Below are 57671 nucleotides of genomic sequence, written 5' to 3'. Positions count from 1 at the left end.
TAGCGTATAAGGGAATTTTTGACCCGTTTGAAAATAAAATTTCCCGTCTAAATCAGTTACAACCCCATGTGTAGTGCCTTTAATATTTACTGAAGCACCAATAACGGGCTCTTTTGTGATGGCGTCTATTACTTTACCATCGAGTTTGGACTGGATTAGCGGTTTGGTCTCCTGAGCTTTGATTCCAATAGAAATCAACAAAAAGCATAAGCTTATGGAGCTATTAATTATTTTTTTCATTACTTTGTTTTGGTTTAATAAATAAGGCGATTCGAAAATGGATTTATTCCATTCCCGCTTGCCTTATAGAGATGTACAATTTCTTTAAGCTTCGCCATTTCTGTTCCCGCAGAAATGGTTTTTTTTTACTTGCAACACATTCGTTTTTTCACTTTTATCTATTTTGGATTACTAATAATTGAATTGGTCTTTAGCGGATTTCGTCTGAACGATTCTTTTTATGCTCTATGAAAAAAAGAATAAGAGTAATTTTTTAATATTTAATTCTACTAATTTGATAGAACAAAAGTATATTAAAATTTTTAACCTTAAAATTTTGAGCCTTTTTTTTTATAAAAAAGTGTTAATGAAACAATTGTGTAAAACTTAAATCATTAAAATAAAGACAGTTATAATTCCTTTCTTAGTTTTAAAGTCTTAAGATTTTTCCTAAAATAGTCCTTTTGAGTTAAGTTAGTGGTCCGATTTACATCATCTATTCGCTATTGTTCGGGTTCCACCATCAAATAACAGAACTCGTTTAGTTATCCTTTCGGAGTTAGGAGAAATCACATAGGTATTTCGACAACAATTAGCGACATTCCAATTACTGCAAAAAAAAAAACAGTTGCAAGTCTACACCTGCAACTGTTTCCTGTGAACTACCAGAGTTTAAACTTTAGCTACAAATCAGCTAATTCCACCTCTTTTTTTTTAACATTACTCAATGCTTTGTTAAGTGCTTGTTTATTTTCTTTGATGGCAGCCTGAGCAGCAGCCAGACGAGCTATAGGCACTCGGAATGGCGAACAACTCACGTAATTCATTCCTACCAAATGACAGAATTCTATCGAAGACGGTTCGCCTCCATGTTCACCACAAATTCCAATTTTAAGATCGGGACGTGTAGCCAGACCTTTTTCTGCAGCGATTTTGATCAGCTGCCCCACTCCGTTTTGGTCTAAAACCTGGAAAGGGTCATTTTTTAGAATCCCATTTTCCAAGTAAAAAGGAAGAAATTTACCAGCATCGTCGCGGGAATATCCAAAAGTCATCTGCGTAAGATCATTAGTCCCAAAAGAGAAAAACTCAGCCGATTCTGCAATTCTGTCCGCAACAAGTGCTGCGCGTGGCACTTCTATCATGGTTCCTACTGAATAAGTAATAGTATCTCCTTGTTCTTCAAAAACCTTCTCGGCAGTCTGAGTAACAATTTGTTTTTGCATCTGCATTTCAGCGAGAGTTCCCGTAAGGGGTATCATAATTTCAGGAACGGCTTTAATGCCAAGCTTTTTGAGATTTATTGCCGCTTCTAAAATGGCTCTTGTTTGCATTTCTGAAATTTCCGGATAGGTATTTCCTAAACGGCATCCACGGTGTCCTAACATTGGGTTGAACTCATGCATCGAAGCAATTTTTTCCTGAATTGATTGGATCGAAATACGCATTTCTTCTGCCATTTCTTTTTGATTTTCAATCTCATGAGGAACAAATTCATGCAAAGGCGGATCCAATAATCGAATCGTTACCGGAAGTCCGTTCATGGCCTCGAAAATTCCTTCTAAATCTTTGCGTTGCATTGGTAAAAGTTTTGCCAGTGCTTTGCGGCGACCGGCTTCATCTTCGGAAAGAATCATTTCGCGCATCGCTAAAATTTTATCTTCTTCAAAGAACATATGCTCTGTTCGGCACAGTCCAATTCCTTGTGCTCCGAAACGACGGGCAACCTCTGCATCTTTTGGTGTATCAGCATTGGTTCGAACCTTCATTGTAGCATATTTGTCTGCCATTGCCATTAAGGTATCAAAATCATCATTTAATACCGCTGCTGTAGTTTCAATTTTTCCTTTGTAAATTTTACCTGTTGAACCATTTAATGAAATCCAATCTCCTTCTTTTAGTATCAGATCACCAATAGATAACGTTCGGTTTTTATAATCTATCTGAAGACGTTCTGCTCCCGATACACAACATTTCCCCATTCCACGGGCTACAACCGCAGCGTGTGAAGTCATACCGCCACGGGCAGTCAGAATTCCCTGAGCGACTGCCATTCCTTTGAGGTCTTCGGGCGAAGTTTCAATTCGAACCAAAATAACATTACGATTGTCCTCAGACCATTGCTCAGCATCATCAGCAAAAAAGACAATTTGTCCGCTTGCTGCTCCCGGTGAAGCGGGTAATCCTTGCGCTAATACTGATGCTTGGCTTAAACTTTTTGGGTCAAAAACCGGATGCAAAAGCTCGTCTAATTTATTAGGATCAACCCTTAGCAATGCTTCTTCTTCCTCTAAAAGACCTTCGTTGTACATGTCAATTGCAATACGTACCATGGCTGCGCCAGTTCTTTTTGCATTTCTGGTCTGTAACATCCAAAGTTTACCTTCCTGAATAGTAAACTCTATATCCTGCATGTCTTTATAATGAAGCTCTAATTTTTTCTGTATCGCAATCAATTCGTTAAAAATTTCGGGCATCGTTTCTTCAAGCGATGGAAATTTTTGAACGCGTACTTCTTCCGTAATACCGGCCACAGCAGCCCATTGTCTGGAACCTTCCAGTGTGATTTGTTGTGGAGTACGAATCCCGGCCACCACATCTTCTCCTTGTGCATTGATAAGATATTCTCCATTAAAAAGATTCTCACCTGTACTCGAATCACGCGTAAAAGCAACTCCTGTAGCGGAATTTTCACCCATATTACCAAATACCATAGCTTGTATGTTGACCGCAGTACCCCAATCGTCCGGAATATGATTTAATCGACGGTAATATACTGCACGTTCGTTTGTCCAGCTATCAAATACAGCGATAACGGCTCCCCAAAGTTGTTCCCATGGGTCAGTTGGGAAATCTTGGGCGGTGGATTGTTTTACAGCGGCTTTAAACAAGGAAACCATCTCTTTGAAATGTTCTGCCGTAAATTCACTATCTAATTTAACTCCTTTTTCGTGTTTTAAGTGGTCTATAATTTCTTCAAATGGGTCTTCATCTTCTTTGCTTTTTGGTTTCATGCCCATAACCACTTCACTGTACATCTGGATAAATCTTCGGTACGAATCCCATACAAAACGTGGGTTTCCGGTTTTTTCGATCAGTCCTTCTACCACTGTGTCATTTAAACCCAAATTCAGAATAGTATCCATCATTCCGGGCATTGATGCTCGGGAACCGGAACGTACAGAAACCAGACATGGGTTGATGTTATCCCCAAACTTGCTGTTCATTTGTTCTTCAATTTGCACCATAGCTAACTGAACTTCCTCTTTAATTTGAGCCAAAACGGCTTCTTTGCCTTCAGTATTGTACAATTTGCACATTTCTGTGGTAATCGTAAAACCGGGAGGAACCGGCATTCCAATAAGATTCATTTCGCAGAGATTAGCCCCCTTTCCACCCAGCAAGTCCTTCATTGACGCATCACCCTGAGCTTTTTTACTGCCAAAAGTGAATACGGTCTTTTGTAAATTAGTCATAAAATTTGTTGTTTGTTTAAGTAGTTATTTGCGATTATCGCATTACGAAATCGATGTAGTAAAATAAATGAAAAATATTTTGATATGAAAATTTAATTTACGCTAAAGAATCGAATTTTAGAAAAGTCATGTTTCAAGCCTGAGTTTACGTATCCAAATTTGTTTTGTGAAACTAATTTATGTCTACATTACTCTCAGTAAACTCGGGCTAAACTGAGATTAAAATGACGCGATAAACAAAAAAGTCCGTTTCGGGAGAAACAGACTCTTTGATCATTATTTAACAAATGAAATTTTATTTGTAGTATTTTTTGAAAAATTGTGGGAGATGAATTTAAAGATTAATTAGGGTGTCTATTTCGAACTAAGTATTAAGTATTAAGTATTAAGTATTAAGTATTAAGTATTAAGTATTAAGTATTAAGTATTAAGTATTAAGAATTAAACTTCTAATCCACCTTTACTCGTAACAAGCAGTTGATTGGATAAAAGGAAAACAAGTATTTTTTTTGACTTTTCGATTCCAATCGTTGTATTCAGCTGCGCTATGATACTTGAAACAACTTTACCATTTATAGTCTTTAAAAAAGGAAATAATTCTATTTGATCCAGATAAACCGACGGTCGTTCTAAATTCGGGTGAACCAGTGCTTCTTTCAGTACTATACTGTCCTTCTGAACGGCATAGACAGTTTTAAACGTAACATTAGGGGCAACGACAATTTCCTCATTCCAAAATCGGTATAGAATAAAATCTACCGGAATAGGTTCTTGTTTTTTTTCAAGGAGTGTACGGGCTGTCTTAAATTCCTTTTCCAACTTTAATGTAAAATCGGTTTCACTCTTCGAAATATCGAGCTGAAAATCGGCTCTTTTTGACCAGAATTCTGTCTTTTCGTTGCAGGCCCAGGCGTTGCGATAATAATCGGCTGTCCAATGGGCATGATTGACTACCGATTCTATTAATTTTTCTTCATAGAAATCTTTTGGATTTGGTGAATCAGGATCTTTTAAGTAAGTATTTATTGCAATCGCCACATGCAAAGAAAAGCGCATCGCCTTTTCTACACCTGTAGAAGAAAGCGGATCTAAGGTAAAAGCGGCTTCTCCAATTTTAACAAACTGTTTGTTCCAGGGGTCATGGTTCACAAACGAAGTAACGGAACAGGTTTCAATGGAAGCTTCTCCAATTTTGTTTGTTAGTGGTGAGAACAACTTTGTTTTGCGCATTACCTCTAAAAGATGTGATTCGCTATTTTTCTTTAAGGCAATCGGATCTGTAAAAGTCATAATCCGATAACGGTTTCCACAAACGGGAGATCCCCATAACCAACCCTCGTCAACAGCTTCGATAAGCGCTTCGTTGGCAATGGACCCCATCTCAATATGGGTCCAAACGGCAACTGCGGAGGGAGCAATTGGAACTCTTTCTTTTAAAAGTGTGCCTTTGCGCCCCCTTGAATCCAATACAATTTTTGAATTAATTTTGATTTGAACCAATCCGGCAATTATCTCCAATGCCCATCCGTTTTCTGAATTTGTGGAGTTTTTTAATTTTCCGGGCATTATTAAATGTAATCCTTTGGAGATTGCAAATTTAAGTAAATCCTGATCGAGTTTGCTTCTGTCTACGATGATCCCTCCATTGTTTTGTGCGGGACGGTTGTAGATTTGCTCTTTGTTTTCCCAAATAACTCTGGCAGCACCATTTTTTAAATACACAGGATCATCCAATAGATGTTTCACATTCAAATATTCGAAAATATTCCGAATTCCGGGAGAAAGTGACTCGCCTATTTGAGGTCTTGGAAATTGTTCCTGCTCGAGCAGACCAACGGTATAACCCATTTCTAAAAGGCGTATCGCAGCGCACAATCCGGCAGGACCGGCTCCCAGGATAAATACATCGAAAACTTCGGGTAACAGTTTCATTTACTCTTAATTATTCCAGTTAGGTTTTAATCTTGACAGTCTTTCGTTGGCTTGTATGGTATAGAACAACCATGATCTGATGTAATCACAAGCGGGTCTTCCCTTTTCAATTACTTCGTGATGGCAACCACCGCCACAGAGGTAACGTGCCCAACATTTTGAGCAGGGATCTTGTGTATTTACATGTCGGGTGGCAAGCCATGTATTCTGTAAATCGCCTTGTATGCCCTTGTTTAAATCACCCATTTTTCCAACATCTTCGTTCACAAAACGATGGCAGGCAAATAAATCTTCATCAGCAGATACGCCCATATAACCGGCTCCTGCTCCGCACGGATAGGGTCTGTGGGTTCCTTTGGAAATTTCTTTTAAGGCATTTACCATATTCAGAAAGGGATAGCGTTTTCCTGCTAATACATTTTTCTCGAAATTGAGACCGCAGGCGATCATATTTTCTAACATGACCGCTAACTGCTCTTTGTTCATTTCGTTTTGACCATTGCTGGATCTGAGTAAAGGAGAAAAACCTACGCCATGGAATCCCATTGCAACAAATTCATCCAAAACAGCCGGAAGATTTGTATTCTCGGGAGTTACGGTCACTCTGGCAGAAACCTGCATTTTTTGCTGTAACGCCAGTAAGGGTTGAATGTTTTTGATGATGGTATCGTAACTTCCCTTGCCTCCTTTCATTGGTCGATTGAGATCATGATCCTTACCTATTCCGTCCAGACTAATCGTTACAGAAAAACCATATTCTTCAAAAAAAACGGCATCACTTTCTGTAACCAAGGTTCCGTTTGTAGTAATCGAATAACTAAGTTGTATCTCTTTTTTCTTAGCTGCTTTTTCGGCATAAACTGTAGCTTCTCTTATGGCTTGCCTGTTAATTAAAGGTTCTCCTCCTAAAAAAGTAAGCTGTGCTTTACCTCCTTCGGGACATTCTTTTAGTAACAAATCGATAGCTTTAAAGGCTGTTTCTAAAGACATATTTTTTGTAGGTCCTCCAAAATCGCCCTGATCGGCATAACAATAGGTACATCCCATGTTGCATTTTTGTGCTATTGCCAATGACAATGCATGCAATCTCGGACTTTGCAAAGGCTCATCCGTAATATATTCGGGTGCATCGAGCCCTAAATGAATCAATTCCTTTTGCAGGCCTTTTTCATTCTTTTTATCCATTAAAAAAGCTATTTTTTGCTCTACTTCGGGAGAAATAGTATAAAGCCGGCTTCCGTTTGGAATAAAAATCTGGGTTGAATGTGCTCCTTTTACCAAATGTGCCGTAGCCGAACGAGGTTTGGATTGCGGAACAATGAGCTGTGCAAGCTTTGTTGCAATCGGACCATTCATCCTTGTGTCTATGAATCTTTGGGTTGGGCTTGTCATTATTTCTTGGTAGATTTAGGTTTTACGGGCTCGCTTTGGATCGCGTCTTTTCCGGCAATGATAAAATTGAGTTCTCCTTGCCAGTTTTCAAAAAGATCCTGATAGGAAAGCAATCTTGAGTTTTGCCAATCATCAGGAATATAGGACCCTGTACGTTTTTTAGCCATCCATAAATCTCCGGTACTTAGTCCATTTTCGTCGGGAACAATATTTACGAAATCGGGTCTGCTCGCTGCCCAATAATAACAGGAACACTCGCGATAGTCATTTTGCCACGGCGCACAAAGGCCTTGTGTTAACTCTCCGGGTTTTATAATGGTGTCCGAAAATGCGGCACTATTGCCGTCAAATATGGTATTAACTACTAAAGTAACGGCAGTATATTTTTCGGGATTGTTCAATTCGCTTAAATCTACTACAACTTCGGGTATTGAAGGTGCTGCTGTAAAATGACATACTACCTCCTTTCCTTGTTTTTGTAAAACATGAACCATAGAGTTCGACCATTCCATAAAAGAAACCCCATTTGGATTTGCGTCTGTTTTTAAAGGTACACTATCACCATTGGGGAATACAGGGCCAAAAGTCTGTACCATTGTGGGCTGACCTTCTATGGCTACCAATCGGTGTCCTTCTAAATTTTTGAATTTCGGATCACTGGCCTCCAATACATAATTATTGTTTTCAATTAGAACAATTCCGTTGAATGCTCTTCTCCAAAGATTTCTGAAATCAAATTCCAATCCCGGAAAACAATTTGAAATGGCTGTTCTTGGTAAAACAGCAATAGGATTTCCTGTTCCTCTGTAATGCAATTGCGCTGTTAGATTATTTGCTTTCAATGGTGAACCGTAACTTACCGGCAATGTATCGGGATTAATATCCTTAAACATCGAGGTACTTGCGGCTTTTATAATCATATTGATTTGTCGATAGGTAAAAGTTAGCGACCTTCCATCGGCACCACGCATTAAAGCAGGCATTTTTCGAAGGGCTTTACTAGATAAATCCCCTATTTCATCAGGTTTTCGCAACAAATCACTAAACCATGGTGATGCTCCTGAACTTAGACCGTTAAACACTCTTTCGTGTAAAAGCTGTAAAGCAAGATTGTCTACAAGAGAAGTTGCCATGATAGGTTCGAAAAAACGACCAAAATCATTTGTATTCTGACGTACCATGGTGCTGGCTACATTTTGTTTGCCTTCATAACTATTTCCATTCATTATTGCAGTATTCATGAGGCGAATGGTTTCAAAAGCCCTGCGGATAATCTCTTCGGCTTCTTCTATAGTTACCTCTCCATCAATGTCTGTACTTAATATAATTTGCTCCAGTTCATCTGAGACCACGCGAATTGGCAAAGTATCAGGAGCAAAAGCAGGTGGTCCGGCGCTAATATGTGCTTTGGCGGTCAATATCTTATCTGCTTCAATTTTTAGTTTTACGGTTACAAAACCATCACATTCATCATCTATATATCCCCAGCTCACCTGCCAGCTCACCTGCTGTTCGTCGGTATAGGAATAACCTGCAAAAATCTGTGCCGGATTGGTGTACAACACGTTAGGGGTACTACCTTCTTTATAACCACGCCATTTGCCTTTATCTATATTGTACAATATTTCGTCCTCACTTTTAAAGGTGGGATCTTTTTCTATTTGGTTTTCACCCGGCCCCGTTTTTCTATATAAACTGGCGCCATACACTTTTCCTCCTGCCGGTGTGTAACGGAATCTTATTTCCGGAAACTCTTGCGTTGGTTTTATAAACTGAACAGAGCCTAATGGTAATTTTTTGTCAGGCAGAAAATTTCCGCAATCTGCAAGCAATGGTTTCACTTCATGCGAAGTAATAGTATTAATTTTGGCAAACATTTTATCATCTACATCTCCTGTTCTCCTGAAAATCTTTATGTTGGCCACATCTACATCCCAACTGATGTCTTTGAGGCTCAAACCCGATTGTTTAAGCAAATCTTCAGTAAGAGGCACTAATTCGTCGGGCTTTTGATCTGTGATGGCAAACACTTCCAGAAAAGGAGAAACGGGATGTATTTTTCCGTTTCGGTCTGCAAGATTTTTAACCTCTTTAAATTTGATATAAGTAGGTTTATGTGATTTAATTTCTCCTGTAACTGGGTCTACTGTTAATGTTGTTTCAGGAGTAATTTCTCTATAGTCAAGTGGTTTTTCTTTTGATAATTGAAGATCATACGCTTCCATAGGTTCTTCTGATTCCCCTAGTCTGCCAATGGCAATAGGCGGAAGAATTCTTAATTCTATAATTTTCATATCGTAGTATTTTAAATTATTTAATGGAATGAATTAATTTGAAACTATACCAGATTGTCTTGTGTTAAATCGACAATGGCTTGCAGTAGTTTTTGATCGGCTTCCTGTAATCCATTCAAATATTGAATATGAGGTTGATCTTTAAAGCGTTTCAACTCTAGTATGATGTTGTGTGATGCTTCGAGAAGATCTCTGTGCAATCTCCAGCGATTGTGCTCTCCAAATGGTAAATCAAATGTATAAGGAAGTGTAAATGGTGGTCCTCCCATTACGTCTTTATTTTTGTTTATTGGAGTCTGAACCAGAATAGTTGCCAAACTTCTTAAATTATACATTTCTCCAAATGCAGAATTGATAATCATACCTCGTGGTGAAAAACTCCCCGAATTATTATACCCATTATCCAATAAAAAGCTATGGTTTAAGAAATTAAGCAATAAACGATATCTGATATCACTCAAGTTAGACCAAAGAATAGCTTCGGGATCTGTAATTTTATCGCTTTCTACTTCTATTGCCGTAATAGAACTCTCCGGCACCTCGGGTATGTTTGCTTTTGAACCCACATAAGGATTGGTGGCTACATTACGGGATGGTACAAAGGTGTTATTGGTTTCTGCCAGTATGGCTTTATACTCTTTATAAATATGCAGGAATCGCTCGAAGTGCGAAGGCGTCGTTTCTTCTTTGGTATCCATTCCTTCTCCTTGTTCCGCAATTTCTGATAAAGCATTATAAGCATCGTCACGAGATAATAAAGGAGCAACCAATACATCGGGGCTTTTGGTATAGATGCTTTTTCCATCACTTCCTCTGTTTCCTCCGGTATATCCCCGACCCCACTCGTCAAACTTAGCCTGACACGAATATGTTCCGGCCTGAAAAGTTTCATCGGATATTACTTTCGGATCGTTGATTAATTGAAGTAAGACTACAAACAAGGCCCCAACAGTATGCGGATCTGATACGGTTGTATCTACGGAGGCTATAATTTCGGCAGCCAACGGATCATCGCTTTCTAACCATTCGCAAGGTGCTTCGGCATAAACATACTTTGCGAGTGAACTAAGAGTGAATTTTTCTAAAGTAAAGGGAAACGGGTAAAAAGGACTGTCCCAAGGATAACTTTCCCTACCAAAATTTAAGGGAGCACCAATCACTTTGAGTACATTTTGAACGGAGATAAAATGCCCCATTTCTTCTTTTGCAATACCTAAAATGATGTTTTGCCACGTATGTACTTTTTCCTGATATTTTGCCGGAATTTGCGGTCCGCCCATGCTATAGGCAGCATACAGATATTGCAACATAAGCCCCTGCTCAATTTCGGCATCAATCTGAAGCAACATTGTAATGTAATCTTTTCCGTTAAACTGGGAAGGTACTTCAAAAGGTTTGGCGTTTTTCAGATGATCACAACTACTAACTGCAGCAGTAGCCATAAATTTATTTTTTGCAGTGCTAACCTTTGGTTTATTTTTTTTTGCCCATTCTAGTATTGGTGAAATAAAATGGTCTCTTTTCTGGTTGTAATTCATAATACGTTGTTTGGTTAAATTTCTATTTAATCCTAATAGTACTTTTGTTGCCAACTCAATTAATAGGTATAAAACTTTCGACAACAATGGCCTTTAGAATTCCTAAAAAAGATGTTTAAAAACGGAAGGAAATGTAATTTTAGATACGATAAAGCTCCATAGCGTCCTGATATCAGAGCACTATGGAATTTTATCAGTAAACTGTTATACTTTATGATAAGGGCATCTTGAATCCGGTACAGAAGTATTTTCTTTTCCTGAGTTGTAAAATTGCTCTTTAATTATAACTCTTTGATCTTCGGGAATATCTTCTATTTTACGAAGTGTATTAACCTGAATATGAGGCCAACTTGTTGTACCTCCGCTATCTCCGAAGGCAAATTCAAAAAGTATAATTTGCTCGTATTGCAATTGAAAAAACTCCTTGCCATTTTCTACAACTGTTTCTATCCATAAATTCATATTCATTTCAACAGTATTTACAAAACGATTTACAAAAGGAACGTTTAATATCCCTCCCTGTGCTCCTGTTTTGTTTTTAGAAGACAATTTGACCTGGACATGGTTTATTATTTCTGACCCTCTGTTGGAATCACGAAGTCGTAAATCGGGTCTTACAGAATAAGGATATAATTCATTGGCAAGTATACGCTGCGTGTAGATCAAATTTTCATCAGGATCTGTATCGTGGTTCAATTTTTCAAATACCCAGTCAGGTGGTGGTTGATCCAGATTTATAGGTTTTTCTTCGCTGGCACCGGCCCCTCCCATGGTTTTCGAAATAGCAAGATGATCGTATTTCCAGGCGGCATCACCTTTCGGAAATTTTGGCGGGCCATCAAGTAGAAAACTTGAATCTTCATTAACAAGATTTCCTAACAAAGTTATTGTACTGCCATGCGGAATTACCCCACTTCTAGATATAGAATAATCAGGTATAAAATACGGACCAGTTTGACCAGCTCCGGGTTTAAGTTCTTTAGCTGCAATGATCTCATAATAATGTCTTCCGTTTAAGTTTTCTAATGTTACATACTCTTTTTGCCCTTTATCGTTCAAAATCAAGAAAAGAGTTTCATCCGGATAGCCACTTTTGTACAAATTTTTATTTGGATTTGTTTCTGCTACAGGAAGTAAACCACGGTCTTCTTCAATACTTTTTTTAGTGGCAGCATGATTAAACACGTCGCTAAGCCATAAATACATACCGTTTTCCTCATGAATCGGGGTGTATTGCAAAGCAGTTGAATTTTTATCGGCACTTACACTTTTGACAGTTTGTTCGTATTTAACAGCCCCGCAGAATTGTTCATTGGCTCCGCCACGGTTACGAACCCCTCCCGGTACCAATTCAAATGTTAGTTTTTCGATATACTGTTGACAATCAAAACTGTATTTCCCTGGAATAGTTCCTGAATTTGTACCCGGTGAAGGCATGATGGTAGTATGTACTCCGCTACCAACTAATTTTCCGGTACTTTGATTGTTAGCGCTATTGTTGTAACTCACCCAAGTGCCTTCTAGTAATCGTAAAATACCATAGTCTACATTGTTTACAATTTTTTGCAGGTTTTCTTCATAAAAAGGTCTAACCGGATCATCAATTTGGAGTCTCGTATATTCTGACATCAAATTCTTTAATATGCCATTATTGCTTCCCTGATCTGCTGCTGACTCATTTTCTTGTACACTGAAATTTACAGTTTTCGGGGAGAAATTTAGCCCGTCTAAAAAGTCGTCATTCCGTTTTAACATAGTATTAGTTTTAAAGTTAATAATTGGTGTAGTTAAGGGGCGTAGTTACTTTGTGTTAAAATCAAACAGTTGTTGTACTTATTCAGCCAGCTGTTGTTTCAATACGTCATGCTTATAATAGATTTTTTTGTTCTTTTTAATTTTTGTCACGATCATTCTAAATGAGATACTCTACACGTCAACTTATTTTGTGTGACAGACGTATTTTTTAGAAATTTATTCCTACAATAGTAGGGCATAATTTTAAAAGCGAACCAAGTACTTTTACTCGTTTTCAAAGCGAAGAGGTTAATTAGACTGATTCTAAATCTATGGAATACAACAAATTATAACAGTCCGTTTCATTGAATGCTTAAAAAAAGAGGCCGCGAATTGCACGAATTTTCACGAATTAAATTTTAAAAAACTGGGAGTGATTTGGTTACGCTAATCTTATCTGTCGTATAATAAATAAGGTGTTACCTCAGATTACACTGATTTAAATGATTTTTTCTGATTTGGAGTCAATATGTAACGTCCGTTTTAAAGTAAAAACAAAACAATTCGTGAAAATTCGTGCAATTCGCGGCAAGTTTTTTGTTAGGCTAAACAATAGGGTTATAATAAAGTAAAAACAGAGTCTACTTTTCCTATATGTTATCTAGATAAAATAAGTCTGCTTATTCTTCTTTTTTTCGTTGAAAACACTCCTTTCAACGACTATTCTTGTCATTCAAAGACAAAAGATTTACAATTAAAATAAACATGTTAATTTCAATGTGACAATCCGTAATATAACCCTCTAAAATCCCAACTGTCCTAATAACAAGCCGCTTTTATCTTATAACTTTAATTAAAACTATAAGCCCCGGAAATTAAAAGAATTTCATAATAATAGCTTTAGAAATTAGGATCGACGAAAAATAGTGTAACTTTCTTTAAATAGTGTGTTTAAAGTCTTTTTTAGCTTTAATCCGGGTATTTAATACACCTAATTTTTACTTATCAGCAGGTTTGCAAAGCTGTATTTCTATTAGCGTTCTCAAAATTATTTATAACAAAATTCGGAAGTAAAAAAGCAATAGGCTTTCCTGAACTTATCTGATTCAGCGAAAGAAAATGCATTTTAGAATAGAATAAATCAATTGTAGTTTTTAACCTCCCTGTTTCCAACCATGGAAATAGCTAAAAAACGTATTATGAAACAGTAAACAACTAAGATTACTCCGCAAATTTAACCCCGTGTATAATCAAAATTATGGAAATGGAAAAACTCGACATTAACAGAAGTTGCTGGTTTAAAGCAGCAGTTCTTAGTGCCAAAGATGGCATATTATCTATAACAAGTTTGGCAATTGGTGTTGCTGCTGCAAGTATGACCCGGGAACCGGTTTTACTTGCGTCTGTCGCAGGTTTAACAGCCGGTGCACTTTCGATGGCGGCAGGAGAATATGTATTTGTGAGTTCGCAATCTGATATCGAGACTGAGGATCTTAAAAAAGAAAATGAAGCCCTAAACTGTATGCCTGATGAAAAGCTTAAAAAGTTGACGCGTATTTTTATTCAAAAAGGAATAAATACAGAACTCGCAAAACAAGTAGCGGTTGAACTAACTTCTCATGAGACTTTTGATACTCAGGTTACGGATGAATTAGAAATAGAAGAAATTCCGCAACCCAATCCGTTAATGGCTGCGTTTGCGGCGGCTGTGTCTTTTATGGTCGGAGGGCTTTTACCTCTTCTGGTTGTTATTTTGGCCCCGATAAAAGAAATGGTACTCTATCAATACAGCTGCGCTATACTTTTTTTGATAATATCGGGAGTACTGGCTGCAAAAATAGCCCGGTCTAATATATTTAAAGTCGTTTGTCGGCTCTGTGTCTGGAGTACTTTTGTCATGGGAATATCGGCGCTTGTAGGTTATGTTTTAGGGAACTAACTAGCTACACAATAAAGCTCTTATGTTAATTGATTAATACAACAACACTACTTATAATGATGCCTATGATTAATTTTCTACTCAAAAACATATTGCAAACTAAGATTGCTGTTTTAGAAACGTTTGCCATTTTTTCTCTCGCAGGTTTTTTCTTGATTTCAGCAGAATATACTTAAATGATTCGTTAAATGAATTTTTAGTATTTAGAAAAAGGTGAAGTAGTATTGTCATGATGCAACCGGAAACAACTATTGTTACATTTTCATTAGTAGCATAATCAACATCATCATTGTATAACAAAACATATAAACAGCTCCCCAAAAATGGAATAAATGCCAAAAAGTGCAACGTATAACGAAGCAATTTGGTTTGCCAAATAATTCCAAACTCTAATTTTAGATTTTCATACTCCAATGTATTAAGTTCAATCTCGTATAAAAAACTAATCATTTCTTCAGACGATATAATCTCCTCTAAATCATCGTTAATTTCTTTAAATGTGGCATAACAAACTTTTAACGGATATTGCGAATAGTCCCGATCCCTGTTTCTTATTTCAATTTCGTTTAATTCAACTAAAACTTGCTCTACACGTTTTTTAGCGGACAATAATTCTGTTGCAATTTTTTTTTCATTGTCAAAGTCTTTATAATCACATTGAAATCTGCGATTTATTCCGCTAAAAATTAAATCTAAGTTTCTAATTTTATTGCAAATAAAGTCGCTGTCGGCATTATCATATCCACGATAGCTGCGTCCTGAAAATGAATCTTTGTCAAAATAACTCGGTCTAATATTAACTCCTGCATTCTTTACTAAAACTCTATGTTTTTTTAAAAATCTATAAAGCCTCAATTTCGTTTTATCCAATGACATAGCCCAACTGTTATTAATTGTAAGAATTTTATAAATCATATTGTGTTAATATTTCGCAACATATTATATAACAACTGATTAACTCTTGCTAAGATACAAAATTCCCAAAAAATATTACTATTTGAATAATTTTATAGAGCAGCAAATCTCTTGGTGACTGCAATTATAAGGACTTATAAAAAGCATTCGATTTGATTCTTAGTTCTAAATAAAAATAGTCCTACAAATGGCCTTTTTAGAGTTGCATATCTATTTGATAATAAATATTTTATTGCTTTTATAGAGTCCGTTTTTTGCATTTATTGAAAAAACTTTAATGAAACAATGTTGCATTTGTAAATAAGAATTTTATATTTGCATTACTCTTGTAGTCGTAAAACCGGATTCACAGAATGAAAAAGAAATTAAAATTTATTAATCTTCTAATGCCTTTGATAGTATTGTTTGCAATACTGTTTCCGGTTGTGCATTCTTACGAACATATTCACAATCACAATTTCAGTGTAGAAAAAACAGCCAAAACATACACTACAAGCAAAAGTGACTTAAAAGCTCACAATTATACCAGCGAAGAATGTGCTATTTGTCACTTTAAGTTTAGCCCAATTGCTACTTTCTCCTATGTTTATTTTGAGCTTTATGAAAGCAGAAGCCTTACTCCTTTTATTTCTTTTTATGCTATAACGCATTCCAATTTCTTTAAAGGAGCTTTATTTGCGCTTCGTGCACCTCCTCTATTTTAAACAGGTAATCATTTCTATTTCGAAAGGATAGCTGTCTTTTCTATTTTAAATTTTATCAGTAACAATGCCATTATTATGTATTGGTATTTAAGGTATTCTAAGGTACTATTCCTTATAAGGATCTCTTAAATACGCCAGACTGGAAACCAATGTTTTATTGAATTGGTGCAGCCATAGTAATTCAAATTTATTGAATACCGAATAATTACAGGTATTCAAGGATTCCATTTACATTCTCTCACTTAGAGATAGTGGCGAATTCGTTTCTGTTTAAAAAGTAGTTAGGTCCAAAACCTAATTGGGAAATTCTGATTATATCCATTATAATTTGGGCAAAATACTTGAATGTTAATTGTAAATAATTGATAATCAATGTTGTTTTCCTTTGCCAATGATATACCTCCATTCATAAAAAACTGGCTTTCCATGGCGTAATCTGTCTTGATTATACTATGACTATTTACTTAGGACCATAATGGTTCTTTGGGAAATTACTGTGCTATTTTAATCATTTTTAGGGAAATCTTTCAATTCGTATACCACAATAAAACCTATAAATAAACTTAAAATTAAATCTAACAAAATGAAGAAAAACAGAACCCTTATGGCCCTTTTGATCGTTGTCTCAGCATTAACATCTTGTAGTAGTGACAATAACGAAATTGATACGGAATATCCGGTAATTGATATTTCGGCTTCCAATGCATTTCCGTTGCAATGCAGTGAAGTTACACGTGGACAGAAATTTACGTTCAGGGCAAAATTTACAGACAACGTTACTCTGGGGTCATACAGTCTGGACATTCACCACAATTTTGATCATCATTCGCATAGTACTGAAGTCAGTAACTGTAGCCCTGACCCTATCAAAAAACCGGTAAATCCCTTGTTGTATATCAACACCACACCTATTCCGGAAGGGCAGAAAAATTTTGAAGCCACAAAAGAAATCAGTATTCCAGCCGATATCGACCCGGGAGATTATCATTTTTTGATTCGTTTGACTGATAAAGAAGGCTGGCAGACAATCAAAGGATTAAGTATTAAGATTTTATAAGTTGACTTTGATGAACCAGAAAAAATTAAATCGATTACCAACTTTTTGTCTGTGGTTGTTTTGTATTGTTATTGCTACAAAAGTTACCGCGCAAACTGTTCGCGTATCAGGCAATGTATTTTCTAGTGGTCATAAGCCGTTGGAAGGTGCTATTGTTACCATTCTTCCGTCCGGCGTTACAGCTATGACAGACAAAAAAGGGTATTATTTTTTTACTCAAATCCATAAAAAATCAACAAAAATAAGTATTAGTTATGCGGCTCATAAACGGTATGAAAAGGAACTTTCTTTGGATAAAGATTTAAACATTATACCTGATGTTATCTTAGTTCCGGAAGTAAAAGAATTAAAGGAAGTAACCGTTTCTAATACCTATGAGAAACAGCGAAAGAAAGAAGAACCGCTGAATGTTGAAATCGTAAGCAGCAGTTATATTCAACGAAATCTCGGCGGAAGTCTTATACAATCTTTGCAAAGATTACCTGGCATAAAAGCCATTTCTATTGGTTCCGGGAGTTCGAAACCTTTAATTCGCGGCTTAAGTTTTAATCAGGTAATAGTCGTAGAAAATGGCATCAAACACGAAGGGCAGCAATGGGGAGCCGATCATGGCTTGGAGATTGATCAATATGCCGTAAATCGGGTTGAGATTATCAAAGGCCCCTCTTCTATTATGTATGGATCGGATGCTATTGGTGGCGCAATAAATATAAAACCGGTTCCCTTTCCTTCTCAACATGTCTTGGGCGGAAGTGTGGATCTTACGGGTAAAAGCAATAATGCACAATTTGGAGGTTCTTTCAATTTATTTGGGCGAAAAGAAAAATATTTTTTTGATTCCCGAATAACTTTTATGGATTACGGAGATTACCGTGTACCGGCAGATACCGTACAGGTTTACAATTATGCTGTTCCGTTAAGTAAAAATCATTTGCGCAATACGGCAGGACGCGAGCTGGATTTGCATGCTAGTGTAGGATATCTCACCGATCGCTTTAAATCGGTTTTTTATCTCAGTTCTATTCACACCAAAAGTGGCTTTTTTGCTAATGCACACGGACTCGAACCCAGAAAAGTAGATACAGAGCTTCATGATAAATCAAGCAGAGATATATTGATGCCTTTTCAGGAAGTGACACATACCAAAATTAGTAATACAACCTCTTTTTCAGTAGGAAACCATCAATTGGAAACACAATTGGGTTTTCAGAAAAATTTCCGTCGGGAATGGAGCCATTATGTCAATCATGGTTATATGCCACCGTTATATCCGGAGAACAGACCGGGGCCACACGATTTGGAAAGACAATACGATAAAGAAGTTTTCTCTGTGGCCGTTAGGGATGAATTTTCGTTAGGCCTGCATCAACTGACTATAGGACTAAATGGTGAACAACAGCAAAACGCCATTAACGGCTGGAGTTTTTTGATACCGGCATTTCGACAATTGAATGCAGGGCTGTTTGTTTACGACAAACTTAAAATCAACGACTTATGGCTCTTGCATGGCGCAGTTCGAATGGATTACGGCAAAATCGAAATGGAGCAATATTCGGATTGGTTTAAAAGTGAAATTACTCAAAATGGACAAACCACTTCGGCCTTTTTAAAGCGTTCGGAAGAGCTAAACAGAACATTCAACAGTTTTAACTGGTCGGCGGGAATCAATTACACCCCTGGTCTGTTTTCGCTTAAAGCAAATCTTGGGACTAGTTTTAGAATGCCTATTGCTAAAGAACTGGCTTCTAATGGTGTTAACTATCACTATTTCAGATTTGAAAAAGGCAATCCGAATTTGTCTGCAGAACGCTCCTATCAAGTCGATCTTGGAATGGAATGGCAGGGAAATAAATGGTCGGTACAGTTGAGTCCGTTTTTTAATTATTTCACCAATTACATTTATCTCAATCCAACTTCACAGCACGATATTTACTACGGCGCCGGAAATCAGGTTTTTGAGTACGAACAAAGCAAAGTCATGCGTTACGGGACCGAATTACAAGCGCGTTATCAATTCCTAAAGAATTTGAGCGGAGAGATTCTGGCTGAATATCTTTATTCAGAACAATTATCCGGTAGTAAAAAGGGGTATACCTTGCCGTTCTCTCCTCCTCCTTCGGTTTTGTTCAATATCACGTACAGTCCTGAAATTAAAAGTCTAAAAAACACCTATTTCTCCTTTGATTATCGATATACCGCAGAGCAGAATCAAATTGTTCCGCCGGAAAGAAAAACACCAAGCAGTAATGTTTTTAACCTTGGTATTGGTACAAAGGTAAAAACAGGACAACAGAATATGTTGATTAGCCTACAGGTTCAAAATCTGTTTAATGCAAAATACCTCAATCACACGAGCTTTTACAGGTTAATTGAGCTGCCGGAAGCCAGCAGAAATATTATTCTGTCAGTAAAAATTCCTTTTTTAATACACAAACAACTATAAATCAAATAAATTTTATCCTTTATGAAAAAGCAAAAATTAGTACTCCTACTCTTCCTTTTCCTCGCTGCATTTACGGCTTGTGACAACGATGAAACCAATCAAACTGCCGAAGTTTCAAAACCAACTGCCAAGAATATAGAAATTGGAACGGCTAATAACAAACGAGCCTTAATTGGTCGTGATTTCCATTTTAATGGTGATGTCGTTGCCGGTAGTAAAATTAGCGATGTGCAACTAAAAATACTTCCAAAAAAGGGAGAAACCTATACTAAGGATTGGAAGTTAGAACTGTACTGGAGCGAATACAAAGGCGTAAAAAACACCAATGTACACAAACACTTTACCATACCCGCTGAAGCTCCGGAAGGTAAATATGATTTCTATTTTATTGTTCTCGATGAAAATGGAACTAAACTGGAACTCAAGGAAGAACTTACCATTACGGATCCGGCCAATATGCCTGCTGATCCTTTAATTGGCCGTGACATGCTTTCCCGAAATGAAGACCTGATTTATTATATGGGAACCTGGGTTGAGCCGGAGTTGATCTTCAAAAAGAATGATAAACTTACGGCACATGCGCAGGTAAGTCAGATTACGGGCGATGGAATTTTATACTCGGTTCTAATAAAAAAGAGCCTGAATTACCATCCGGAAAGCATAGACAATCTGGATCTGAAAAAGGTTATAGTCATTACAAAAGTAGAACACAAAGGTCTTGCACCGGCATCAAAAATCTCAACACTCCAAAAGATAAATGACGCTTGGGGTGGAGAAAGTATTACCATTGGTGCCGACAAAGATGCTAACGGAGATTCGACAACCGCAGACAAATCTTGGCAATCCGGCCTGTACAATTGGGTAGTCCTTTATAAAAATACCTCTCATAATATGAGTGTCTACAAATCGATGCCCATAACAATTACATTCTAAAATCAATTAATTATAATCTAAATACCTATTAAAATGAAAAACAACAATTTTAAACTGATTTTCCTATTTGCATTATCCCTGCTTACATTCTCTTGTAGTAATGATGACGACACTACGCCTGAAACACCTAAAGAAACTCTCGCGGAGTACAAATACCTGAGGATATTGCTTTCTGATGAAAAAACGACCGCCATTACACTCGTGAATCCGCTTGATGCTACAACAAGTTCTTTTGATGCTAAATTTGCAAAATCAGCTCTTTATACTACCGAATCCGGTCGTTATGCGGGAATAGTTCATAGAGCAAATAACACCGTGGAAACTTTTGACAGCGGATTTGAAAGCCACGGCGATCATGTTGATGTAGACGGAATTCCGAAATTTGGAGCATTAGTTGGGCAATCACTTACACCAACCCATTTTAAAAGTAAAATTGGAGAATTATTAATTTTCAATGATGGCGATGGTACTTTATCGGTTGGTAAAGAATCTGAAATTAATACTGCCGGTGCTAAATTTAAGGCAATAAATGCAGGCTTAGTGGCACACCACGGTGCTATGGCGAGTTTTTCTAATGGAACTTATGCCATTACCCTAAAAGACAATTCGGTTACAGGAACACTGCCTGAAAAAGTAAAAATTATTGATGCTACCGGTAAAACTGTTTTTGACGCTACTGTTGCAACAAAAGGAATACATGGAAATGCAACTGATGGAACTTACGCTGTTTTTGGTTCCGTAAGTGGTGTACTTGTGGTAGAAAGTTCGGGAAAACAAAAACTAATTGCTCTTCCGGAAGATTTTGGAACAGCCTGGTTCGGGGCTATCTTAGAAACAAAAGCCAAAGGAAAATTCATTGGATATACCGCTGCTAAAGGAGCCTATTCTATTGATGCCGTAAACGGAACAATTAAACCAATTTTGCAAAGTACCAATATTTTGCAATGCAAAGTAAGTTATAATGCCACTAAATTGGGAATATTATTGAATACAGGTGAGTTTAAACTATTCAACCTAACGAGTTTGCAAGTTGAAAAAGAAGGAAAAGTAATTGGACAAACCGCCAGTGATGCTCCTTTGAAACCTCAAATGCAATTAACTGAGAATTTTGCTTACATCACCTCCCCGACTACGGGAGAACTTGTACAATTAAATTTAGTTACAATGGCGGTAGAAAAGAAAATAAAAGTTTCAGCTACACCTTATGCAATTACAATTTTAGGCTTCGAAAATAGTAAAGGCCATTAATTAAGTAACTCAAGTTGTTAGTTGAATAGTAATGTGAAATGTGATATGTGAAATGTATAATGTGAAATGCGAAAAGTTTTGTTTAATTGATTACTATCTAACATTGTACAGACATATAGTTATGTCAGATTACTGAAATCCAGTAACAATACATTTAAACTCTAACGCTTCGCTTAAAGCCAAGAAAATCCGTTAATTAAAATATTAGCCCTTTCAGATTAGCATATTACATTTTACATTTCACATTTTACATTTCACATTTTACATTTTACAATATACATTTTACAATATACATTTTACAATATACATTTCACATTTTACAGTATACATTTTACAACTAACAACTTGAATTAAATAGTACAATATTTTATAAGATAAGCCTTCGCGATACGAATTCGCGAAGGTTTTTTTATTTTGTCAGAAACTATTGTCATTCCATATTTTATAACTAAATTGCTGTATATGAATGTTAATCAAGATGTTGTAATAATTGGTGGCGGTCTTGCAGGTTTGACAAGTGCGTTGCACCTATCGAGGAAAGGGTTAAAGGTAGCTCTAATTGAGAAATCGGATTATCCGCATCATAAAGTCTGTGGCGAATATATTTCCAATGAAATTATTCCTTATCTAAAATCTCTGGATGCTGATGTTTTACAACTGGACCACGCCTCTATTACTACATTTGAATTTACTACCGGTAATGGTGCGGCAGTAACAGTTAAGCTCCCTTTGGGTGGTTTTGGTATCAGCAGGTACACACTGGATTATTTTTTGTATCAGAAAGCAGTAGCCAATGGCTGTACTGTTTTTAAAGATACAGTTAATGAAGTCAGCTATTGTAATGATCTTTTTACGGTTAAAACGCTAAATCTGACCCTTATTTCAAAAATAGTATTGGGGGCTTTTGGTAAACGTTCGAATATCGATCAGGTTTTGTCAAGGAGTTTCATAACTAAAAAATCGCCTTGGTTAGCCGTTAAAGCGCATTATTCAGGTAATTTTCCTGATCACTTTGTAGCATTGCATAATTTTGAAGGTGGGTATTGCGGTGTTTCTAAAGTAGAGAATAATATTATAAATATTTGTTATCTTGCAGATTACGCTACATTTAAAAAATATAAAAACATAAGTGATTATCAGCAAAATGTTCTCTGTAAGAATAAAAGCCTAAAATCAATTTTCGAAAATAGCATTTTACTTTTTGAAAAACCAATCACTATAAGCCAGATCTCATTTGATAAAAAACAACTTGTAGAAGACCACATGCTCATGATTGGTGATACAGCTGGTTTAATTCATCCGCTTTGTGGTAATGGTATGGCGATAGCGGTGCATAGTGCTAAAATAGCTGCAGAATTGGTTTTAGATTATCACTCAGGGGCAATGCCATCACGCGAAATTCTGGAAAAAACATATATCAAACAGTGGAAAAAGCATTTTGACAAAAGAATGTCCGCAGGCAGAATCTTAGCCTGCTTATTGCAAAATAAAAGAATGAGCACAATTTTATTTACTGTTGCGACTGCTTTTCCGGGTTTACTTCAGTTCGTAATAAAACAAACACATGGTAAAACTATAGCAATTGATTAAATGGGTTTAAACATAAAATACAGAACGCAGGAAACTGAGATAATGGATGATTTTTCGCTTCAGGGCGAAGAAATTTACAATGCACTGGATACAATTGCAAGAATTAATCACTTTTTAGGTGGCAATAAACTAACGCTTAATAGCGTAAAATTGTTATTAAAAAAGGCGGATGCCAATAAAACGATAACCATAGCAGATATAGGTTGCGGTAATGGTGATATGTTACGTGTACTTGCTGATTACGGTCTAAAAAATAATATCGATTTTAAGTTAACCGGAATAGATGCCAATACATTTACAATAGACTATGCCAAAATATTATCTCGTACATATCCCAATATTGAATATGAGTGTGTTAATATTCTCAACGAAGAATTTAATGAGCTAAAATATGATATTGTTTTATGCACGCTTACGCTGCATCATTTTACAAACGAAGAGATTTTATATCTCATCAAAACTTTTAATGATAATGCTGAAATTGGTGTTGTTGTGAATGATTTGCATCGTAGCAAACTGGCTTATCGCCTATTTGAAATTATCTCAAGTGTTTTTCGCCTGGGCACGATGTCACGAGAAGATGGGTTAACGTCTATCCTGAAGGGTTTTAAAAAAGAGGAACTCGAAAGTTTTTCAAAAAAATTGAACTTACGAAATTACAACATCAACTGGAAATGGGCTTTTCGCTACCAATGGATAATTGCTAAACTATGAGTGTAAAAATAAGTACGGTTGTTAAACAACTACCACAATATTCTCGCGCTACTGCCGATATACTCCCCTTTCTTGACAATTGGCTGGAGGGGCAGGAAGAGCGTTTTGCAAAGAAAGTAAAAAAAATATTTGAGAGTGCCGCGGTAGACAGACGTTACTCTATAATGGATCCGTTCGAAGTTTTTACGGCGACTTCTTTTGAAGAGAAGAATGCTATTTACAGTCGCGAAGTTGTTATTTTAGGTGAGCAAGTACTTGAAAAAGCGCTTGCTAAGGCCGGATGGGAACCGCAATCCTTAGATTATATTATTACGGTAAGTTGTACGGGAATTATGATTCCTTCACTGGATGCGTATCTTATTAATAAAATGAAGTTACGACAAGATATCATACGCCTTCCTGTAACCGAAATGGGTTGCGTCGCGGGAGTGTCCGGTATTATATACGCCAAAAATTTTCTTCAGGCCAATCCGGGGAAACGAGCTGCTGTAATTGCAGTGGAATCCCCTACTGCGACGTTTCAGCATACTGATTTTTCAATGCCAAATATAGTCAGTGCGGCTATTTTTGGTGATGGTGCAGCCTGTTGTTTATTATCCTCTTATGAAGAAGATTCAGGCCCTGAAATAATCGATGAACAAATGTATCATTTTTACGAAGCAGAACACTTGATGGGTTTTAAACTTACCAACACGGGGCTGCAAATGATATTGGATATTGAAGTACCAGATACAATTGCAGAACATTTTGGAGCTATTATTCATCCGTTTCTTCAAAAAAATAATTTAGAGATTGCAGCTATCGATCACATGATATTTCATCCCGGGGGCAAAAAAATAATTCAAACAGTCGAAGCCCTTTTTGCTGGATTAGGAAAAAATGTAGCAGCTACTAAAGAGGTTCTTAAAGAATACGGTAATATGTCAAGCGCTACTGTACTTTATGTTTTGGAATGCATTATGAATGATAATCCGCGGCCCGGAGAAAAAGGATTGATGTTGAGCTTTGGTCCCGGATTCTCGGCACAAAGGGTTTTATTGCAATGGTAATTAATTATAAATAAATCATGGACTTAGACTATATAAAAGCACAACTGCCGTACTCCTCACCTTTTCTATTTGTAGATGAATTACTTTCTGCTGATGAAAATGGGGTTACCGGCACTTATACGTTTAAAGACGATCTTGATTTTTATAAGGGGCATTTTACTAATAATCCTGTGACTCCCGGCGTGATCTTAACGGAGACAATGGCACAGATTGGCATGGTTTGTCTTGGGATCTATTTACAAGAAATTGACTTAAATAAAACGAATAATAAAAACACCTTAATCGCTTTTACATCAGCTGATATACATTTTTTGAAAGCGGTGTATCCCAACGAAAAAGTTACGGTAATCTCAAAAAAAATATTTTTCAGATTCGGAAAACTTAGATGCGATGTATGGATGAAAAACGAAGCGGGACAAGAAGTTTGTAAAGGCACAATTGCAGGCATGATAACTACTAAATTATGAGTAAACGAATCGTAATAACGGGTCTTGGGGTTGTTGCTCCAAACGGGATAGGTATTCCCGCTTTTACCTATGCCGTAAAAAATGGTATTTCAGGCATACAGCATGATCCACAGCTACAGGAATTGCAGTTTTCTTGTCAGATCGCCGGCACGCCACCACTGACCGAAGAGCTCAAATCCTTGTATTTTACCGAACTTGAACTAAGAGGTTTTAGCAGTACAGGTATTTTATATGGAGTTATAGCCGGCATGGAAGCATGGAAAGATAGCGGACTACCAATAGAAACTAAAGAAGAACCCGATTGGGACAGCGGAACCATTTTTGGTGCCGGTACCTCGGGTATCGATAAATTTCGCGAAAGCATTTATAAAATAGACGAGCTGCAAGTCCGAAAACTTGGAAGCACAGTAATTGCTCAAACCATGAACAGCGGTATTAGCGCCTACCTAGGAGGTAAACTTGGATTAGGAAATCAGGTTACTACCAATTCATCAGCCTGTGCCACCGGTACAGAAGCGATATTGATGGCGTATGATCGTATAAAAGCCGGACATGCTAAAAGAATGTTGGTAGGCAGTACCAGTGACAGTGGCCCCTATATCTGGGGTGGTTTTGATGCATTGCGGGTTTGCAGTTCCAAATACAATGATAATCCAAAAGAGGGATCGCGTCCTATGAGTAGTACGGCGGCAGGATTTGTACCTGCCAGCGGTGCCGGTGCATTGGTAGTAGAAGATTTAGACAGTGCTCTGGAGCGTGGTGCTACAATTTATGCCGAAATACTGGGCGGTAGTGTAAATTCGGGTGGACAATGTGGTAACGGTAGTATGACAGCGCCAAACAGCACCGCAGTGCAACATTGTATTACCGCTGCGCTAAAAAATGCAGGAATTAAATCTAAGGAGATTGATGCTATAAACGGACATCTTACCGCCACAACAAAAGACAGTCTCGAAATTGAGAACTGGACTAAAGCATTAGACTTAAACGGTACTGATTTTCCTTATATAAATTCTTTGAAAAGCCTGACAGGACATTGCCTTGCTGCAGCCGGTAGTGTTGAAAGCGTAGCAACCATACTGCAACTTTATGAAGGTTTTATATTTGGCAATAACAATTGCGATGACCTCCACCCCGAAATTACGGCACTAATTGATCAGACCAAAATTCCTTTAAAAACGATTTATAAGGATATTGACATAATTGCAAAAGCCAGCTTTGGCTTTGGAGATGTAAACACCTGTGTATTATTTAAAAAATTTAAAAACTAAACATGAGCAAAGAAGAAATTATTGCCCAACTAAAAATGATTGTAAAGCCGTATACTACCAATGCGGATGCCTACGAGACACTTAATGAGAACACCGATTTTATCAACGATCTCAATATTAATTCAGCTAATTTGGTAGATATTATACTGGATATCGAAGAAAGCTTTAATTTAATCATCGACAATACCGATATGGAGCGTATGATTAATGTTAAAGCAACAGTGGAGATTATAGCAACTAAACTAGCTGAAGATGATAGGTAATGATGTGGTAAACCTACCACAATCACGGATCGAAAGCAATTGGCTGCGGAAAGGTTTTATCGAGAAAATTTTTACTCCTGATGAACAGTTGCTTATAACAAATAGCGCTGATCCAGAAATCATGGTATGGTTACTTTGGAGTATGAAAGAAGCTGCGTATAAAATCTACAACCGGCAAACCAAAATAAGGGAATATATCCCCCTGAAATTACTATGCAAAATAATAAGCCAAAACGGCAATTGCTTTTTGGGTCAGGTTTTGTGTATGAATGCTGTTTTCCCAACAAAAACTACTATACTGGAGCATAACATTCATACAATTGCGGCTACTTCTGTACGCAATTTGGCGCGTATAATCGAAATTAAAAATAAGGATATAGTCAAAGATGAGTTTGGCATCCCCTATTTAAAAAGAAAGAAGTTTGATTCCTTACAAGATGTTTCCGTTAGCCATCACGGTGATTACGAAAAAATAGTGACTATTCTTCATTAATCTGATTCGGACTGAGAGTGTGTACTTTTTTAAAGTATATTTGATTGCTATAAATACACCTTTTTATGAAACAGAATTTTATGCTTTTTTTGGTTTTAATGACGCTTTTGATTTCGTGTAAAGATTCTTTAAAACAAAAAGTAAAATCTGAAAACCCAAATATAGCAAAGCAAGAAGTCAAAATTTTAAAATCTGACACAACCACTTCTTCAGATAAATTTCCCGGCATTTTTTCTGTAAAAGCTAAAAAAGGAGCCGTAACAACCGAACTCAGTAAATGCATTGGTAAAAAAATTGAAAATGTAGAACTAGTTGATTTTACAGGTGATCAGATTACAGACTTTATATGCAGAACCTTAACCGATACGGAAGGAATTGAAGACGAGTATTGGGTCTCATCAGAGTATAAAATACTTAAAAAAACAAAGTATTACCCGGACAATTTTTACTATCGTTGGTTCCTTAATTTAGACAGCGACCCTGAACCTGAAATGTTTCAGGCATTGGGTGCCGAAGATGGTGCTGACTATACTATTCTCGATCAAAATTTATTGACAGGAAAAGACTCTACCTTACTTTATGTAAATCCCATAATAATTGAAAATCATAAAAGATATTGGGGGTACCCGTGGGATATAGATAATATAAAAGTGCGAAAAAATGGATCGGTCATTGAACTGTTTTGTTCGCTAAATCATCAAATAACACGAGACGGTAACGAAGAAACCGATCCTGAATTACAGAAACAAATCCCGGTATTGTTTTTTACGGGTAAACACACCCAAGAGAGCCCGATCCTTATTATAAAAGAAGAACGCTGGTTGTCTTTGCAAGAAATTATCAGACAGACAAAAAAATAAAATATATAGAAACGCTTGTCACGTATTCTTTCTATTCAAACATCTTCCTCTTGGCTCATCGCCTTCATGAAGTACGATTTCGGAGTGTAAGAACTGTGCAGCATCAGCTGAATCTTTGACTTTGGTAGCGCTGCGTTCTAACATTTCCGTTTCAAAATCTGTTAATACACTTTCGCGTATTCCAAGAGTTCTCCACTGTGATAAAGGTCGACAGCCTCTTGAAATTCCACGAGCCAGACTAAGTGCGTCCAGCAATGCCTGGTTTGCTCCTTGCCCTTTAAATGGACTCATTGGGTGAGCTGCATCTCCGATTAACGTTACTTGTCCGCTTTTTGCTAACAATTCAGAGCCGAGTAATTCACGGTCATATACAGGATAACCTGAAATCAGGGTTTCTTTTGTGGCTAATAAAATTTGAGGTATTGGATTGTGCCACTGCGTTCTGCGACATGCTTCTTCTTTTAAAGCTTGAGGACCTTGAGCACTTAAGGCTTTAGCTTCTTCCTCGGTCATTGGAAAACTAAGTTGCCACATTATCGAGTCTGATGTATACGGCATCATATAAATTCGCTCATTGCCATTGGCGGTTTGAAACACTGTCGCTGAATCTAACAAAGGACTATTAAGATCTTTGAGAGTTTCCAGTGAGCAAATGCCCAGTATCACAATACAGCCCAGATAACGCAAAGGGTTGTTATCGTTCCCCATTAGTAACCTTCGTACCGAACTTCTGATACCATCTGCCCCCACTACAAGATCTGCTTTGACACTTTTGATTCTGCTATCAACTTGAAAGTTTAGATTAATCTCGCCTTCTTGTTCTTTAAAATCAACCAGTTGATGCCCCCATTGTACGCGATCATTTCCACCGAGTTGCTGCAATAATGCCCTTCGCAAAGATTGTCTTGCGATATGTATATTGGTGCGCTTTGTAAATTCGTTTTCTGCTGTTTGAAGCCACTTTCTGATGCCCCATTCTCCTATCACTTTTCCATCGGTGGTATGAACCAGATGTCGGGTTGAGACTACTCCTTCTTCCAAAGAAAAAATGCCTAGCCCTTCTATCGCTTTACTAGCCTGTTGTAGGGTAAGTCCGTAACCCTGAGAGCGTTCCTCAAAGCTGTTGTCGCGTTCATAAAGAGTAAAAGGAATTCCACGATGCAAACAAGCTACTGCCAGAGCTACACCACCGATACCCCCACCAATAATAGCAACATTTGGATAGTTTTCGTAATCAGCTACAGGGAATTCAGTAGAAGAGATCAAACCGGAACCGTTACAGTTCAAGCAAGTGCTTAAATGAGCTTTAGGACGAATCGGAGCTGCTCCTTCTCTATTTGTCTTTTCAAATAAATCCAACTCTGACTGGTAACGGAGTCGTACTTTTTTGGTCAATCTTTGACTTTTCTTTCCGCGCCCCTGACATTCTATACAAATAGTCCAGCTTGCCTTATCATTTTCCAATTTTTCTGCTTCCATTTTTTAACTTGATTGTTCAATTTCACAAGCTAGGCTTCACTGATCAAATATTTCGCAAATAACGGAAATTCTTAAAAAATATAAATCTTTCTATCGAAATTAATACCATTATTAAAAACAGGTAAATCCATATTTATATTTACTTTTTATCGAATAAAACGATACATTTGAGAATTAACTGTAAGTAATCCCAAACCCAATTCTTCCTCTATGCTTAAGAATATTGTAATTTGCTTTCTATTTATTTTTTCTTTCAGTGCTTGTAAACGAACCGACAAACAAGACAATAAAACGGCAACAATTGTAAGTGATACTTTAAAAAACACACAAGAACAAAAAGCAGATACATTAGCTGCTGAGCAAGAATCAGATTCAGTCGTTTACTCGAATTTTAATGCTACTATTATTAAAGAAGTATTCAAGGATTCTTTAGCAGCGAAATTTTCGAGTTTAGAAACTGATGATATATTTAGCATTACGGTTCCCAAAGGAAATATAAATCATACCAAAACCGCAATTAGAATTTTTAACAATGCCGGCGAATTGCTTTATGAAAATATATTTACAACAAGATATTTAGCCAATGGTTATGAATTAAAGACCATTAAAAACGATGCCGAAATGGGTGAATACATTTTATCTAAAGCGAAAGCGATACTGGCATTAGAAAATTTTACAGATACATCTAATGAGGAATTAATGAAAGAAGATGGTTATTTCACTCAGTCAAAGGAAGAATATGAAAACTATGCTGTTTTTATGGAATGTCAAAAAGAGAAAAGACCTTTGTTTTCTATTTCGCTTGGAGAAGAAGACCTGACTTATATTGGCTACTCACGAAAACTAAAAAAAGTAGTAGACATTTTATATGGTGCTTAAGGAAACAACAACATAATTCACTTGCCTAAAACAAAAATAAACGTATCAAAATAGAAAAAGCATCTCTAATTATGTGTGCAACAGTTGAAAATATTGTATTTAACTAAGTGATTCAAGTTGTGAATTGTGAGATGTATACTGTAAAATGTGAAATGATAGTCTGAAAGGTAAATGCTTTATATTCTATTCAGAAGTTTATGTCTTCTATAAATAAAATTTATCATATCAAGCATCTCACATCTCACAACTTGAATTAAATAAGATCAGATCTAAAGCTTTTCTTTAATCTACATGTATTCTTCCTTCAATTATAATTTTAGCATTACTTACCACTTCAAGTTCTGTGTCGCTGATAATTTTTAGTTGCATAAACCCTCCTCTTTCTGAAGTTTGATAGGCCCGCATTTCGGTTTTTCCTAAAATTTGTCCCCAATATTTTGCCAAAACGGAGTGTGACGCGCCTGTTACAGGATCTTCATTGATCCCAATCCAGGGGCAAAAACATCTGGAATAAAAATCATAGTCCGTATCTTCTGATTTTGCCGTTACAACAACTTCTTTAATGACGTCAGAAGATGGAATTGCTTTTACAAAATCAGGTTTAATATTCAATAAGGTTGTTTTGTCTGAAATTTCAATGAGTAGCATATCCAATTCCTTTGCAAATTTTGTTACAATCGGGTTATCAATACCAAATGCCTCGTAAAGTTCTTTGTTTGGTACATATTCTATCGCATTGTATAAAGGAAATTTCATTTTAATACTATCTCCCTCGCTAGCGGCATGTACTTTTAGATTGTGAAATGTCGTAAAATTTACAAATGGCTTGTTTAAATGGTGCAAAACAAGCTTTGCGGCTGCCAATGTAGCGTGTCCACAAAAATCGATTTCAACCGTAGGGGTAAAATATTGTATCGAATAATCGGTATCACCACTTTCGGATTGTCTTAAAAAAGCAGTTTCTGATAAATTGAGTTCACCGGCAATCGCTTGCATCGTTTCTCTGTTAATTTCGCTTTCTACCAGACAAACTCCTGCCGGATTTCCTTTAAATGCCTTGTCAGTAAAGGCATCAATTATAAATACTTTCATTAACTATTTTATTTTTTTGCTTTGTGATTTATCCTAAGTCTGTGTCATTATGGTAGTCCCAAATATTCTTTATACTCAATCTTGTCGTTACTGTTTTTATAAAAAATGTAATGATTGTCTCCTCCCTGATAACTCATATCTATTTTTAAGGTGTCATTCAAAATCCACTTGTAAGTAACAACTGCGGCTTCAGTTTTCCATTCGAAATCTTCCTCAGGCATTTTTTTAACTAAGTCTCTTCTTAAATAAGAAGGTGCTTCTTTGTAAAAAATGTCATAAGCAAGAGCAAATGTACTTTCATCACATTCACATATTTTGTTTAAAGGATCGTCGTATATCGATTTACCACTATCATTTGCTTTACACCTAAAAAGAATACCTTCCGGTTCTTCTTCATCTTCTTCCGGAGTTGCAATTTCCTTTTTTGCTTCAGCAACTTTTTCAGGAGCTTTATTTGACAATATCGTTTTGTTTACAGGTTCTTGCTTGCATGATATTAAAACTACAGCCAGAAAAGTGTAAATTTTTAATTGTTTCATTTTTTATTGAATTATTAATAGGAGTATTCAAAAACATATTAGTGCTAACTTCTACTCCTCTTCATTGGAATAAAAATCTGATTCTTTACCGCTAATGTACATTCTTTCTCTGCTTTAATCCAATAATGATAGTCATAAATTTCAATTATTTCTACTTTATTTATTGAAAGGAATAATTGAGAATGAATGAGCTTGATGATGATTATTCGACAGTTTGACTAAAGCCAATTTACAATGCATAAATTAGTTTCTCCAACTAAAGTTGGAGGCAATTGATAGTGTGTTGTTGAGAGAAAAAGATATAAGTTAAAACAATGCAATCTTTTAGGCATATTGATTCTATTACTTTTTTTAAATTATCAGACAGATCAAATAAAAAGAAACTCAAAGAAGAATCATACTTTGCCGTTATTTTGAGAGAATCATAGGTTATTAGAAGAAAACCATTATTCAAATAAAAGATGAAAATAATTTTTAATTTCCCCCAACTTTAGTTGGAGGAAAAAATCAATTCTAAACAATGGTTTTAGCCTAAATTCTGCAATAGAATCTTATGTTTTAAAAAGTTAGCTCACCCGAATTACCCCCCACTCTTGCAGCCATTGTGTGTTGGACTGGCCAAGAAGAATAACTGCTGATCCGTTAACTACATCATCAGGATACAGAGCCAATGCTCTATTAAGTTGTGCATGTTTCGGAATTATGATATAATAAGGATTACCCTCCGATTTAAGGAATTTCCATCTCTGATTGTCTCCTCCGTTTTTCTCCTGCAGTATAATCGCAGCACCTGATTCGCGACTGATATTACTGACATCCAAAACAGAATTTGCAGTATTCTCTGCTTTCAAATAAAAGAATCCGTCCCCTTCACCGGTATCGATCAGCCTCCAATGTTGATTGGGCTGATCGTTAGAGTCCTGAACTATGATTGGGGTACCATTTGCTCTTACGTTTCCTTTTACGTCAACGCATTTATTGAGGCTTAATCTTGGCCGAAGTTCAATTACATTTCCGTGTCTGGGATAATCTCTCGAAATAAAATCAAAAGGATTACAGGAAATAAGTCTGTTAATTAAACCATTTTGAGGTATATTATTCGGAAAATCCATTGGGATGATTCCAAATCTTGATTTTGGTTTGTCCCACAAATATCTCGTAATAAGCGGATTTACAATATTTGCTATTCCTTTTGGTCCGTATTCGGGGTAAAATATATTTCCACTGGTACCACTTGAAAAATTAATGTAAATGGTATTCGATCCGGCTGCTGCCAGTTCCATAGTCTGCTTAACAAAAGTATTGAACTTGCTTTGAATATTTCCTTTCCAATTATCAAATCGATCTTGTACGTAATATTCAATATTGTTGTTTCTAAATCGTTTCACACCATCTTTGGGCCAGTTATCACAAACATTCAGGCCAATTGCTGCATTTTTTCCAAGTGCAAATCGACGGATTAAAACAATTTTGCCCCGAACTTCTGATAGCTGTGGAATCGTAGTGCCGGTATAAAATAAATTGGGATATTTAGGGAGGTTATGTTCTGTTAAATCCTCATAAAACTGCTTAATTGTATTGTCAGAAGGCGTTTTTTCTTCAAGATTGACAGACATGAAAATTGTTTCACCGGAATTGCTTCTCAAAAAATCGCGACAATCTTTCATTACGGTATCGGTAAAACTCAAATTCATATCGGCTATACCGTGCCACACCCACAAACTTCCATCTTTTTTGCCTAGTTTTTTTGATTTTAACCGAATATCCAAAAAACGAATTCCGGCATTTAATTGCTCCGTAATGGTCATGGACTGACATTTGGTTAAAAAACTCGTGTTAAATGCAGGGTAAGTTCCGCTGTCATGAGTTCCGGGAACAGTAAGATCAGTAAGTTTTTTATCATCCGGAATATATCTCATCCAATTTTTGTTAAAATCTGTCATGTAGCGTAGGTTTTAAAGGAAACTTAATTCTGTTTTCGGAAAAGTAAAATTAGGGCAATTAGTTTATACGGATATCCGTATTTCTACTTGTATTTGCCCCGTTGAAATCAAAAAACGGCTAAATATCAAAAGCAATAACTTTTTGAAACAAATAAGATATTACTGTGTAATTCTATGCAATTTACTCAAAAACAAGTATTTATACTCGATATCAAATTTCCGAATTTTCATAATATTGTATGACAACTAAAACAGTGGAGTCAGAACCCACTTAAAAAAACGAGGCGGATTCCGAAAAGCTTTATGAGTAGGAAAAACAAACAAGCAAACAAATTATGGCAACTTATCCTTATTCTCAAGAGGCGCTGTTAGTAAACAGCATCAAAGCAACCACTGTAGTTTCGATCGTATCAGGAATGCAGGTATCTGTTACTACTTTTACTTCATCTGCAGGAAATTTAGGCTCAATCACCCTTTCTCCTGTGCAGCCATCAGCTCAAAATGTTGAATTTAAAGCTGGGGCGCAAAAACTGCAAATTGACCTTATAAGCTTCAGAGCTCAATTCGGACTTGATAGCGGTCAGGTTACTTGTAGTGGCCGGGCAACTGATCAGGACGGTAAGAACGAGACAGCTTTTTCTAAACAAATTGCTACTTGGTCTTAATCAAAATATCAGGGTAATTTCCTGGGATAAAATACATTTAGAAAGTCCTAGATAAGCATATACAAATCAAAAATATAAATGACCTATTGAAAGTACAATTTATAAGTATGCCCCAATACTTCCTATCTCGACATTAGCCCAGGAAACTTCCTCAAATCACTCCTCAAATTATGGCAACCTATCCTTATACACAAGAAATGATGCTAAATAACAGCGTCAAAGCGACTACTGTCGTTTCTATAGTAGACCAAATGGAAGTATCCGTTACTACCTTTACCTCCTCATTTGGAGGTACAAACTCAGTTCCTGGTTCCTCTTTACAACCAACCGGAATTTTAGGTTCAGTTACGCTTTCTCCTGTACAATCAAAAGCTACAAACGTAGCATTTCAGGTAGGTTCGCAAAAATTAAATATAGAACTTATCTCTTTCAGAGCTCAATACGGATTAGATACCGGCCAAGTTAGTTGTAACGGGACTCTAACCGATCGAGACGGAAAAAGTGAAGTTCCTTTTGCTAAAGTAATTGCTGCTTGGTCTTAATTAAAAGACCCGAATTGTTTATTGGGGCAAATTATAGTTATGAAATCAGAGACAGCATTTAAAAATCTAATTTATCGCATCAATACGCTGTTTAAAGTGGTATTGATTTCCGGTTTTATGGCATTTCCTTTAGCGACATTCGCTCAGGATACTATCCCGATGCCTTATCAGGAAATACTCGCGCCTATTGTTAAGGCCGGAACCACCGGAGAACGTTATTTTGGAGATTTGGCAATACAATTTGCAATTGATTCAACAGGCACAGTTGTAGTCTGTACTTTATATTTAGCTACTGTTTTGGTAGGGGTACATTCTTTAACTGCTACAGATCCGATTTATCAATTTGATCTCAAATCAGGTGAAAGTACCGCTAACGGAACCCTAAGTATTTATCTGAACTTTTCACCGTCCATTTCGACCCTGAGAGCAGATATGACTTACACCGTAAAAGCAAACAACACCAGCTTTCCTTATAAAGGTGATTTAGTAGGCTGGTATGTTTATGAGTAGATTTTGCCCTTCGGCTTCGCTCAGGGTGACATGTGGGATTTGACCTTCGTCTATGCTCAGGGTGATATTTGGAATTTGCCCCTCGACTGCGCTCGGGGTGACATTAGGAATTTGTTTTTTTTTATTGGAATTTAAATTTTTACTAACCTTACCAAGCAGAGTTTATGGCAACCTTACAATTCACAAATACTTCGTCAGGCAACACTTCGTTGTATCTGGCAACAAAAGACACTAACTGGTGTGCCTATCTCTTGGCAAATGGTGTTACAGGGCCTGAGAGCGGTACGATTGGGCTGGATGAACTGTCCGGTTATAATGGTTACATTTTATTCTCATTAAATGCGCCCACTATTGACATTACAACATTTGTAAACAATGTGTATACCTTTCTTGGACCGTTGCAAACCTATCAGTCGGCATCGGTAGTTTGGTTTGCGAACCCTAATACGGCATTGACTCCAGACAATACTACCCAATTAATTTTAACGGGAGGAGCCAATGGTGTTTACTCTGTTCTAAGCGGGTTCAATTACAGTTTCGGCAATAATTATGCTACACTTTTTATAAGCAACAACAGTGTTATCCTGACTTTGGATACCACTAACAATAGCATGACCATAACAGGTCAGCAACAATCTAATAACTATTCTTTCAGACCTAATAATATAAGCTCTTCAAGTCAAATTATGAGTGGCATCGAAATACCACTAACAGGAATTGGACAGGGGCGCTTCAGGTTTACATTTGGCTTTGATGCCGCATCTGATTTTATCGGATTTAATGTAAGCAATCAATACAGTTTTAACAACAATGCCGATAATGGCGTTTTGACAAGAGTTAGTTATTCTCTTATAGAACCGGGAAATTTAAACGACCTGGTTATCATGCAGGCCAGTATTTATCCTTGTGATTTATTAAACAAAGCAGGCGTTAATACCTATTTTGCCTTTCTAGGACTAACCTATAATACCTTTACTCAGCTAAACAGGATTTCGACACTTAATTCCTATTATCTGACCAACTTTGGTTACCCGTTAATTTTGGTTCCTTATTTTAATTTCACGAACCAAGATACCTCACTAAACTATCCGACAGAAAACAGCTCGATGTTAGTTTTTAGTGAACAAACTCCAGACGATCTAAATGCGATTTGGTATATGGTCCCGCAAGGAGCATTATCACTTACGCTTGACATATCTTATCAAAAAAATCTTGACCTCAATAATCAGGTACAATTAATGTGTGGACTGGGTTCAACAGAAACCATCAGTTTTACACCTCAGTTTATTGATATCAATAATGTCATCACCGGTACCGGAGACTGGCTTTACTACGAAACCAATCAAAATGCCTTTGCACCTCAGTTTCCAATTCAGACTACTCAAAATGTGGTGGGCAGTAATACTACTCAGGAATGGTTGGCAAACAGTTACATCACAGCATGGAATGGTGTTGTACTGGCCAATACCGATCAAACTCCTGTTGTTTATCATGCACAACCACAGGGATCTCCTCTATTCGCTCCGGACAAGGATTCAGAATCTCCTTTGTTCAGTCACCTTACAACAGGATCCGGTGTATTGTCGGCTGCAAAAGAGACCGTATTCTTTCCTTTGGTCCCTTATGGTCTGGCAACTGCAACTCCGTCCGGGAAAGTTGATTTTTCATTGTTTGAAAAACAAATTCTTAACCCTACAAGAAAAGCTATTATTGCCAATGTAATGAGTACCCAAAGTATTTCTGCTGCGACTCCCAAATTACTTACTGCCAGGGCGACTGCAGACGGAATTTCCTCCACTAGCCCGCAAGGATTTTATGTAAACGTAAACCCGGCAGATGGAAAATGGAATACCCTGCAATTGGCCAGCAATCAATTTTTGACAGCAGACGGTACCTTATCTAAAGTATTCAATTTACAATTTACTCCGCCAAGTTCCGTATTGCAAACGGCCTTACAGTCCAATCAGTTGTTTCTTGTTATATCTTATAATGAAAAACTGAATGACGGGTCGTATGTTTTGGATAATTTCAGTAATGAAATGGAAATTACCGAATGGCCTTTTATATTGAATGTGCCAAAAGAACCAACCAACGGCAAGTATAAAAATGTCCTTATATTTAAATTCTGCACCGGAAAACTAACCGACAAAGTCCAGAATATTCAGGGTTGGAATTCCCCGGATACCTTTAACGATACCAGCAGCAATGGGCTTCCGAACCTCAGTATGTGGTTACAGCAATACATACAAAGCGGTATAGACAAATACACCATTCAACACGATAATGACTATCTCAATTTTTACAATATTGCCACAAACCCTAATTGGCAAGGTGTAATCGCGCTTGGTGTTGATATCAGCGTGCAGGATTTTCCTAAAGAATTACAGGGATTGTTGGCAGGTATTGATTTGGATAATTTTTATGCGCATCATTTTGGAATTGATATCAGTATTGTCAACAATGATAAAGGTACGGTAGCTATGAAACCGACCAGTTCTATGTTTGCACTTATAGATTACGAAGATCCTACTTTTGAAGGTATGGGTTCAGATCCGATTGAGTACAAAAACTCGGCACCGATTAATGGTTCGGTAGACTATGATTTTGTCGTACTACAGTTAAAAATCGTATTTACAAACAGCAAAATATACAATTATAACAGTTATCTGGCATTGACCGTCAATAAACTTTTCGGAGAAAAAATAGACCTGTCCAATCGCGCCAATCTCATTATACTCACCGGTACGTATGAGAACAGCAATGGTGTACCTTCTTACGCATTTACCAATACATCCGATAATGTACTAAATCCTGTAAATACCAACATCATTACCGATGTAGAAATTATAAAAACGGCATTTGTTACGGTAGTGTCTCAAAATGACCTGACCAGTAATACGGTCAATTCTAAGTTTTCTTTCTGGGGTTTTATCAATTATAACGACCTCGAAGGATTTGATCTGTTTTCATTTGGAACAGAACCTGAAGCTACTACAAATAACTTCAGAGGCCTATCCTACTCCAACATGTACGTAGATCTTACTTTTCAGTTAGAAACGCCTACTACCAAAACATTTGTATTTGATATTAGTCAGATGTCATTTGATGTGGGGCAAAGTACGCCGAGAAAAGACAGTTTGTATTCTCATTTCCCACTGCAATTATCCGGTATTACCAATGGGGATGCGACCAACAGTCCAACTTCTCAAGGATATCTGAATGTAGCCATCCCTTCTTTACAACAACAGCAAAGTGTAAGCGGTCAATGGTATGCTTTGGTATTCAATCTCAATATGGGAACACTGGGGTCTTTAGCCAGTTCAGCAGGGTTTACTTCTACTTTCATGATGGCCTGGTGCGTGGGTGCCAATGGTGCATGGGCTGGAGTAAAATTACCGGGTGTGAATCCGCAGGCACCTTCTTTTAGCTTACAAGGCGTATTAAAATTAAATATCGGTTCCATCCTGTTGCAAAAAGCAACAGGCACCGAAGAAGTTGCTTATCTGATGAAAATAAACAATATCGCACTGGAACTGTTCAGTTTATCTTTTCCTCCCGGAGGGAACATTTGTTTTATGCTATTTGGCAACCCGGCCGCCAATGCAAAACCTGAGAGTTTGGGCTGGTACGGATCATACGTAAAAAGTTAAATTAATATGATACTAAATCTTAATCAACTGATAAAATCCGTCGGAGAAGAAAATGAACAACGTTTTCCTATAGCGAAAGAGGCGGTGCAGGTCTATCTGAAAACATTAAAAACTGTAAAAATTTTTATTGCTACCAGTAGAAACTTCGGGCATCAATCCTCATCAATTAATATATTGTTTAACATGATAAGATTAGGTTGTAATGCTAATTTTATCATAGTTTATCAAGATCAGGATGCGCTTAACAAACTTAAGGTACTTTTGCCAATTGACCCGGCTAACCCGCAACCGCTTACTTTTCGTAATTCAACTGATACAGGAGATATACTCGTGACTTTTCTTGCTTTTACCAGGCCGCAGGCAGAATGTGATTTGGCTTTAACAGGGGGATACGATAATGATGTTGTAGCATTATCCGGACTAAATGCAAAATATATAATAGAGTTGCAACCTTATGATTGGAAGTTGGGGCAAAATGCCATTTATAATAGCTCTACTCGAGAGACTATAAATTTAGATACAGAAATTACTGATTTTAACAAACAAGCCTTCTATATTGAGAATCCAATCAGAAATGATGCCTTCTGGGCGCAATTCCCGGCAGCACTGCCTTCATGGACTACCACTGTAAATCTAACGACAACCCTGTTGGATTTATACGGAGCGGACAAGAATTTTTTATTAGCCCCGCTTTACGGAATCAATACAGGATCAATAGACCCCATACTTGCCCTTTTTAATATGTGTTGTGGTATATCTTATCAACAAAGCGGAGGAGATTCCAGAAAAGCTGTAATTGTAAGCTTCTCACCTTACAGTCAGCCCGGACAGGACAACAATGTTAATTTAGTTATTTTAAAAAATCTGATTGATACCGGTAAATATACCGGCAAAGGAGGTTTTTATGATGCAGCAGCCTTTTGTACAAACTATCTTGAATCTTCACAGCTATCGACAAGAGTACAGTATTACAGTGGTACAAATTCACAAGAGTTGAGTGACTTAATAAACGGTTTAAAAGACAAACAGATATTGGTTGTTCAAATTGGCCCGGTACCGGCTCCGATATTCAATTATACGTACTATATGGCGAATTTGCCTTTTGTTTTCGAAGGACAAAACACGGCTACACTGGCCATGAACTTTGGCAGGCCCTACCTCCAATTAGCACCACCGGGTTCCTACTCTAATAAGGTGCTGTTTCCAAATTTGCCTACCGGAAATGGTCCCGGTAATAATTTAAATGGACAGATTGCTACTATGATATCTTCTAAATTAAGTACGTTTCCTTCTCGTTGGACAATCGATACAAAAACTAAACTTACAGCACAGGATAGTTTACTTGCCAGGCCCCAAAGAATCGTTCAATTAAGCCCTGCTTATGTTCTTGGCAAATACGCCTATGACACTTTAGTACCAAAACCTGACAATAAACAGACTCAGTACTTTAACAAAATTGGAACTTATTTCCATGATGAAATGTATGACAAACTGTTAGATGCCTTAATATACCTGAACAGCAAAATTATTAACCCTTAAAATCAGACCAATGATACTTGATGAACTATATACAGAGCTGGTAAATGCCAATTCATCTGGACACCTTAATTTGGTACCGGGAGTGCTTTCTAGTGGTCCTATTGCTGATTTTTATTTAAAACTTACTTTCAAGGAACCTTTCGTAATCAATAACGGCACCGTCGAAAAGTCTGTTGACGGAAAAACCGTTTCTATTAAAAATGGAACTGCCTCAATTTTGGGTATTGTAGATTTCCCAGTTGAAATGGACTTTACGGAACCTGATACTACTTTGGTTTCTGAATTAAATGGATTACTGATAGATGGAACCTGGAACATCGCAGGAGTTAGTTGGTTCTCAGTTGGTAAACCATTTATACTGGTAAATGCTGCTGATGATCAAACACCGGTAACGGGAAGTATGGGAGGTGAAATTAACATTGGAGTTCCGGTAAAGCTGTCAATGGATTTACCTATAACATTGAACGAATGGGTACTGAACGCAGATTTTGAAACTCCATATCCGGGTATTTCCTATTTCTCTCAGCTAATTGGAGGTGTTACCATTTCTAATGTGTTGCCGGCTCCATTAAATGCCTTTACAGATATTGGAGTCAGTCAAATAAGCATGATTTACGATGCAGATGACAGTATTATTTCTTCTATTGGAGTAACTGCACAAACAAACGAACCTTGGTTGTTATTAAGTAATTTAACTTTAAATAATCTTGAAATTGGGCTTACCGTTTCTTATCCCGGAGATTCGGATCTGCGTGACACCAATGTGAAGGTAACCGGTTATTTTAATATAGGTGACAAGGATCCTATAACAAACCAGTATCCCAATACCCTTGCGGCATCAGCTTATTATGCTCCTTTCTCAATGGGGGTAGAATTAATAGAAGGAACCATTCAATTAGGGGACTTACTAACTATGTTTCTTCCGACTGTACAAATAGATTTAAAATCTGAAATTGATACTTTCGTAATGAATATAGAGCCAACCTCAAAAGAATATGCATTAAGTTGTAATATTATTGCAGATTGGACCTTTTTTACGATACAAAGCCCTGACCTGAGCTTTACTATGACCAGTTTAGGTTTTGAAATAAGCAGCATGCAGGGAACTGCAACCGGTCAGATAAACGGAACTTTTCATATCGGCCCTTCAACACCTGATAGCGGGGTTGATCTTGCTATATATGCCGGTTACGCTGACGAGGCCTGGACCTTTGGAGCCAGTACCGGAATGGATCAGGTTATTTCGCTTAGTGATATAGCCGTTACTTTCTTACAGGCCTTTGGTATGGGGTATGATACCATTCCGGGCTGGGTAAAAGACAATTTGCCAAGTATCAGTAATGTGAGTTTTACCGATATTTTACCAGATGACAAGGCCAAATCCTCTATCTATAATGTAAAAGGTGATGTTTCCTGGCATCTGCAATACAGCTCTTTTGATTTAAAACTGAATGCTAATGTAGACATTACGTACACCGATAACAAAACATCCGGAACCATTACAGGAACAGCCGATGCAAGGCAAATGCTTGGACTGACTTTTATTGTAGGGTATAAATTTGGCACAGCAGATACAGAAGTGTATTTAAAAATACCGGAGTTTGCCAGTACGATTACCTATACCAGTGGCGCACAAAATGATATAATCGACATTAAATTTGACAAAATCTCATTGGGAGAAATTATCAGTACCTTGGTTGGAACCTTTAGCCCGGGCTTCAGTTTGTCAGCACCATGGAATTTATTAAACAGTATTGACCTATCCGGATTCGAATTTAAATACACCCGATACAAAGATTCAGCTAAAAGCGTCATTGAGGCCAGTATTCCGATAAAAGTAGATTTAGGTTTTATCAATATAAAAGCGATCAAAATCACCAAAGACGAAACCATCGAAGGCAGTGGAGTTTATATGTACTTTGACGGTACTTTCTTAGGATTGCCGATCGAAAGTGATTCGCCTTTACAGAAAGACGGTAAAGGTAGTGACGCTACCAAAATGCCGGCAGTACCGGGTATGGGTAGTGAGTTTTTCGATTTGAAATTACTCGCTATGGGGCAACATGTCACGATGTACGATGTTCCAAGTCTGGATTCCGTTGATGCGGCCATTACAGCACTGGGAGCGGCATTTACCACAACGTCTGATGAGAGTTCGACCACGATACCGGTTCCGGCAGCAAGTACCAAACCGGGAACATTGATATTTGACCAGAACAGCAATTGGCTCATAGGAGCCGATTTTACGGTTGCCAAATTTTATCGTATTGCGGCAGTATTTAATGATCCCAACATGTATGGTTTACTGGTTGGGGTAAGTAAGGACGCAGGAGCATTTAAAAATCTTCAGTTTGAAATTCTTTATAAAAAAATAAACGACTCCATCGGAATGTACCAAATTGATTTGCAATTGCCCGATCAGTTCAGACATCTTGAATTTGGAGAAGTCTCAATAACACTTCCTATAATTGGTGTAAAAGTATATACCAATGGTAATTTTTATCTGGACTTTGGTTTCCCGGCCAGTATAACCGATTTCTCGCGTTCTTTCTCTGTACAGGTATTCCCTTTTGTAGGATTCGGTGGCTTTTATTTCGGTTATCTTAGCGGAGCAACATCCAGCAACGTCCCTACCACCACTTGTGGAATATTTAATCCTGTTATTGAATTCGGTCTCGGACTTTCTCTGGGAGTTGGTAAAACAGTAGATCAAGGTATAATGAAAGCGGGGCTTTCGCTTACCGCAGTGGGAATATTTCAGGGTGTTTTAGGCTTTTTTACTGCCAATACTACTTTAGATACTCATGATGAGACCTATTACAAAATTCAGGGAACTTTTGGTTTGACGGGACATATTTATGGTGAAATAAATTTTGCCATTATATCTGCCAGACTTGATATTATGGCTTATGCTTATATTACGATGATAATCGAAAGTTACAAACCAATACCTATTACTTTTGAAGCAGGTGTTTCTGTAAAACTTACCGTTAAAATTAACTTAGGGTTATTTTCTATTAAAGTATCCTTACACTTTAGTGCCACCATCACTGCCTCATTTGTCATTGGTAGCGATACCTCATACAAAGCTCCATGGAATCTTTGTCCGGTAAAAGGAGTGAACGCTATAGCTGCATTTGAAACAAATAGCGTAAATGCAAGACTATTAAGCCTTACTTCAACTCCAATTGTTCTGAAATGGCAACCTATTCAGCCTGTTACAAAAGTACCATTAGATTTATTGTTTTTCCCACAACTTACGGTGTCGGGTGATACAGGATCGGCAGGTCCTCAATATGCTTCAATGTTGTATATCAATACTGATGATGCCAATAATAGTCTTTCTTCCTTAACAGAAGGGGTCTTGTATTGGGCCATTAATGCACTAATTGGAAATACCAGTGAAAATACAGGTTTAGATTGGCTAAAAGCACAAGAGATCACAGCAGATCAGATTGCTATTCTGCTTTGTTATTTTAATACAAGACCAAATAATGTTGCTCCGTTTAATTACATCAATGCCGCACACGATGATATACAAACTTTTTTCAGTACTTACTTCCAGTTAAACATCCGTGCAGTTGATGCCACACAAAGCGGAAGTATGGATGCAGCAGTTTTCCCTGTGGTACCGGAACTAATTCTGAATACCAACCTGAACGGTAACGCAGGTACCCCTGTAAATTTTGCTACGCAGAGCATGACGGGCACTCAAAATTATATCAGTGATATCACAGTACTTCTTGCCTCGGCCGGAGTAGATTATCAATCCGGTATTACAGCAGAATATTATGATTCTACCGATTGCAGTAATGTAACTGATCCAACCTATGAAGAGCAGCATAATCTCTCTTTTCCAACCTTTATTTTTACCGATTTTGTTGCTTTATTGGCGAAGCAAGCACTTCAGGCAGCCTCAGATTATCTAACTACACAAGAAACTCTTCAAGGCAAAGTAAGTGATGTTGTCAGCGCAGCGGTAGCAAATAGTGTACAAGGCATTGGTGGTATGGCATCCCGTTTTATGCTTCATGGTTTGCGATTGCCACAACCACCTGATGCTGCAAAAGGAATAACGCAACCGTTATATGTATTAACAGGACAGCAGATTGCAATTCCATCAACGCTAAAAGCAGGTGATCAGTATTCTATTTTATTGCAAAATCCAAATGTGGCCTGGATTACTATGGTATTAGGAACTAATAACACCCTTACCATCACTATTGATGACAGTGAGATTCAGCACATACACGATGTAGCTACTATCACGCTATCACCAACCCTTACTTACGGTCCGACTGCACTTATTAACTATAATGATACGCCACAAACATTCTCACTGGGGGCTCCTGCCCTATGGCAATATCCGGGTGATTATTACAGTGGCGTAGACAATGAACCGGTGTTGTGGAAATTACCTTCAAATCTGACCACTATCTTTGCAGATGGAAAAGACTGGCTTTTTGATGTCAAAACATTGACTACGACCAGTACAGGAACTACCAAAGCAAAAGTGAACAATTATACCTGGGGTACTGTAGTTAATTTCTCCTTACAGAAAATAACCGCAGTAGACGGACAAATAACCCCGCTATCAAATAATATGTACAATTTGGTGGGTGCAGATGATGCAGGAACTGTTTATTTGCAAGAATTGCTGACTTACTTAAACACACATGCTGATACAGATGGAACCAAAACCATACAACAAATCCAGATATTGTATCAACCGGATCCAACAACAGATTCAAGCGGAGGTTATGTTTCTGACGCTAACGGCGACTTTAAAACAGCCATCGTGCAAGCCAATTTGTCTACAGAAACCAATCCGGCGCAAGCCTTTTTCGCAGCGGCCTTTATAGAAACTCCTGAAAGAGCTTACAATACGCTGAACACAGCCGGAGACTTTATCAAACTGTTATGGGAATGCAGTATTGTTCGCAGTGGTGGTTTTTACTTCTACTACAACAACAGCGAAAATAAAGGACTGCCAGATACCCTGTTTGCAGGCAACGGAGTGGCGAATCTGGCATTGGTAGTTACTTATGATGATCTAATTTTAAGTCCATTTGTAAACAGCGTTGTTATAGGAGATGCTATTGATACCTCAAATACATCTGTTTATGTTCAGTCTCCTGATACAGCTCCTACAGAACAACAATACACCACCCGTGTAGCTACTTTACTGCCCGGAACGGTGGGTTATGAAGTTACCCGAAAAAATCCGGGAGATTATGTGCCAACACAACCCGTACCGACTCTGGCGGAAGACAAAGTTTATCTCGAAACGCAATTCAATCTTATCGGATTAGCTGTTCCGGCCATACCGGCTTATATTAATCCAACCCCTGCCGGACCTGTAGATTCAATGGATGACGAAGCAATTGCGAATACCAAAAGCGGAAACCCTTCTGCCAATGATGATGTTGAAGACTGGAATTACAACGCTGTTGTGCCTTACTATAAATACGTACAGCCTAAAGGCACAGATCCTGAATACCCAAATCCTTATGCCGGAATAGGTACAACCGTACAAATGGTGTTGAATTGGCAGGATATGTTTGGAAATGTTCCGCCCAATGGTACAAATCCATTAAGCGCATCGATGCAGTTATTATATGCTGATGCCATTATTGCACTAAGCCAATGGCCATCGGTATCGGTATCGTACTTATTCAGTCCGCTTAACAGCAAGCCGAATATTTATCTGAACTTTAGTTTCAATACAGTTCGTTACGTAGGTGAAGGAGCGCAGAATAATGCGCAGATCGATATGATTACCTATATGAATATCTTCTATCAGCTTAGTAGTAACGATATGGTAATTCATTACACCACAACAGTAGAGGATCAGGCCAATGCACAAGGAGTGGTTACTTCAACAGATCATACGATTACGACCACTGATTTATTGAATAACTTTATCAATCCTATTATAGTTTACTTAAAAGCAATCATTGCCGGACAACAACCTGCTGCCGTGCAAACATATACTATTAATGCAGAAGTAACAACTGCCAATATCACTACATTACCTGAAATTTCATTGGTTTCAACAAGTATAACCATGAAACGTATTGCTAATTTGGATCCTCATTTCATTGATGTTGCGGGAGTAGCTTTATCCAATACGATTATACAGCCTTTAGCGGACAATGGTGTAAATGGCATGCTCGCGCTTTCTTATTTTGCAGAGCAATTTGAAGCCGCATTTATCAACCAGCCAAATGCAGGTATTGTACTTAAAGCCGCAACAGGAGCCAATTTGACCAAAGGAAACAGTGATACAACCGCAAATGCTCCGCTTTGGATGGTGCGCTTTGACAGTACCGGTGTCAATGGTCTTAAATTTGGATTTAACAGAGAGCAAGTTTATTATTTTGCTCCTATTCCTCTGGCAACTAGCCTACAGTCCTTCTCTGCTAAGATAAATACCTACCAACAAGGTAAAGCATATCCTGCTGATAGTGGTGTTACTAAAAATTATACCAGTATTGATATGGACAGCTGGGGGCTACAGTTCTTACAGGCGGTTGATAAATTCCTAAGCCCAACCTATGCTGTACCAGCCTTTTTATTAACTGTAGAACAGGTGTTTGCCGAAGATCCCGATTATTTGCAATTAATATTGGATGCCAAACAAAAACTGGCAGATGCTATTGAAGGAACCATTGATTTTATAATTGAACCAAGTGCTGGAAAAGGCCCGTCAAATATTGGTAATGCACAGGATAAATGGAAACAACAGATCCTTATACAACTGGCGAATGCTTACCGTTATATTGCCTCTGTGCAAACCACAGCCAATATAAACTCATCGTATTCCGGTAGTGAATATGCAAATTCAAATAATGTACCTCCAAAAGCTCCATACGTTCCTACATTGTATGGAAAAATGTTGGGTCTTGATCCTACAGCTGATGGGTCTGAAACGATTCTGAAATCTACAGAGTATTCCTTGTCAACAGCTAAGGTTCCGACGGCCAATGGCGCTTCCTGGCTGACTTATATGTTTGAAGCCAAAGATGCAGCAGAAAGCCGTAGTTTCTCTTTTGGAGATATGGATTACAGTGTCAGCCATTTGGAATTTGATATTACACAAATACCGGATCTGGCAGACTATCTTGCCTCTTCCTGGTTGACATTTATTATTCCGCTTGATGGTGATATCGACCATAAAGACAGTCCTTTGGCGACAATGAGTGATGTAGGCCAGACCACTATACCGGTACCATTACGTGCCTACCCTACACCACCGTCGATATCTGCACAGAACTTTGATTATCCGATCAATGAATCCGGGCAATTGCAATCTATTACCATACAGCAAGCCCGCACATGGGAGTATTATTACACCTATCAAAACCCTTCTGCGGCGCAGGATACGATTGTAACCGAAATTCAGTTTAATGTTACCGATGAAAATCAGACCTTTTACGCCACTGCGAACAACTCGAATCTGCCGCTATATCAGGCGCTTGCACAGTTTATTGATGCTTATCCGCAAATTAGTGCCGATTTTGATAATTACCTTGCACTTCTTACGCCTACCACATTAAATGCCACTTCACCTTTGGCTATTAATGCCCGCTATGCAATGCTCGCCTTTATCGATATCGTAAATCAGGTGGCTGAACAATGGTCAGTAACCAATCAGGTCAATCCGAGAAAGCCTGTTTTATTCGCAAATGCCGCTCTTGCAGCGCCGGCACCACCATTTACACTGGCTTATACCATTACCGAAAGCGCGCAGGATCGAACCGATTATTTAATTGTAACTATTGATTTCAATAACCAACAATCTGCTAATGTTACTATTCATGTCGCTATTAATGGTTATACAAGTGAATTGGTCGAAGACAAAGAAAACGAATACCTTTATTACGTTCTGAACAACTCCGGCGATAAAGTTTATCTACAATATGATGATCGAAACAATGATCCGTCCAGAACTGTTAAGATTGATGGTCTTGATATCTTAAGTGCACAGAATGCCTGGAGCAGTGTGGCAGTAATCAGAAACGAGGAATTATTAGAAAATGAGGATGGAACATGGCAAACAACAAACCCATTGTTTATCTATCAGACACCACAAGTGATGTTCTACAACAAACTGATCCCGTTGTTGAATGCCGATAATGCAATAGATATTAATACTATCGGAACCGCTACCTATCCGGTAGCACCAACCCGTACGCTTAATGTTCAGCTTCTCGCCCTGTTTGATGCTTTGACAGAAAACATCAACGCTGCTATTACAGAATTCACCATAAAAATGCAATGTGATTATACTTATGTTATTCCAAATACAACTTTCCCTGTAGATGTGCCGGTACTGCTACTGACTCCTACTCCATTGACAGTAGCGGATCATGGAAAAAGTATTGCCGACATGCTAACAGAAGGAATAAACAGCTGGGAACAAAACAATAGTCCACAAACTAATGATGGAACATTCACTTTCATGTTAACCGCTTATTCGGTAACAGACAGCTACGTGCCAATATTGCAAATTCCATTTACATTATCCTTAACAGACATTACGCCATAATACACTGTTATTTACTTCGCTCCATAGTTAGGCATGAGGCGAACGAGATATTGTAATTTGAATTAAAACAAGAATCCCAAAGTCCATTTGGGATTCTTGTATTTTAGAGAAGATCTTGGAGTTAGAGTCAACAAATTGATTTGTTTGAATTAATTCAAGTAACTGGTTTAAAAAATGCAAACAGGAAAAGTAATAAATTTTGAATTTTTGACGAGGCTATATCAATTGCCTTCAGTTTTAACTGAATACAAATAATTAACTAATAGTAAGAGCTTTAGTTAATCTCTTTTAAAGGTTCGGCTTAAGCCTTTTGTGCCTTTCTTAATAAACTCCAGTTAAAACTGGAGGCAATTCAAACTAAATAAAATAATCAACTAATTACTTGAATGAATTAATGAAGAAAGAATTGCTACAAACTCCTATCAAACAGCTTCTTTAGTGTTCTGTAAACGACTGCTATCACAAGCGGCTCTCCATTGTCTTTCTTCCATAGCCATTAGCTCAATTTTAGACACTATTCGAGCCAGACATTCTTCTAATGGGATACTTCCGTCACGCCATTCTTTTATACTTGATCCTTTGCTTACTCGAAAAATAAATTCGCCTGTAGAAACTTCTCTGTAGGTATCATCACTTGCAACAGCTCGAATTCGCTTAAAAGCCTCTCTCAAATAAATATTAATTTCAATACCATCATTAAAAAAAACAAGATCCGAACCATATACTCCTTTCCCAACCTTGTGGCCTCTATATTCTAAAAGTTTTATTAGCGCATCCATGAATCTCAGAGCGCGTGGAATAGTATTTTTGGTGACATGCAAATTGAGGGTTTCCATATGCTTTTTCTGCAGCATTCCATCACCGCGCTCGTTCTCCAGATAGGCTTGCGTTTTTGCAATGATTTCAGTTGGAGCGCTCAAAGACTCAGGAACTACTACAGGAGCATTTTTGGCATTGCGTATTTCATTAATCAAGTCTATCAGTAGTGACGGTTTAGAACTATTTCGGACTTCAAACTCATAAATTCTTTTTAAAATTTCAATAGAATCGCTCCCGGTATAGTTTTCCGAGAGTTTTGGTCTGAGCTCTTTATTAAATCTGGCTTTGACCAAATATTTGCTATTAGGTATAGGAATCTGCATTCGTTCACAGGCACTTTTGATACCCATGCTCGAAACATCGTATTGTTTTGCTATCTGGCTCACCGGCATTGTCCAAACCAGATCATGCAATGCTATTCGTGTAAATGTAACTCTTTCCATAATTTAAAATAAATCCGCTCTAATGTCATTACGAACTAAATTTGTTTTTGTTCCTGTCGAAAAACTATAGTACTTGAATACAAATACCCTTCACTAAAAAAGTCTTCAACAGCATAACAAAAATCGATTCCAAATCTGAATTAATTCTGAATTACGGGGCTAATTCTATAAAAAAATATCAAACAAAGGCGGCAAAAAACCTTTTGAATATTGACAAAAATAGAAATGAGTACTTTCTGTCGAAATATTTTTGCTTTTAAGAAAAAATACAGATTTAATTCAAAATCGTGTAGGATCTTTGGTAGAAAATTGAACTCCATTATGAAAAGAATAACTATATTTATAATAGGTTTTTTCCTAGATATAGAACGATTAACAGGATCAGTTAAAATCAAAATAGAATTTTAAAGAATGTATTGGTTATTTATAAGTAACAATCTAAAAATCCAGTACAATAACAACTCTAAATCTCCTGCATATGCCTAAAGTGCTTCTTTTTCTATTGTTTGGTGCTATGGTAAACGCCCAAACCATTACTTCAGATTCTTTAAAAACAGTCGCTCCACTAGCAGTAACAGACACTATTAAACAGGAAACGCATTCCTTTGTAGTTGATACTTCGGTGGTGCCGTTTAAATTTAAATACAAACAACTTATTATTCCGGCTGTTCTAATTGGTTATGGATTCATAGGCCTAGAGAGCGATTGGCTAAAGGGATTTAACAGTGAAATAAAAGAAGAAATTACAGAAGATATTGACGAAAAAATATCGGTCGATGATTTCTCACAATACGCGCCTGCCGTATCTGTTTTTGCATTAAACGCATTGGGAATAAAAGGAAAAAATACCTTACGCGACCAATCTCTTATTATGGCAACTTCCTATATTATGATGTCGACTACTATATTGGGTTTAAAGAAAATTACCCATGTCGAACGTCCGGATGGCTCTTCTTTTAACTCGTTCCCATCCGGTCACACCGCTACTGCATTTGCAGAAGCAGAATTTCTTTGGCAGGAGTACAAAGACAAATCCATCTGGTACGGAATTACAGGTTACGCCGTAGCAGCCGGTACTGGAATTTTTAGAATTGTCAACAACAGACATTGGCTTACAGATGTTGCTGCCGGTGCCGGAATCGGTATTTTAAGCACCAAAGCTGCTTACTGGCTCTATCCTTATACCAAAAATTTGCTATTCCCTTCTTCAAACAAAAAAGTATCCTCTTTGATTTCTCCATTTTATAATGGACAAGCAATAGGATGTGCAGCAGTTGTTCAATTTTAGTCTGCGGTTCCCTAACATTCTACTCTTTAAACTAAAATTCAAAATTCATTCAAAATTGAAGTATTAAATTTGCCCTATGAAAATCCTGATAATAGAAGACGAAGCCGAAATTGCCGGAAGTATTAAAAATTATTTTAAAACCAATGGAGTACATTGCGAAACAGCGGGAACTTATAAAGAAGCACTTCATAAAATCTCTGCTTACGATTATGATTGCGTTTTATTAGATTTAATGCTACCTGATGGCGACGGTTTTGATATTCTAAAAGAACTTAAAAACCGAAATAAAACAGAAGGAATCATTATTATTTCTGCCAAAGAAACGCTTGAGACCCGTTTGGAAGGATTTAATCTCGGAGCAGATGATTTCCTTACCAAACCTTTCCACTTATCAGAATTATTAGTTAGAATACAGGCACTTATAAGACGTAAAAACTTTAAAGGCAGCAATAATGTTATTTTTAATGAAATTGTTATTGATGTTTTTTCTAAAATTGTAAGTGTAAAAAACATTAAATTAGATTTTACAAAAAAAGAAATTGACCTGCTGCTTTACTTAATTGGTAATGAAAATAAAGTTTTATCTAAAGGCGCTATTGCAGAACATCTTTCCGGAGACATGGCAGATATGCTTGATAACCACGATTTTGTGTATGCGCATATCAAGAATCTAAAGAAAAAACTTCACAGTGCCGGAAGTGCAAATTATATAAAAACAGTCTATGGTCTGGGCTATAAATGGGAAAATGAATAAAAAGTTACTAAATAAAACCACTACTACAATCCTGATTTATTCCGTTTTGATTCTCCTGTGTTCAGCACCTGTTTTTTACTATATCATTAATCAATTGTATGTAGAGGAAACTGATGACACGCTAAAGCTGCATAAGGAGGAATTCATTTATTATGAACTACCCCATTTTTCAGAACAGGATATTGTCCTTTGGAACAAATACAACAGAAATATACAAATTGTACCTTCTAAACATATTGCTAAAGATACTATTTTCAGCAAATTTTATTACGACGCACTCGAGGACGAAAATGAACCTTACCGCGAAATCAATGCGCCTTTATCCATTAAAGGAAAATCATATACCTATACCGGAAGAATTAATTTAATTGAAAAAGAAGACATGGTCTACAGTACCGCCAAGCTGTTTCTAATTCTTATCATTATTTTGCTTTCGGGAATATTATTGATTACCAAAATATCATCAAAAAAAATCTGGAAACCTTTTTATGATACCTTAAAGCAGATCCGCAGTTTTGAAATTGATAAAAACAAAAAACCGCAGTTCCTTCCTACTCCTATTGATGAATTTACTCAACTAAACTCTAGTCTGGATCGTCTAATTGAGAAGAATATAGTTATTTACAAGAACCAACGTGAGTTTATCGAGAATGCAGCTCATGAACTACAGACGCCACTTACTCTTTTCCAGACCAAAATTGATACGCTTTTACAAATGGATCTGAGTAAGGAGCAATCCAAAATAATGACCTCATTAAACAAAGATGTTTCAAGATTAAACCGACTAAACAAAAATTTGTTGTTGCTCTCTAAGATCGAAAACACTAATTATCTCGACAAAGAAGCTTTTGTACTAAACAATTATATCGAAAAACATTTGGATTTTTTTACCGAGCAGGCAAAAGCCAAAAATTTGACTATAGTTATAGAATTTAACGAACTGCTTAAAATAAAAAGTAACCCTTCATTAACTGAAATACTCATCAATAATTTATTTTTGAACGCAATCCGTCACAATGAAAAAAACGGCAAGATTATTATCCGAACCCAAAACCAAACATTAACATTCTTAAATTCAGGCAATTCCGAACCCTTGATTACAGACAAGTTATTCAACCGTTTTTCTAAGGCAAATCCTTCGTCGCAAGGTAATGGTCTTGGATTGGCCATCATCAAAAAAATTGCTGAACTCAATAAATGGGAAATCAAGTACACTTTTTGCGATCACCTTCATAGTTTTAGCGTTAAATTTTAGAAATTCAAATTCTCTACAAAATCCGTATCTACCTTTGTTACTGTATTTTAAATCAATCAAGAAAATCACAGTACAAATGAAAAAAATCAGTTCAATATTGTTAGCCCTGCCACTCTTTCCGATAGCAGCAACACAAAATCTGGCTACTATTAAAGCAATAAAAATCGAATTGCAAATTCAAAAAAACATTATCTATTGTATAATAGAAAAGTGAAATAAAAACCAAGAAATCCAGTCCTTGCTGTACAATAGTATAAATCCTTTTTCTATAAAAACCTTGTAAATCTCATAATGGTTGTAGTTATATCTCTAAACAACTACCACAAACTATAGATAGCCGACACCCTACATTTTACATCTCACATTTTACAAAAAAAACAAGATTACTGAAATTCAAGAATTAATCCCCCTTGAAATTAGAAGAAAACGGAAGACCTAATCTTTGACAGTTCTGGTTCTTTTATGGAAAAAAAATAAAAAAATACACAATGAAAATTAAATATATTCTAGTGCTCTCAATACTCTTACTAGCCATATCAAATGTATCGGCGCAAACAAAGGGAGTTACCTTATCAGGAATTATAAAAGACAAAACAACAAAAACGGCTGTTCCTTACGTAAATATTGTTCTAAAATCATCCAAAACCCAAGCTGCGGCAGCGGGAATTGTGAGCGATGACGAAGGGCGTTTTACCCTGACTGCCATCAATCCCGGAAATTACAATATGGAGATTAGTTTCATTGGCTATAAAACAAAAATACAGCCAGTGTATGTGGGTTCTTTGTCTGATTATCTTGATTTATCAGTTATAGAAATTGAAGAAGACATTAATACCCTTTCTGAGGTAATCGTTACTTCTAAGGCAGAAAATCAAAACGCCAAAATGGAGAAGAAAATATTTTCTGTTGCAGACAATATTGCCCAAAGCGGCGGATCTGTTTTGCAATCAATGCAGAGCCTACCCGGTGTTACGGTTCATGAAGGAAAAGTACAACTACGCGGGAATGATAAAGTAACGGTTCTTATTGACGGAAAACAAACTGCCCTAACTGGCTTTGGTAACCAATCCGGATTGGATAATATCCCCGCTTCTGCCATTGATAAAATTGAAATTATAAACAACCCTTCGGCACGTTTTGATGCCAACGGGAATGCGGGAATTATCAATATTATTTACAAAAAAAACAAACAGGAAGGTTTTAACGGAAAGATTGGTATTAGTTCCGGATATGGTTCGTTATGGGAACGCAAAGCAAACTTACCCGAAATGACACCTCAGTATCAGCTAACGCCTAAAATAAATCCAACCTTATCTTTAAATTATCGCAAGAATAAAGTAAATACTTATCTGCAAGCTGATTATCTCTATATCGAAACACTTAACAAAAACGAATTTGTCACACGTACCTACAACGATGGTACCATCATAAACCAACAAACAAAGAGAAATCGCGATACCCATTTTACAACCTTTAAAACAGGTATCGATTGGAACTACAGTGAGGCGAATACCTTCTCTTTTTCGGGACTTTTTGGAAGCGAAAAAATTACAGATCACGGTCAACAACCTTTTTTTAATTCTGATTTCTCTCAGAGACTGCGCTTATGGAACTTTCTTGAAGATGAATTAAAAACTACTATTATGATTAGTGGCTCCTATCAGCATAAATTTAAAGAAGCCGGGCATAAATTAAACGCAGGAATTAATTATACTTATCACCGGGAAGATGAAAAATATTTCTTTGATAATATTCTACCAAACGCTACTGGAAGAGATTCTTTCAAACTTCTCTCCGATGAGAAAGTAGTAGATCTAAATGTCGATTACATACGCCCTTTAAAATATGGTCGTTTTGAAACCGGACTCAAATTCAGAAACAGAGAAATTCCAACTGACATGCAATTTTTTCCCGGAATCAACTCGCCTTTGGATGCTAATGCCGGAGGATGGGCCGTATACAAAGAGATTATACCGGCACTGTACGGGAATTATATTTTTGAAAATAATAAAATGGAGGCTGAACTGGGTCTGCGTGTAGAATATGTACATTTAGTATACGATGTAAATCCTAATCATCCAACGTATAAAAGTGATGGTTACAATTATACACAGCCGTTCCCGAATATGCGTTTTGCCTATAAATTTAATGATAAAAACAAACTGACTCTTTTCTACAATCGCAGAGTCGACCGACCAAGTGAAGTCGATATCCGAATCTTTCCAAAATACGATGATGCTGAAATTATAAAAGTCGGAAATCCTGCCCTACGTCCTCAGTTTACAGATGGAATTGAACTGGGATATAAAACCAATTTTTCAAAATCGTATCTTACGGCATCCGTATATCATAGACTGGTAAATGGAACAATCACCAGAATTGCATCGACAGTTCCCGGTAGCACTCTTATTTATTCTGTTTTTCAAAATGCGGGAAAAAGTGCATCTACAGGTCTGGAATTGATCTATTCTAATGAAATGACGCCTTGGTATTCTTTCAATATCAACGGAAACATTTACAAAAATAGAATTGATGCGTTCACGGTGACCAATTTGTATCCTACCCCGGTTGACTATCACGCAGAAAAACAGGAAATGGTTTCCGGAAATGCAAAATGGAACAACACTTTCACTCTATCTAAAACGCTGACCGGACAACTATCAGCACTTTATCTTGCTCCGGATATTATTCCGCAAGGGAAAATAAATTCACGTTTTTCTGTAGACATGGGAATCAAAAAAACAGTTCAGAAAGGAAAAGCTGAGATTTTCTTAAACGCATCTGATCTATTTAATACACTGGTAATTAAAAAAGAAATTCAAGGTACCAATTTCAACTACAACAGCCATGATTACTACGAAACGCAAGTAATCCGATTTGGATACACATATAAATTTTAGAAAAGAATCTACATAAAGAAAGCAATTCTTGAAAATTCGTGCAATTCCTGGCAAAAAAACAGCCGCAAATTGCACGAATTTTTGTAAATTAAAGCTTAAACTTTGAAAAATCCGTTTTTATCCGCGTATTTACAAAGTAAACCCGTCTCATCCGCGTAAAAACACGCTCCTATTATTCACTCTAGCAAAAAGACAAGTTGCAAAATTGCACTAAACAGTTTAAAAAACAATGATTAACAAGAAAAAACTCATTTAAAATTAAATTTGAATTAAAAATTCAGAATTAATTCAA

Annotated in this window: 38 protein-coding genes (1 of these 38 cut by a window edge); 25 read left to right on the top strand and 13 right to left on the bottom strand. The window is 37.1% G+C overall.

The features are described from left to right. The 7 genes from G3A47_RS13700 to G3A47_RS13670 form a co-directional block, all read right to left on the bottom strand. Nucleotides 1-240, bottom strand: the 5' end (the start) of a protein-coding gene (locus tag G3A47_RS13700; protein ID WP_166923214.1) for a SusC/RagA family TonB-linked outer membrane protein. Its footprint begins 2937 nt before the window's first position; the window shows 240 of its 3177 coding nt (coding positions 1-240); it begins with the start codon at nt 238-240; the stop codon falls past the left edge of the window. A gap of 662 nt (nt 241-902) precedes the next feature. Then, nucleotides 903-3695 (bottom strand): pyruvate, phosphate dikinase, encoded by a 2793-nt coding sequence (gene ppdK, locus G3A47_RS13695; RefSeq protein WP_166923212.1) that lies wholly within the window; start codon nt 3693-3695, stop codon nt 903-905. A gap of 441 nt (nt 3696-4136) precedes the next feature. Further along, on the bottom strand, nt 4137-5627 hold the full coding sequence (qhpG, locus tag G3A47_RS13690) for a flavin-dependent monooxygenase QhpG (protein WP_166923210.1): 1491 nt from the start codon (nt 5625-5627) through the stop codon (nt 4137-4139). A 6-nt stretch (nt 5628-5633) separates the two neighbouring features. Then, complete coding sequence (locus tag G3A47_RS13685; RefSeq protein ID WP_208328367.1) at nt 5634-7019, bottom strand: radical SAM/SPASM domain-containing protein; 1386 nt, start codon at nt 7017-7019, stop codon at nt 5634-5636. Beyond that, nucleotides 7019-9313, bottom strand: coding sequence for a hypothetical protein (locus tag G3A47_RS13680; RefSeq protein WP_166923208.1), 2295 nt, complete (start codon nt 9311-9313; stop codon nt 7019-7021). The genes G3A47_RS13685 and G3A47_RS13680 overlap by 1 nt, the downstream gene beginning before the upstream one ends. 44 nt (nt 9314-9357) lie before the next feature. Further along, entirely contained in the window at nt 9358-10935 is a 1578-nt protein-coding gene (locus G3A47_RS13675) for a ferritin-like domain-containing protein (protein ID WP_243860461.1), read from the bottom strand. 120 nt (nt 10936-11055) lie between these two features. Further along, entirely contained in the window at nt 11056-12606 is a 1551-nt protein-coding gene (locus G3A47_RS13670) for a peroxidase, FMP-type (protein ID WP_166923204.1), read from the bottom strand. Nucleotides 12607-13849: 1243 nt separating this feature from the next. Between G3A47_RS13670 and G3A47_RS13665 the strand changes: the two genes are divergently transcribed. Further along, nucleotides 13850-14524 (top strand): VIT1/CCC1 transporter family protein, encoded by a 675-nt coding sequence (locus tag G3A47_RS13665; protein WP_243860460.1) that lies wholly within the window; start codon nt 13850-13852, stop codon nt 14522-14524. A 99-nt stretch (nt 14525-14623) separates the two neighbouring features. Here G3A47_RS13665 and G3A47_RS13660 read toward each other — a convergent pair whose 3' ends face one another. Beyond that, nucleotides 14624-15439 carry a hypothetical protein gene (locus G3A47_RS13660; protein ID WP_166923200.1) on the bottom strand — a complete coding sequence of 272 codons (816 nt, stop codon included), beginning with the start codon at nt 15437-15439 and terminating at the stop codon, nt 14624-14626. A gap of 353 nt (nt 15440-15792) precedes the next feature. Here G3A47_RS13660 and G3A47_RS13655 point away from each other — a divergent pair, with 353 nt between their 5' ends. The 13 genes from G3A47_RS13655 (at nt 15793) to G3A47_RS13595 (ending at nt 28531) form a co-directional block, all read left to right on the top strand. After that, nucleotides 15793-16143, top strand: a complete 351-nt coding sequence (locus tag G3A47_RS13655; protein WP_166923198.1) for a hypothetical protein — start codon at nt 15793-15795, stop codon at nt 16141-16143. 583 nt (nt 16144-16726) lie between these two features. Next, nucleotides 16727-17200 carry a DUF4625 domain-containing protein gene (locus tag G3A47_RS13650; RefSeq protein WP_166923197.1) on the top strand — a complete coding sequence of 158 codons (474 nt, stop codon included), beginning with the start codon at nt 16727-16729 and terminating at the stop codon, nt 17198-17200. 10 nt (nt 17201-17210) lie between these two features. Further along, nucleotides 17211-19643, top strand: coding sequence for a TonB-dependent receptor (locus tag G3A47_RS13645; RefSeq protein ID WP_166923195.1), 2433 nt, complete (start codon nt 17211-17213; stop codon nt 19641-19643). Between the two features lie 21 nt (nt 19644-19664). Further along, on the top strand, nt 19665-20576 hold the full coding sequence (locus G3A47_RS13640; RefSeq protein ID WP_166923193.1) for a DUF4625 domain-containing protein: 912 nt from the start codon (nt 19665-19667) through the stop codon (nt 20574-20576). A 33-nt stretch (nt 20577-20609) separates the two neighbouring features. After that, on the top strand, nt 20610-21824 hold the full coding sequence (locus G3A47_RS13635; protein WP_166923191.1) for an outer membrane protein assembly factor BamD: 1215 nt from the start codon (nt 20610-20612) through the stop codon (nt 21822-21824). Between the two features lie 462 nt (nt 21825-22286). Then, nucleotides 22287-23414: an NAD(P)/FAD-dependent oxidoreductase gene (locus G3A47_RS13630; protein WP_166923189.1), complete on the top strand. Its 1128-nt coding sequence runs from the start codon at nt 22287-22289 to the stop codon at nt 23412-23414. After that, complete coding sequence (locus G3A47_RS13625; protein ID WP_166923187.1) at nt 23415-24128, top strand: methyltransferase domain-containing protein; 714 nt, start codon at nt 23415-23417, stop codon at nt 24126-24128. Continuing rightward, nucleotides 24125-25177: a type III polyketide synthase gene (locus G3A47_RS13620; RefSeq protein ID WP_166923185.1), complete on the top strand. Its 1053-nt coding sequence runs from the start codon at nt 24125-24127 to the stop codon at nt 25175-25177. Before G3A47_RS13625 ends, G3A47_RS13620 begins: the two co-directional genes overlap by 4 nt. Nucleotides 25178-25194: 17 nt before the next feature. Continuing rightward, on the top strand, nt 25195-25644 hold the full coding sequence (locus G3A47_RS13615) for a 3-hydroxyacyl-ACP dehydratase FabZ family protein (protein ID WP_166923183.1): 450 nt from the start codon (nt 25195-25197) through the stop codon (nt 25642-25644). Continuing rightward, nucleotides 25641-26915 carry a beta-ketoacyl-[acyl-carrier-protein] synthase family protein gene (locus G3A47_RS13610; protein ID WP_166923181.1) on the top strand — a complete coding sequence of 425 codons (1275 nt, stop codon included), beginning with the start codon at nt 25641-25643 and terminating at the stop codon, nt 26913-26915. The genes G3A47_RS13615 and G3A47_RS13610 overlap by 4 nt, the downstream gene beginning before the upstream one ends. 2 nt (nt 26916-26917) lie before the next feature. Then, complete coding sequence (locus G3A47_RS13605; RefSeq protein ID WP_166923179.1) at nt 26918-27178, top strand: acyl carrier protein; 261 nt, start codon at nt 26918-26920, stop codon at nt 27176-27178. Then, on the top strand, nt 27168-27671 hold the full coding sequence (locus G3A47_RS13600; protein ID WP_166923177.1) for a 4'-phosphopantetheinyl transferase family protein: 504 nt from the start codon (nt 27168-27170) through the stop codon (nt 27669-27671). The genes G3A47_RS13605 and G3A47_RS13600 overlap by 11 nt, the downstream gene beginning before the upstream one ends. Nucleotides 27672-27736: 65 nt before the next feature. Then, nucleotides 27737-28531 (top strand): hypothetical protein, encoded by a 795-nt coding sequence (locus G3A47_RS13595; protein WP_166923175.1) that lies wholly within the window; start codon nt 27737-27739, stop codon nt 28529-28531. Nucleotides 28532-28549: 18 nt separating this feature from the next. On the opposite strand, the gene G3A47_RS13590 is transcribed toward G3A47_RS13595, so the two are convergent. Further along, the gene (locus tag G3A47_RS13590) at nt 28550-30010 is read right to left on the bottom strand and encodes an FAD-dependent oxidoreductase (RefSeq protein WP_166923173.1); all 1461 of its coding nucleotides are present in this window, start codon (nt 30008-30010) and stop codon (nt 28550-28552) included. A gap of 210 nt (nt 30011-30220) precedes the next feature. On the opposite strand from G3A47_RS13590, the gene G3A47_RS13585 reads away from it, so the two are divergent. Next, nucleotides 30221-30889, top strand: a complete 669-nt coding sequence (locus G3A47_RS13585; RefSeq protein ID WP_166923172.1) for a hypothetical protein — start codon at nt 30221-30223, stop codon at nt 30887-30889. Between the two features lie 282 nt (nt 30890-31171). Here the strand turns inward: G3A47_RS13585 and G3A47_RS13580 are convergent, their stop codons facing one another. The 3 genes from G3A47_RS13580 to G3A47_RS13570 form a co-directional block, all read right to left on the bottom strand. Then, nucleotides 31172-31981 carry a PhzF family phenazine biosynthesis protein gene (locus G3A47_RS13580; RefSeq protein WP_166923170.1) on the bottom strand — a complete coding sequence of 270 codons (810 nt, stop codon included), beginning with the start codon at nt 31979-31981 and terminating at the stop codon, nt 31172-31174. A 47-nt stretch (nt 31982-32028) separates the two neighbouring features. Then, nucleotides 32029-32520, bottom strand: a complete 492-nt coding sequence (locus G3A47_RS13575) for a hypothetical protein (protein ID WP_166923169.1) — start codon at nt 32518-32520, stop codon at nt 32029-32031. A gap of 566 nt (nt 32521-33086) precedes the next feature. Next, a complete protein-coding gene (locus G3A47_RS13570; RefSeq protein WP_166923167.1) occupies nt 33087-34463 on the bottom strand; it encodes a phosphatidylinositol-specific phospholipase C domain-containing protein in 1377 nt (458 codons plus the stop codon). Between the two features lie 335 nt (nt 34464-34798). Between G3A47_RS13570 and G3A47_RS13565 the strand changes: the two genes are divergently transcribed. The 6 genes from G3A47_RS13565 to G3A47_RS13540 all read left to right on the top strand — a co-directional run bounded on the left by G3A47_RS13565 (nt 34799) and on the right by G3A47_RS13540 (nt 49920). Then, nucleotides 34799-35128, top strand: coding sequence for a hypothetical protein (locus tag G3A47_RS13565; RefSeq protein WP_166923165.1), 330 nt, complete (start codon nt 34799-34801; stop codon nt 35126-35128). A 170-nt stretch (nt 35129-35298) separates the two neighbouring features. Next, nucleotides 35299-35670 carry a hypothetical protein gene (locus tag G3A47_RS13560; RefSeq protein ID WP_166923163.1) on the top strand — a complete coding sequence of 124 codons (372 nt, stop codon included), beginning with the start codon at nt 35299-35301 and terminating at the stop codon, nt 35668-35670. Between the two features lie 39 nt (nt 35671-35709). Further along, nucleotides 35710-36180: a hypothetical protein gene (locus tag G3A47_RS13555; RefSeq protein WP_166923162.1), complete on the top strand. Its 471-nt coding sequence runs from the start codon at nt 35710-35712 to the stop codon at nt 36178-36180. A gap of 164 nt (nt 36181-36344) precedes the next feature. Then, entirely contained in the window at nt 36345-39830 is a 3486-nt protein-coding gene (locus G3A47_RS13550) for a hypothetical protein (RefSeq protein ID WP_166923161.1), read from the top strand. A gap of 6 nt (nt 39831-39836) precedes the next feature. Beyond that, nucleotides 39837-41369 carry a hypothetical protein gene (locus G3A47_RS13545; RefSeq protein ID WP_166923160.1) on the top strand — a complete coding sequence of 511 codons (1533 nt, stop codon included), beginning with the start codon at nt 39837-39839 and terminating at the stop codon, nt 41367-41369. A 10-nt stretch (nt 41370-41379) separates the two neighbouring features. Continuing rightward, on the top strand, nt 41380-49920 hold the full coding sequence (locus tag G3A47_RS13540; protein WP_166923159.1) for a hypothetical protein: 8541 nt from the start codon (nt 41380-41382) through the stop codon (nt 49918-49920). A gap of 422 nt (nt 49921-50342) precedes the next feature. On the opposite strand, the gene G3A47_RS13535 is transcribed toward G3A47_RS13540, so the two are convergent. After that, nucleotides 50343-51182, bottom strand: a complete 840-nt coding sequence (locus G3A47_RS13535; RefSeq protein ID WP_166923158.1) for a hypothetical protein — start codon at nt 51180-51182, stop codon at nt 50343-50345. 478 nt (nt 51183-51660) lie between these two features. Here G3A47_RS13535 and G3A47_RS13530 point away from each other — a divergent pair, with 478 nt between their 5' ends. The 4 genes from G3A47_RS13530 (at nt 51661) to G3A47_RS13515 (ending at nt 57379) form a co-directional block, all read left to right on the top strand. After that, nucleotides 51661-52470, top strand: a complete 810-nt coding sequence (locus tag G3A47_RS13530; RefSeq protein WP_243860458.1) for a phosphatase PAP2 family protein — start codon at nt 51661-51663, stop codon at nt 52468-52470. A gap of 76 nt (nt 52471-52546) precedes the next feature. Next, on the top strand, nt 52547-53224 hold the full coding sequence (locus tag G3A47_RS13525) for a response regulator transcription factor (protein ID WP_166923157.1): 678 nt from the start codon (nt 52547-52549) through the stop codon (nt 53222-53224). Continuing rightward, nucleotides 53217-54479 carry a sensor histidine kinase gene (locus tag G3A47_RS13520; RefSeq protein WP_166923156.1) on the top strand — a complete coding sequence of 421 codons (1263 nt, stop codon included), beginning with the start codon at nt 53217-53219 and terminating at the stop codon, nt 54477-54479. The genes G3A47_RS13525 and G3A47_RS13520 overlap by 8 nt, the downstream gene beginning before the upstream one ends. Before the next feature lie 488 nt (nt 54480-54967). Further along, nucleotides 54968-57379, top strand: a complete 2412-nt coding sequence (locus tag G3A47_RS13515) for a TonB-dependent receptor domain-containing protein (RefSeq protein WP_166923155.1) — start codon at nt 54968-54970, stop codon at nt 57377-57379. Nucleotides 57380-57671 lie beyond the last annotated feature (292 nt).

This window comes from Flavobacterium poyangense (genome assembly GCF_011751075.1).
GTDB lineage: Bacteria > Bacteroidota > Bacteroidia > Flavobacteriales > Flavobacteriaceae > Flavobacterium > Flavobacterium poyangense.
The sequence above is the reverse complement of the archived record's forward strand: the minus strand, read 5'-3'. Positions and strand labels throughout refer to the sequence as shown.

Coding starts and splice junctions, on each gene's coding strand:
- ppdK (WP_166923212.1), bottom strand. CDS start 3,695: ATGACTAATTTACAAAAGACCGTATTCACTTTTGGCAGTAAAAAAGCT.
- qhpG (WP_166923210.1), bottom strand. CDS start 5,627: ATGAAACTGTTACCCGAAGTTTTCGATGTATTTATCCTGGGAGCCGGT.
- G3A47_RS13685 (WP_208328367.1), bottom strand. CDS start 7,019: ATGACAAGCCCAACCCAAAGATTCATAGACACAAGGATGAATGGTCCG.
- G3A47_RS13680 (WP_166923208.1), bottom strand. CDS start 9,313: ATGAAAATTATAGAATTAAGAATTCTTCCGCCTATTGCCATTGGCAGA.
- G3A47_RS13670 (WP_166923204.1), bottom strand. CDS start 12,606: ATGTTAAAACGGAATGACGACTTTTTAGACGGGCTAAATTTCTCCCCG.
- G3A47_RS13665 (WP_243860460.1), top strand. CDS start 13,850: ATGGAAAAACTCGACATTAACAGAAGTTGCTGGTTTAAAGCAGCAGTT.
- G3A47_RS13660 (WP_166923200.1), bottom strand. CDS start 15,439: ATGATTTATAAAATTCTTACAATTAATAACAGTTGGGCTATGTCATTG.
- G3A47_RS13655 (WP_166923198.1), top strand. CDS start 15,793: ATGAAAAAGAAATTAAAATTTATTAATCTTCTAATGCCTTTGATAGTA.
- G3A47_RS13650 (WP_166923197.1), top strand. CDS start 16,727: ATGAAGAAAAACAGAACCCTTATGGCCCTTTTGATCGTTGTCTCAGCA.
- G3A47_RS13645 (WP_166923195.1), top strand. CDS start 17,211: ATGAACCAGAAAAAATTAAATCGATTACCAACTTTTTGTCTGTGGTTG.
- G3A47_RS13640 (WP_166923193.1), top strand. CDS start 19,665: ATGAAAAAGCAAAAATTAGTACTCCTACTCTTCCTTTTCCTCGCTGCA.
- G3A47_RS13635 (WP_166923191.1), top strand. CDS start 20,610: ATGAAAAACAACAATTTTAAACTGATTTTCCTATTTGCATTATCCCTG.
- G3A47_RS13630 (WP_166923189.1), top strand. CDS start 22,287: ATGAATGTTAATCAAGATGTTGTAATAATTGGTGGCGGTCTTGCAGGT.
- G3A47_RS13625 (WP_166923187.1), top strand. CDS start 23,415: ATGGGTTTAAACATAAAATACAGAACGCAGGAAACTGAGATAATGGAT.
- G3A47_RS13620 (WP_166923185.1), top strand. CDS start 24,125: ATGAGTGTAAAAATAAGTACGGTTGTTAAACAACTACCACAATATTCT.
- G3A47_RS13615 (WP_166923183.1), top strand. CDS start 25,195: ATGGACTTAGACTATATAAAAGCACAACTGCCGTACTCCTCACCTTTT.
- G3A47_RS13610 (WP_166923181.1), top strand. CDS start 25,641: ATGAGTAAACGAATCGTAATAACGGGTCTTGGGGTTGTTGCTCCAAAC.
- G3A47_RS13605 (WP_166923179.1), top strand. CDS start 26,918: ATGAGCAAAGAAGAAATTATTGCCCAACTAAAAATGATTGTAAAGCCG.
- G3A47_RS13600 (WP_166923177.1), top strand. CDS start 27,168: ATGATAGGTAATGATGTGGTAAACCTACCACAATCACGGATCGAAAGC.
- G3A47_RS13595 (WP_166923175.1), top strand. CDS start 27,737: ATGAAACAGAATTTTATGCTTTTTTTGGTTTTAATGACGCTTTTGATT.
- G3A47_RS13590 (WP_166923173.1), bottom strand. CDS start 30,010: ATGGAAGCAGAAAAATTGGAAAATGATAAGGCAAGCTGGACTATTTGT.
- G3A47_RS13585 (WP_166923172.1), top strand. CDS start 30,221: ATGCTTAAGAATATTGTAATTTGCTTTCTATTTATTTTTTCTTTCAGT.
- G3A47_RS13580 (WP_166923170.1), bottom strand. CDS start 31,981: ATGAAAGTATTTATAATTGATGCCTTTACTGACAAGGCATTTAAAGGA.
- G3A47_RS13575 (WP_166923169.1), bottom strand. CDS start 32,520: ATGAAACAATTAAAAATTTACACTTTTCTGGCTGTAGTTTTAATATCA.
- G3A47_RS13570 (WP_166923167.1), bottom strand. CDS start 34,463: ATGACAGATTTTAACAAAAATTGGATGAGATATATTCCGGATGATAAA.
- G3A47_RS13565 (WP_166923165.1), top strand. CDS start 34,799: ATGGCAACTTATCCTTATTCTCAAGAGGCGCTGTTAGTAAACAGCATC.
- G3A47_RS13560 (WP_166923163.1), top strand. CDS start 35,299: ATGGCAACCTATCCTTATACACAAGAAATGATGCTAAATAACAGCGTC.
- G3A47_RS13555 (WP_166923162.1), top strand. CDS start 35,710: ATGAAATCAGAGACAGCATTTAAAAATCTAATTTATCGCATCAATACG.
- G3A47_RS13550 (WP_166923161.1), top strand. CDS start 36,345: ATGGCAACCTTACAATTCACAAATACTTCGTCAGGCAACACTTCGTTG.
- G3A47_RS13545 (WP_166923160.1), top strand. CDS start 39,837: ATGATACTAAATCTTAATCAACTGATAAAATCCGTCGGAGAAGAAAAT.
- G3A47_RS13540 (WP_166923159.1), top strand. CDS start 41,380: ATGATACTTGATGAACTATATACAGAGCTGGTAAATGCCAATTCATCT.
- G3A47_RS13535 (WP_166923158.1), bottom strand. CDS start 51,182: ATGGAAAGAGTTACATTTACACGAATAGCATTGCATGATCTGGTTTGG.
- G3A47_RS13530 (WP_243860458.1), top strand. CDS start 51,661: ATGCCTAAAGTGCTTCTTTTTCTATTGTTTGGTGCTATGGTAAACGCC.
- G3A47_RS13525 (WP_166923157.1), top strand. CDS start 52,547: ATGAAAATCCTGATAATAGAAGACGAAGCCGAAATTGCCGGAAGTATT.
- G3A47_RS13520 (WP_166923156.1), top strand. CDS start 53,217: ATGAATAAAAAGTTACTAAATAAAACCACTACTACAATCCTGATTTAT.
- G3A47_RS13515 (WP_166923155.1), top strand. CDS start 54,968: ATGAAAATTAAATATATTCTAGTGCTCTCAATACTCTTACTAGCCATA.